Origin of the sequence: Pseudescherichia sp., from assembly GCF_031998825.1 — a bacterium.
In the GTDB taxonomy this organism is placed as follows: domain Bacteria; phylum Pseudomonadota; class Gammaproteobacteria; order Enterobacterales; family Enterobacteriaceae; genus Pseudescherichia.
Genome location: NZ_DAMACX010000013.1, coordinates 1 through 57,164, shown reverse-complemented (window position 1 = coordinate 57,164; position 57,164 = coordinate 1). Strand labels below are relative to the sequence as shown.

The 57,164-nt window shown below is 54.8% G+C and carries 51 protein-coding genes and 1 pseudogene (1 of these 52 running past the window's edge); 26 read left to right on the top strand and 26 right to left on the bottom strand.

All coding sequences use genetic code 11. The features are described from left to right. A protein-coding gene (gene msyB / locus RTP97_RS08570; protein WP_312412637.1) for an acidic protein MsyB crosses the window boundary here: on the bottom strand, positions 1-421 show its 5' portion. It extends 293 nt beyond the left edge of the window; only the first 421 of its 714 coding nucleotides appear in the window; the start codon lies at positions 419-421; its stop codon lies beyond the left edge, outside the window. 338 nt (positions 422-759) lie between these two features. Between msyB and dnaK the strand changes: the two genes are divergently transcribed. The 8 genes from dnaK to nhaA all read left to right on the top strand — a co-directional run bounded on the left by dnaK (position 760) and on the right by nhaA (position 12,241). Beyond that, positions 760-2,676 (top strand): molecular chaperone DnaK, encoded by a 1,917-nt coding sequence (gene dnaK, locus RTP97_RS08565; protein ID WP_312412636.1) that lies wholly within the window; start codon positions 760-762, stop codon positions 2,674-2,676. A gap of 84 nt (positions 2,677-2,760) precedes the next feature. After that, the gene (dnaJ, locus tag RTP97_RS08560) at positions 2,761-3,900 is read left to right on the top strand and encodes a molecular chaperone DnaJ (RefSeq protein WP_312412634.1); all 1,140 of its coding nucleotides are present in this window, start codon (positions 2,761-2,763) and stop codon (positions 3,898-3,900) included. A 346-nt stretch (positions 3,901-4,246) separates the two neighbouring features. Then, positions 4,247-5,011: an outer membrane protein OmpK gene (locus tag RTP97_RS08555; protein WP_312412632.1), complete on the top strand. Its 765-nt coding sequence runs from the start codon at positions 4,247-4,249 to the stop codon at positions 5,009-5,011. Positions 5,012-5,031: 20 nt separating this feature from the next. Then, entirely contained in the window at positions 5,032-6,525 is a 1,494-nt protein-coding gene (locus RTP97_RS08550) for a sulfatase-like hydrolase/transferase (protein ID WP_312412630.1), read from the top strand. Between the two features lie 101 nt (positions 6,526-6,626). Further along, entirely contained in the window at positions 6,627-7,826 is a 1,200-nt protein-coding gene (locus RTP97_RS08545) for an anaerobic sulfatase maturase (RefSeq protein WP_312412720.1), read from the top strand. A gap of 21 nt (positions 7,827-7,847) precedes the next feature. After that, a complete protein-coding gene (locus tag RTP97_RS08540) occupies positions 7,848-9,098 on the top strand; it encodes a cytoplasmic protein (RefSeq protein ID WP_312412628.1) in 1,251 nt (416 codons plus the stop codon). Positions 9,099-9,220: 122 nt separating this feature from the next. Beyond that, positions 9,221-10,936: an aryl-sulfate sulfotransferase gene (locus RTP97_RS08535; RefSeq protein WP_312412626.1), complete on the top strand. Its 1,716-nt coding sequence runs from the start codon at positions 9,221-9,223 to the stop codon at positions 10,934-10,936. A gap of 135 nt (positions 10,937-11,071) precedes the next feature. Continuing rightward, positions 11,072-12,241 (top strand): Na+/H+ antiporter NhaA, encoded by a 1,170-nt coding sequence (gene nhaA / locus RTP97_RS08530; protein ID WP_312412625.1) that lies wholly within the window; start codon positions 11,072-11,074, stop codon positions 12,239-12,241. 60 nt (positions 12,242-12,301) lie between these two features. Here the strand turns inward: nhaA and rpsT are convergent, their stop codons facing one another. Continuing rightward, a complete protein-coding gene (gene rpsT, locus RTP97_RS08525; RefSeq protein WP_312227933.1) occupies positions 12,302-12,565 on the bottom strand; it encodes a 30S ribosomal protein S20 in 264 nt (87 codons plus the stop codon). A 79-nt stretch (positions 12,566-12,644) separates the two neighbouring features. Between rpsT and RTP97_RS08520 the strand changes: the two are divergent. From RTP97_RS08520 to ispH, 6 genes and pseudogenes are all read left to right on the top strand, one after another. Then, positions 12,645-12,885 (top strand): annotated as a pseudogene (locus RTP97_RS08520) (DUF2575 domain-containing protein). 7 nt (positions 12,886-12,892) lie between these two features. Next, complete coding sequence (gene ribF, locus RTP97_RS08515; protein WP_312412623.1) at positions 12,893-13,831, top strand: bifunctional riboflavin kinase/FAD synthetase; 939 nt, start codon at positions 12,893-12,895, stop codon at positions 13,829-13,831. 38 nt (positions 13,832-13,869) lie between these two features. Further along, positions 13,870-16,686, top strand: coding sequence for an isoleucine--tRNA ligase (gene ileS / locus RTP97_RS08510; protein WP_312412621.1), 2,817 nt, complete (start codon positions 13,870-13,872; stop codon positions 16,684-16,686). Further along, positions 16,686-17,186 carry a signal peptidase II gene (gene lspA, locus RTP97_RS08505; RefSeq protein WP_312213074.1) on the top strand — a complete coding sequence of 167 codons (501 nt, stop codon included), beginning with the start codon at positions 16,686-16,688 and terminating at the stop codon, positions 17,184-17,186. The genes ileS and lspA overlap by 1 nt, the downstream gene beginning before the upstream one ends. 71 nt (positions 17,187-17,257) lie before the next feature. Continuing rightward, positions 17,258-17,707 carry an FKBP-type peptidyl-prolyl cis-trans isomerase gene (gene fkpB / locus RTP97_RS08500; protein ID WP_103818483.1) on the top strand — a complete coding sequence of 150 codons (450 nt, stop codon included), beginning with the start codon at positions 17,258-17,260 and terminating at the stop codon, positions 17,705-17,707. A gap of 1 nt (position 17,708) precedes the next feature. Beyond that, positions 17,709-18,659: a 4-hydroxy-3-methylbut-2-enyl diphosphate reductase gene (ispH, locus tag RTP97_RS08495; RefSeq protein ID WP_312412619.1), complete on the top strand. Its 951-nt coding sequence runs from the start codon at positions 17,709-17,711 to the stop codon at positions 18,657-18,659. 3 nt (positions 18,660-18,662) lie between these two features. Here ispH and RTP97_RS08490 read toward each other — a convergent pair whose 3' ends face one another. Further along, positions 18,663-19,571: a LysR substrate-binding domain-containing protein gene (locus RTP97_RS08490; RefSeq protein ID WP_312412617.1), complete on the bottom strand. Its 909-nt coding sequence runs from the start codon at positions 19,569-19,571 to the stop codon at positions 18,663-18,665. Between the two features lie 92 nt (positions 19,572-19,663). Here RTP97_RS08490 and RTP97_RS08485 point away from each other — a divergent pair, with 92 nt between their 5' ends. The 9 genes from RTP97_RS08485 to RTP97_RS08445 all read left to right on the top strand — a co-directional run bounded on the left by RTP97_RS08485 (position 19,664) and on the right by RTP97_RS08445 (position 30,586). Continuing rightward, complete coding sequence (locus tag RTP97_RS08485; RefSeq protein WP_312412615.1) at positions 19,664-20,293, top strand: alanyl-tRNA editing protein; 630 nt, start codon at positions 19,664-19,666, stop codon at positions 20,291-20,293. A gap of 158 nt (positions 20,294-20,451) precedes the next feature. Next, positions 20,452-21,273: a 4-hydroxy-tetrahydrodipicolinate reductase gene (gene dapB / locus RTP97_RS08480; RefSeq protein ID WP_312412613.1), complete on the top strand. Its 822-nt coding sequence runs from the start codon at positions 20,452-20,454 to the stop codon at positions 21,271-21,273. Positions 21,274-21,727: 454 nt separating this feature from the next. Continuing rightward, positions 21,728-22,876: a glutamine-hydrolyzing carbamoyl-phosphate synthase small subunit gene (carA, locus tag RTP97_RS08475; RefSeq protein ID WP_312412611.1), complete on the top strand. Its 1,149-nt coding sequence runs from the start codon at positions 21,728-21,730 to the stop codon at positions 22,874-22,876. An 18-nt stretch (positions 22,877-22,894) separates the two neighbouring features. Continuing rightward, on the top strand, positions 22,895-26,119 hold the full coding sequence (gene carB / locus RTP97_RS08470; RefSeq protein ID WP_312412609.1) for a carbamoyl-phosphate synthase large subunit: 3,225 nt from the start codon (positions 22,895-22,897) through the stop codon (positions 26,117-26,119). A gap of 186 nt (positions 26,120-26,305) precedes the next feature. Further along, positions 26,306-26,539 carry a YgdI/YgdR family lipoprotein gene (locus tag RTP97_RS08465; protein WP_312412607.1) on the top strand — a complete coding sequence of 78 codons (234 nt, stop codon included), beginning with the start codon at positions 26,306-26,308 and terminating at the stop codon, positions 26,537-26,539. Positions 26,540-26,765: 226 nt separating this feature from the next. After that, the gene (kefF, locus tag RTP97_RS08460; RefSeq protein WP_312412605.1) at positions 26,766-27,296 is read left to right on the top strand and encodes a glutathione-regulated potassium-efflux system oxidoreductase KefF; all 531 of its coding nucleotides are present in this window, start codon (positions 26,766-26,768) and stop codon (positions 27,294-27,296) included. Then, positions 27,289-29,151, top strand: a complete 1,863-nt coding sequence (kefC, locus tag RTP97_RS08455; RefSeq protein ID WP_312412604.1) for a glutathione-regulated potassium-efflux system protein KefC — start codon at positions 27,289-27,291, stop codon at positions 29,149-29,151. The genes kefF and kefC overlap by 8 nt, the downstream gene beginning before the upstream one ends. Positions 29,152-29,292: 141 nt before the next feature. Next, entirely contained in the window at positions 29,293-29,772 is a 480-nt protein-coding gene (folA, locus tag RTP97_RS08450; RefSeq protein ID WP_312412602.1) for a type 3 dihydrofolate reductase, read from the top strand. Positions 29,773-30,049: 277 nt separating this feature from the next. Further along, positions 30,050-30,586, top strand: coding sequence for a fimbrial protein (locus tag RTP97_RS08445; RefSeq protein ID WP_312412600.1), 537 nt, complete (start codon positions 30,050-30,052; stop codon positions 30,584-30,586). Between the two features lie 98 nt (positions 30,587-30,684). On the opposite strand, the gene RTP97_RS08440 is transcribed toward RTP97_RS08445, so the two are convergent. The 9 genes from RTP97_RS08440 to lptD form a co-directional block, all read right to left on the bottom strand. Then, on the bottom strand, positions 30,685-31,608 hold the full coding sequence (locus RTP97_RS08440; protein ID WP_312412598.1) for a fimbrial protein: 924 nt from the start codon (positions 31,606-31,608) through the stop codon (positions 30,685-30,687). Beyond that, positions 31,583-34,045, bottom strand: a complete 2,463-nt coding sequence (locus tag RTP97_RS08435; RefSeq protein ID WP_312412596.1) for a fimbria/pilus outer membrane usher protein — start codon at positions 34,043-34,045, stop codon at positions 31,583-31,585. The genes RTP97_RS08440 and RTP97_RS08435 overlap by 26 nt, the downstream gene beginning before the upstream one ends. 22 nt (positions 34,046-34,067) lie before the next feature. After that, entirely contained in the window at positions 34,068-34,787 is a 720-nt protein-coding gene (locus tag RTP97_RS08430) for a molecular chaperone (RefSeq protein ID WP_312412594.1), read from the bottom strand. 153 nt (positions 34,788-34,940) lie between these two features. Beyond that, positions 34,941-35,789 (bottom strand): bis(5'-nucleosyl)-tetraphosphatase (symmetrical) ApaH, encoded by an 849-nt coding sequence (apaH, locus tag RTP97_RS08425; protein ID WP_312412593.1) that lies wholly within the window; start codon positions 35,787-35,789, stop codon positions 34,941-34,943. A 3-nt stretch (positions 35,790-35,792) separates the two neighbouring features. Next, on the bottom strand, positions 35,793-36,170 hold the full coding sequence (gene apaG / locus RTP97_RS08420; RefSeq protein WP_312213048.1) for a Co2+/Mg2+ efflux protein ApaG: 378 nt from the start codon (positions 36,168-36,170) through the stop codon (positions 35,793-35,795). A gap of 3 nt (positions 36,171-36,173) precedes the next feature. After that, complete coding sequence (gene rsmA / locus RTP97_RS08415) at positions 36,174-36,995, bottom strand: 16S rRNA (adenine(1518)-N(6)/adenine(1519)-N(6))-dimethyltransferase RsmA (RefSeq protein WP_042388144.1); 822 nt, start codon at positions 36,993-36,995, stop codon at positions 36,174-36,176. Next, a complete protein-coding gene (gene pdxA, locus RTP97_RS08410; RefSeq protein WP_409455930.1) occupies positions 36,992-37,978 on the bottom strand; it encodes a 4-hydroxythreonine-4-phosphate dehydrogenase PdxA in 987 nt (328 codons plus the stop codon). Before pdxA ends, rsmA begins: the two co-directional genes overlap by 4 nt. Then, complete coding sequence (gene surA, locus RTP97_RS08405) at positions 37,978-39,264, bottom strand: peptidylprolyl isomerase SurA (RefSeq protein WP_312213044.1); 1,287 nt, start codon at positions 39,262-39,264, stop codon at positions 37,978-37,980. The genes pdxA and surA overlap by 1 nt, the downstream gene beginning before the upstream one ends. An 85-nt stretch (positions 39,265-39,349) precedes the next feature. Continuing rightward, complete coding sequence (gene lptD / locus RTP97_RS08400; protein WP_312412588.1) at positions 39,350-41,698, bottom strand: LPS assembly protein LptD; 2,349 nt, start codon at positions 41,696-41,698, stop codon at positions 39,350-39,352. Positions 41,699-41,895: 197 nt separating this feature from the next. On the opposite strand from lptD, the gene djlA reads away from it, so the two are divergent. Continuing rightward, positions 41,896-42,714 carry a co-chaperone DjlA gene (gene djlA, locus RTP97_RS08395; protein WP_312412586.1) on the top strand — a complete coding sequence of 273 codons (819 nt, stop codon included), beginning with the start codon at positions 41,896-41,898 and terminating at the stop codon, positions 42,712-42,714. Positions 42,715-42,763: 49 nt separating this feature from the next. Here djlA and hemW read toward each other — a convergent pair whose 3' ends face one another. From hemW to RTP97_RS08375, 4 genes are read right to left on the bottom strand one after another with little or no spacing between them, the layout of a single operon-like run. Then, positions 42,764-43,900 (bottom strand): radical SAM family heme chaperone HemW, encoded by a 1,137-nt coding sequence (gene hemW, locus RTP97_RS08390; protein ID WP_312412583.1) that lies wholly within the window; start codon positions 43,898-43,900, stop codon positions 42,764-42,766. Next, positions 43,893-44,486: an XTP/dITP diphosphatase gene (locus RTP97_RS08385; protein ID WP_312412581.1), complete on the bottom strand. Its 594-nt coding sequence runs from the start codon at positions 44,484-44,486 to the stop codon at positions 43,893-43,895. Before RTP97_RS08385 ends, hemW begins: the two co-directional genes overlap by 8 nt. A gap of 39 nt (positions 44,487-44,525) precedes the next feature. After that, the gene (locus tag RTP97_RS08380; protein WP_312213036.1) at positions 44,526-45,092 is read right to left on the bottom strand and encodes a YggT family protein; all 567 of its coding nucleotides are present in this window, start codon (positions 45,090-45,092) and stop codon (positions 44,526-44,528) included. Between the two features lie 18 nt (positions 45,093-45,110). Then, a complete protein-coding gene (locus tag RTP97_RS08375) occupies positions 45,111-45,815 on the bottom strand; it encodes a YggS family pyridoxal phosphate-dependent enzyme (RefSeq protein WP_312412579.1) in 705 nt (234 codons plus the stop codon). A gap of 19 nt (positions 45,816-45,834) precedes the next feature. Between RTP97_RS08375 and RTP97_RS08370 the strand changes: the two genes are divergently transcribed. Beyond that, positions 45,835-46,851 carry a type IV pilus twitching motility protein PilT gene (locus RTP97_RS08370; protein ID WP_312412577.1) on the top strand — a complete coding sequence of 339 codons (1,017 nt, stop codon included), beginning with the start codon at positions 45,835-45,837 and terminating at the stop codon, positions 46,849-46,851. Here the strand turns inward: RTP97_RS08370 and ruvX are convergent. The 8 genes from ruvX to hprR all read right to left on the bottom strand — a co-directional run bounded on the left by ruvX (position 46,830) and on the right by hprR (position 53,102). Beyond that, entirely contained in the window at positions 46,830-47,246 is a 417-nt protein-coding gene (gene ruvX / locus RTP97_RS08365) for a Holliday junction resolvase RuvX (protein ID WP_312213030.1), read from the bottom strand. The genes RTP97_RS08370 and ruvX overlap by 22 nt on opposite strands. After that, complete coding sequence (locus RTP97_RS08360) at positions 47,246-47,809, bottom strand: YqgE/AlgH family protein (RefSeq protein WP_312412575.1); 564 nt, start codon at positions 47,807-47,809, stop codon at positions 47,246-47,248. The genes ruvX and RTP97_RS08360 overlap by 1 nt, the downstream gene beginning before the upstream one ends. A 133-nt stretch (positions 47,810-47,942) precedes the next feature. Continuing rightward, positions 47,943-48,890: a glutathione synthase gene (gshB, locus tag RTP97_RS08355; protein WP_312412574.1), complete on the bottom strand. Its 948-nt coding sequence runs from the start codon at positions 48,888-48,890 to the stop codon at positions 47,943-47,945. Positions 48,891-48,920: 30 nt separating this feature from the next. Continuing rightward, positions 48,921-49,652, bottom strand: a complete 732-nt coding sequence (gene rsmE, locus RTP97_RS08350) for a 16S rRNA (uracil(1498)-N(3))-methyltransferase (RefSeq protein ID WP_312412572.1) — start codon at positions 49,650-49,652, stop codon at positions 48,921-48,923. A 78-nt stretch (positions 49,653-49,730) separates the two neighbouring features. Then, a complete protein-coding gene (gene endA, locus RTP97_RS08345) occupies positions 49,731-50,429 on the bottom strand; it encodes a deoxyribonuclease I (RefSeq protein WP_312412570.1) in 699 nt (232 codons plus the stop codon). Positions 50,430-50,521: 92 nt separating this feature from the next. Continuing rightward, a complete protein-coding gene (locus tag RTP97_RS08340) occupies positions 50,522-51,025 on the bottom strand; it encodes a SprT family zinc-dependent metalloprotease (RefSeq protein ID WP_312412568.1) in 504 nt (167 codons plus the stop codon). 51 nt (positions 51,026-51,076) lie between these two features. Beyond that, positions 51,077-52,414, bottom strand: coding sequence for a heavy metal sensor histidine kinase (locus RTP97_RS08335; RefSeq protein ID WP_312412566.1), 1,338 nt, complete (start codon positions 52,412-52,414; stop codon positions 51,077-51,079). Positions 52,415-52,421: 7 nt separating this feature from the next. After that, a complete protein-coding gene (hprR, locus tag RTP97_RS08330) occupies positions 52,422-53,102 on the bottom strand; it encodes a response regulator transcription factor HprR (protein WP_312412564.1) in 681 nt (226 codons plus the stop codon). 133 nt (positions 53,103-53,235) lie between these two features. On the opposite strand from hprR, the gene hiuH reads away from it, so the two are divergent. Continuing rightward, positions 53,236-53,646 carry a hydroxyisourate hydrolase gene (gene hiuH, locus RTP97_RS08325; protein ID WP_312412563.1) on the top strand — a complete coding sequence of 137 codons (411 nt, stop codon included), beginning with the start codon at positions 53,236-53,238 and terminating at the stop codon, positions 53,644-53,646. A gap of 51 nt (positions 53,647-53,697) precedes the next feature. Here the strand turns inward: hiuH and galP are convergent, their stop codons facing one another. Together galP and metK are read right to left on the bottom strand one after the other, a co-directional pair. Continuing rightward, the gene (galP, locus tag RTP97_RS08320) at positions 53,698-55,092 is read right to left on the bottom strand and encodes a galactose/proton symporter (protein WP_103818453.1); all 1,395 of its coding nucleotides are present in this window, start codon (positions 55,090-55,092) and stop codon (positions 53,698-53,700) included. 343 nt (positions 55,093-55,435) lie between these two features. Continuing rightward, positions 55,436-56,590, bottom strand: a complete 1,155-nt coding sequence (gene metK, locus RTP97_RS08315; protein ID WP_103818452.1) for a methionine adenosyltransferase — start codon at positions 56,588-56,590, stop codon at positions 55,436-55,438. Positions 56,591-57,164 lie beyond the last annotated feature (574 nt).

Here is a 57,164-nt window from a genome sequence, read left to right as displayed (position 1 = left end):
CGTCCTGCAGAAATGCCTGCTTCTGTTCGGCATCCATTTTCTGCCAGGCGTTACGCAGAAAATGCGCCAGTAAAGCCTGTTCAATTTCGACGGTCGTGTTCTCTTTATGCGCCTTGAGCTTAAGCCGTTTCGCCACGTCCAGCAGAATGGCGCGGTACAGTTTTCCATGGCCGCGCAGCCTGTTAGCGATGCTGTCGCCGCCGTAATGCTGTAACTCCCCGGCGATGAGCTGCCAGTTGCAGCGGTGCTGCTCCGGATGGCCCTCCATTGCCCTGAACAGCTCGTTATGCCGCAGGGTACTCGACAGGCGGGCCTTGCCCTTTTCGTTATGGGTAAGCAGGCGGGTCAGCTCGGCCAACTGCTCCTCGCTGCAATGCTGAAGAAAGTCCAGATCCTCGTCGTTTAGATATCTAATATCCATTGCCTTCTCTTTATTGGGTCAAATCGTCCTATGTTAGTCCCTATAATACCCCTGCAAAAACAAATATCATTCGTACAACCTTTTCTTTTTATTACATTATTTATGTAAATTGTTTGCTTGATTTAATTGTCGATGTGAATGTATTGCGGTGAAAAAGCGAGGCCGGCAAAAAAATTTTCTGTCTCTCCCCTTGATGCGTTGCGTTACGTCCCCATCTTGTAGTCAACCGAAGTGGTGAGTCTGAAAAAAAACAGTTTGGGGCAGTTGAAACCGCACGTTTCGCCCTTATTACAGATTCACAACCACATGATGAACAAATTTTTAGTGGAGACGTTTAGATGGGTAAAATTATTGGTATCGACCTGGGTACTACCAACTCTTGTGTAGCGATTATGGATGGCACCACTGCACGTGTGCTGGAGAACGCCGAAGGCGATCGCACCACGCCGTCAATCATTGCTTATACCCAGGACGGTGAAACTCTGGTGGGTCAACCGGCTAAACGTCAGGCAGTGACAAACCCGCAAAATACCCTGTTTGCGATTAAACGCCTGATTGGTCGCCGCTTCCAGGACGAAGAAGTGCAGCGTGATGAAGCCATCATGCCCTACAAAATTATCGGCGCTGACAACGGCGACGCATGGATCGACGTGAAGGGCCAGAAAATGGCACCGCCGCAGATCTCTGCTGAAGTGCTGAAGAAAATGAAGAAAACGGCTGAAGACTATCTGGGCGAACCGGTAACTGAAGCGGTTATCACCGTACCTGCCTACTTCAACGATGCTCAGCGTCAGGCAACGAAAGATGCCGGCCGTATCGCGGGTCTGGAAGTCAAACGTATCATCAACGAACCGACCGCTGCTGCGCTGGCCTACGGTCTGGATAAAGAAGTGGGTAACCGCACTATCGCCGTATACGACCTTGGCGGCGGTACCTTCGATATCTCTATTATCGAAATCGACGAAGTTGACGGTGAGAAGACCTTCGAAGTTCTGGCTACCAACGGTGATACCCACCTGGGTGGTGAAGACTTCGACAGCCGTATGATCAACTACCTCGTTGACGAGTTTAAGAAAGATCAGGGCATCGACCTGCGTAACGATCCGCTGGCCATGCAGCGCCTGAAAGAAGCCGCAGAGAAAGCAAAAATTGAGCTCTCCTCTGCGCAGCAGACCGACGTAAACCTGCCGTACATCACTGCAGACGCGACCGGTCCGAAACACATGAATATTAAAGTGACCCGTGCGAAACTGGAGAGCCTGGTAGAAGACCTGGTAAACCGTTCTATCGAGCCGCTGAAGGTTGCACTGCAGGATGCGGGCCTCTCTGTCTCTGACATTCAGGATGTTATCCTGGTCGGTGGCCAGACCCGTATGCCGATGGTACAGAAGAAAGTTGCTGAGTTCTTTGGTAAAGAGCCGCGTAAAGACGTTAACCCGGACGAAGCAGTGGCAATCGGTGCTGCGGTTCAGGGCGGCGTGCTGACCGGTGATGTGAAAGACGTTCTGCTGCTCGACGTGACTCCGCTCTCCCTGGGTATCGAAACCATGGGTGGCGTAATGACCGCGCTGATCAACAAGAACACCACCATCCCGACCAAGCACAGCCAGGTGTTCTCCACTGCGGAAGACAACCAGTCTGCGGTAACTATCCATGTGATTCAGGGTGAACGTAAACGTGCATCTGATAACAAATCACTGGGTCAGTTCAACCTCGACGGTATTAACCCGGCGCCGCGTGGCATGCCGCAGATCGAAGTCACCTTTGACATCGACGCCGACGGTATTCTGCACGTCTCCGCGAAAGACAAAAACAGCGGTAAAGAGCAGAAGATCACCATCAAAGCCTCTTCTGGCCTCAACGAAGATGAGATCCAGAAAATGGTTCAGGATGCGGAAGCCAACGCCGAGTCTGACCGTAAGTTTGAAGAGCTGGTTCAGACCCGTAACCAGGGCGATCATCTGCTGCACAGCACCCGTAAGCAGGTTACCGAAGCAGGCGATCAGCTGCCGGCTGACGACAAAACCGCTATCGAGTCTGCGCTGAGCGCGCTGGAAACCTCGCTGAAAGGCGAAGACAAAGCCGATATCGAAGCGAAAATGCAGGCGTTGGCGCAGGTTTCCCAGAAGCTGATGGAGATTGCGCAGCAGCAGCACGCCCAGCAGCAGGCAGGCGGCGCTGACGCTTCTGCGAACAACGCGAAAGACGACGACGTGGTCGACGCCGAGTTCGAAGAAGTTAAAGACAAAAAATAATCGCCCTGATGTAGGGTAGAAAACCAGCACGGGCGTAGAGGTTTCCTCTCCGCCCGTGCTCGCATGTTAGGGGCAGATAACCAAATGGCAAAGCAAGACTACTACGAGATTTTAGGCGTTCCGAAAAGTGCGGAAGAGCGTGAAATCAAAAAGGCCTATAAGCGTCTGGCAATGAAATATCACCCGGACCGCAACCAGGGCGATAAAGAGGCCGAAGCCAAATTTAAAGAGATTAAAGAAGCGTACGAAGTCCTGACCGACGCACAAAAACGTGCGGCTTACGATCAGTACGGTCATGCTGCGTTTGAGCAGGGCGGCATGGGCGGCGGCGGCGGCGGTTTTGGCGGCGGCGGCGCTGACTTTAGCGATATCTTTGGCGACGTGTTCGGCGATATCTTTGGCGGCGGTCGTGGTCGCCAGCGCGCAGCGCGTGGCGCTGACCTGCGCTACAACATGGAGCTGACGCTGGAAGAGGCCGTACGCGGCGTAACGAAAGAGATCCGCATTCCAACCCTCGAAGAGTGCGACATCTGCCACGGCAGCGGCGCGAAAGCCGGTACTCAGCCGCAGACCTGTCCGACCTGTCACGGCTCCGGCCAGGTGCAGATGCGCCAGGGCTTCTTTGCGGTACAGCAGACCTGTCCGCACTGTCAGGGCCGCGGTACGCTGATCAAGGATCCGTGCAACAAGTGCCACGGCCACGGCCGCGTTGAGAAGAGCAAAACCTTGTCGGTGAAGATCCCGGCAGGCGTCGATACCGGCGACCGTATTCGTCTCTCAGGCGAGGGCGAAGCGGGCGAACACGGTGCACCAGCAGGCGATCTGTACGTTCAGGTGCAGGTGAAGCAGCACCCGATTTTCGAGCGTGAAGGCAACAACCTCTACTGTGAAGTGCCGATCAACTTTGCCATGGCGGCGCTGGGCGGTGAGATTGAGGTTCCGACGCTGGACGGCCGCGTTAACCTGAAGGTGCCGAGCGAAACTCAGACCGGCAAGCTGTTCCGCATGCGCGGCAAGGGCGTGAAATCGGTACGCGGTGGCGCGCAGGGCGACCTGCTGTGCCGCGTGGTGGTTGAGACGCCGGTCGGCCTCAACGAGAAGCAGAAGCAGCTGCTGAAGGATCTTCAGGAGAGCTTCGGTGGTCCAACGGGCGAACATAACAGCCCGCGATCCAAGAGCTTTTTCGACGGCGTAAAGAAGTTCTTTGACGACCTGACGCGCTAAACGCTGGCATCTATATACATTAAAGCCTGGGATAATCCCAGGCTTTTTTTTGCCGTTTTTAAGTGGAGATAGCGATGTTATTGTCGGTATGAAAAATAGTTGTGATTACCCTAACGTGTAAAATAAATATCGAATTTATTTTATATAAAAATACTCTTCGCTTTATTAATAAATAAGTCGTTATCTTCCATAAAACAACATTTTTCGACACCTGGTATTTAGTAGTTACGCATTTTTATTATGTGGGATTTATATCACTATTCCGCACCACCGTTTCGCTAATATACGTTACCGCAGCAAATTGGTGTCCATAAAGGATATATTATAACTGTGGGGAATGCATTCAATGTCTTTAACGCGGAAAACATTTTGGGCTTGTATAGTATTTGCAACGCCCGTGCTATTTAGTCAATCGGCTTACGCTCTGGAGTATATAAATTCCTTCGGCTCAATTAATGCCGGATATGCTGACTGGAACAGCGGCTTTGTCAATGTACATCGAGGCGAAGTCTGGAAAGCCACTGCCGATTTCGGCGTTAATTTTCGCGAGGCGGAATTCTACTCCTTCATTGAAAGTAACGTTTTAAACCACTCCGTCGCTGGACGAAACCATACTGTTTCTGCCATGACGCATGTTCGTCTTTTTGACTCTGACTACACTTTCTTTGGCAAAATATATGGTCAGTGGGAAAACACCTGGGGAGACGATCTGGATATGTTTTATGGTCTGGGCTATCTCGGCTGGAGTGGTGATTGGGGGTTTTTTAAACCCTATATTGGATTACATAATCAATCCGGCGATTACGTCTCGCAGAAATATGGGCAAACCAGCGGCTGGAACGGTTACGTTGTAGGCTGGACCACGGCATATAATTTCTCATTATTTGATGAGAAGCTTGTCTTATCTGACTGGAATGAAGTTGAACTTGATCGGAATGATGCTTATGCCGAGCAGCAGTATGGTGATTACGGTCTTAACGGCGGTTTAACGCTGGCCTGGAAATTTTATCCTCGCTGGAAAGCGGCTATAACCTGGCGCTATTTCAAAAACAAATTAGGTTACGACGGGTTCGGGGATCAAATGATTTATATGGTTGGGTATGAGTTCTAATTTTAGGCAAAGGAGTTGAGATGAAAAGAACGATGGTTGCCAGTATGGTTGGATTAGCATTATGCGCGGGAAGTATATTATCGTCCGCACATGCCACAACAGATAAACGCCCTAATCTGGTTATTATTCTGGCAGATGATTTAGGTTATGGTGACCTTGCTACCTATGGTCATCAAATTGTGAAGACGCCAAATATCGATAAACTTGCGCAGGAGGGGGTGAAATTCACTGACTACTACGCACCAGCACCGCTATGTTCTCCTTCACGCGCGGGTCTGTTGACGGGACGAATGCCTTTCCGTACAGGCGTCCGTTCATGGATACCGGAGAACAAAAATGTGTCACTGGGGCGCAATGAGCTCACCATCGCCAACCTGCTGAAACAGCAGGGCTATGATACCGCCATGATGGGTAAACTGCATTTAAATGCGGGCGGCGATCGTACCGACCAGCCGCAGGCAAAAGACATGGGCTTTGACTATAGCCTCGTCAATCCTGCCGGGTTTGTATCGGATTCAACGCTGGATAATGCGAAAGAGCGTCCGCGCTATGGCGTTGTGCATCCAACGGGCTGGTTGCGTAACGGTAAACATATCGGGCGTGCAGACAAAATGAGCGGTGAGTTCGTCAGCTCTGAGGTCGTCAACTGGTTGGATAATAAGAAAGACGATAACCCCTTCTTCTTATACGTCGCCTTTACTGAAGTGCACAGCCCGCTGGCGTCGCCGAAAAAATATCTCGATATGTATTCGTCGTATATGAGCGAATATCAAAAACAGCATCCTGATCTGTTCTACGGTGACTGGGCCGATAAACCCTGGCGTGGCACCGGGGAGTACTATGCAAATATCAGCTACATGGATGCGCAGGTCGGCAAGGTACTCGACAAAATCAAAGCAATGGGGGAAGAAGATAATACCATCGTTATCTTTACCAGCGACAATGGTCCGGTTACGCGGGAAGCCCGAAAAGTGTATGAGCTAAATCTGGCCGGGGAAACGGACGGTTTACGTGGCCGCAAAGATAACCTTTGGGAAGGCGGGATCCGTGTCCCGGCCATCATCAAATACGGGAAGCATATTCCGCAGGGAACGGTAACCGATACGCCTGCTTACGGCCTCGATTGGCTGCCAACCCTGGCTAACCTGATGAACTTTACGCTGCCTTCCGATCGTACCTACGACGGTCAGTCGCTGGTGCCGCTGCTGGAGAAGAAAACCCTGACCCGGCAAAAACCGCTGATCTTCGGTATCGATATGCCTTTCCAGGACGATCCGACGGATGAGTGGGCGATTCGGGATGGCGACTGGAAGATGATTATCGATCGGGAAAATAAACCCAAATATCTCTATAACCTGAAAACTGACCGCTATGAAACGCTTAATCAGATTGGCAAACAGCCTGATATTGAGAAGCAGTTGTATAGCAAGTTCCTGAAGTACAAAACCGATATTGACCATGACTCACTGATGAAAGCCCGGGGGGATAAGCCAACGCCTGTGACCTGGGGCTAACAGAATAACAATAAGAAACAAAGAGTATGCCACTTAGGGCGATGCCCGCCTGGTTCGGTACGGTTGTACTGAACCAGGTTCTTTTATTTCAGAGGTCATACATAATGAGCAAAAAAAGTTGTCAGGTTATGGTGAAGCCGACAGGGTCGGTGTGTAATCTTGATTGCCGATACTGTTTCTATCTTGAAAAAGAGAAGCTCTATCCTGAACGGAAAAACCATTATCGGATGTCTGAGAATACGCTTGAACTGTTTATTCAACAGCATATTGCCGCTCAGGATGTTGATGAAGTAATTTTTGCATGGCAGGGCGGAGAGCCTACGCTGATGGGAATACCATTTTATCAAAAAGCAGTGGCGTTGCAGCAGCGTTACGCTAACGGAAAAAATATCGTTAATACCTTCCAGACGAACGGCACGCTGATTGACAGTGAGTGGGCGCATTTTTTCAAGCAGCAGCAGTTTCTGGTCGGCGTATCGATTGACGGTGATGCTGCCCTGCATGATGAATGGCGCGTGACGCGAGCAGGAAAGCCGACGCATGCACGCGTTGAGCAGGCGATTCAGTGCCTGGTGGAGCATGATGTCGAGTTCAATACGCTTACGGTAATCAACCAGAGCAATATGCATCATCCGAAGCGAATTTATGAGTACCTCCGATCGCTGGGTAGTCGCTATATGCAATTTATCCCGCTTGTAGAGAGGCAAAGTGATAATGGCAGCTCAATGCTAGCCCATCCGCGAGAGGGTAAGGTCAATATGATGCCATGGTCAGTTGATGCTAAGCAGTTCGGCTATTTTCTGAACGCAATCTTTGATATCTGGATCCGAGAGGATATCGGTGAGATTGGTATTCAGCTGTTTGAGCAGACGCTGGCGGCCTGGTGCGGTCTCCCGCCTCAAGTCTGTGTTTTTGCACCGGAGTGTGGAAGTGCCTTTGCGATGGAAATGAACGGAGACATCTATAACTGCGATCACTTTGTCTACCCGGAATATAAGCTGGGAAATATTTATGACAGGACATTGCGTGAGATGAATTCAAGTGAACAAAATCAGTGCTTTGGCAGCGATAAAATGCGATCGATGGCGCAGGAGTGCCATTCTTGTCAATGGAAATTTGCCTGTTACGGAGGCTGCCCTAAGCATCGGTTTTTGCCATCAGCATCAGGTCAGTTAAATAAAAACTATCTCTGCGCAAGCTATAAAGCTTTTTTCTCGCATACGGCTCCGCTTATGCGCGTAATGAAAACGCTTTATGAAAATAATATCCCCCCAGCGGAGATTAGGACGGTATTGGTTTAAACGCTGTTCACCGAGGAACATATGTTCGCAAATATTAATGTGGATTGCTGTAAAACGTTGGGTTGTAAAAATTTCGGCATCCTCAATAGCCCGGACTATATTATACAGGATAAGAATGTACTCTGCCGGGAGTGTGGTTTTTTATTTCCTGTTATCTCAGCCACCTCGTTAAACCTTTTTCGCCAGAGCGCTAACCGGCCGTGGCAGGGGTTGGTAAAGCAATGTCCGCGCTGTGGTGGGCAATCGTTGAAAAAATATGGCTTCTCTTCACTTGGCCACCGTCGAATCTACTGCTGCCAATGTCATCGAACATTCATCGCGCCGGAGGAACAAAAGAGGGATCATCGGCAGATGGCGCTTCCTGGCCTGATACAGGAGGGAGCTTCTCTGGCCGACATTCGTAAACTACTTGATCTGGACAGTACAGGCCTCTGCCGGGCATTAAGAAAATTATCCCGATATGCTAACCAACATGAGCGGCAATGGGCATTTACTGCTTTTGATATTATGCTCAGTACGCGAGCGTTTTATGTCAATTTTAACGGCGGCGATAGCCGATTGTATGTATTAGTCACCGCAGAGGAGCAGAGCGGCAGCGTGGTGGCTATTACGACAAATTACTCTGCACATCCGGTAGAAAAGGAATATCAATATATCTCACGATATGAGGAGCGGCTTCCCCCCGGAACGCTGGCGCATCTGGTTCAGCGTAAAGAGTCGATAACAATGCGTCGCCAAAGCCTTTTTGATGTGGATTATGGTCCTGCGACATTGAATAAAAACGATCCCGGTATGCTGGTGAAGCCGGTATTGCCCGCCTACAGGCATTTTGAGTTAGTCCGGGCGCTGACGGACGAGCGCTCACTGAATGTTCAACACTACATCGATCACGAATGCTTTATCTTAGGTGGGTGCATGATGGCAAACCTGGCTTATGTGCAGCAAGGGCGGAGCCATATCTCTTTTGTACGGGAGCGTGGAACGCCACCACCTCAACATGCCATGCCGCCGCGCCTGTTCATGAGTGGGGGGATCCGCAATAACGTCTGGCGAACTTTCTCAACGCGTGACTACGCGATGGCGGTGTGCAATCTTACGGAGAATAAAAAAACAAGCGCGCAGCGCTATGCCACGCTCAATGGCGTCACCCAGTTTATTAGCTATCTGCATGCGCATCCTTTTTTAGCACAGCTTAATCGCTTATCACCTGCCAACGTGACGGCTACCCTGGAATTTCTGAAGTATGAATATAACCAGGCCCTTAAGGTGTAATTTTACAACATCAATTATTGCTACGAATTGATTTCTTTTTGCGAGCAGAGCAGGGCGGCACTGGTGTATTAATTTTTCTGGTTGCAATTCTACCTGAAAAATAAACATGCTGGAGTCCTATTATGAAACGTTCTGTTATTCAAAACTATACCCTTCCTGCGCCTCGCCCCGCTGTAAACCAGGGGATCGATCGTAATAATGCGATGGTTATTAGCCATGCGGCTATTTATCAGGATAGCCTTGCGCAGATTACAAAAAATAATACGTTGGATAATGCTCTTATTATTTTCAACCCTTATGGCACCGCCCCTTTAAGTGCCTATGCCGGGATATGGAGCAGTGAAAACCGCGAAATCACGTTGCATATTCAGGATGTAGCCAAAACTGCCGTCCTGACCGAACAGGTCGTCACGCTTAGCGTGGGCGCAAATCTGGTACCGATTCTCGGCCTTGTAGCTGACAGTGAAAACGAGATCGTCTTTCTTTCTGACGGTGTGGAAATTGCCTCTTATGCCATTACAACTCAGCCGTTGCCAGCAACAGACTCTGCTGATGTCACATTGGGGTTCCCTATTATCAGCGTGACTCAGCCGGTAACGGATGCAGCAAAAATGGCCCCCGGTTACTACTTCATTACCCATTTCGATCGATATAACTATGCGCTGGACCAAAATGGGATTGTACGCTGGTACGTGACGAAAGATTTTCCTTCTTACAACCTGGTGCGTATTGATAACGGCCACTTTCTTGCGACTTCGGAAGCAAATAACACCTATCTGAGCATGTATGAGTTTGACATGATGGGGCGTTTGTATGCCTTCTATGTACTGGACAATCAGTTTCATCACTCCATCTGGCAGTGGGACAGCAGTACGATTGTGGCTCCATCGGAATATACCGCGGGTCGTCCGGATGCATTACACACTAATGAGGATGGCGTTTCCGTTGTCGATCTGACAACGGGGCTGGAGATTACCTACTATGACCTGGCGAAAATTCTCGATCCGCAGCGCGAGTCACGACCGTCAGGTACAGCTCCAGGCGAAGATCCGACGGTAAAAGACTGGTTGCATATTAACCAAAGCTACGTTAATGAGACCAATAATCTTCTCATCGCTTCTGGTCGGCATCAGAGCGCAGTCTTTGGCATCGATCTGGAAACTGAGGCGCTACGATTCATTATGTCCACCCACGAAGAGTGGAATGAGGCATTACAGCCTTATCTACTGACGCCGGTTGATAATGATGGAGTACCGCTTTATGACTTCAATAATCCCGAAGATGTGGATGCCGCGAACCGTGATTTCTGGACGTGGGGCCAGCATAACGTTATTGAAATTCCAAATGAGAAGCCGGATATCGTTGAGTTTATGGTCTTTGATAACGGTAATTTTCGCTCACGTGACGACAGTAAAAGCCTGCTGCCACCGGACAACTACAGCCAAATTGTCCATTTCATCATCGACCTGAAAAACATGACCATTACGCGTCCTTTTGCGTACGGTAAGGAGCTTGGCTCACGAGGCTACAGCAGCTGCGTCAGTGCGAAGGAGATCCTCTCAAACGGTAATATCGTGGTGCACTTTGGAGACTGTACCTTTGATGAAAATGGTCGGGCGGTTTCGTGCCAGCCGGGGGATAGCGATCTTGTCGATCCGCAGGAAGGCAGTGAGGTAATGGGAAACCTGCTGTTACAGGAGATAGAACCCTCTACCAAATCGGTGCTTTTCGAAGCGACAATGACGTCGGGCTATTACAAAAATGAAGCCACCGGTGGGGAAGGGTATCGCTACGATATTACCAGCTTCCGCGTCTACAAAATGGCGCTCTATGCGTAAATCGCACCGCTAAGCTCTTTCTGATTGTTCTCCAGGCCCGATATCCGTTCGGGCTTTTTCATTATTTCTGTCCCCTGGCGATCCAGACGGTTAAACTGTTTCAGACGATTAGTAAATTATACAGAAGGAGCCGTTGTGAAACATTTGCGCCGCTTTATCAACAGCGATGCGTCCGGGGGTGTGACGCTCATCGTTGCCGCTCTGCTGGCGATGCTTTGCGCCAATCTTGGTGCCACTAAAGAGATTTATAATACTTTCCTCGAGCTGCCCGTGCAGTTTAGGGCCGGGCCGCTCGACATCAATAAAAACATGCTGCTGTTTATTAACGATGCGCTGATGGCCGTCTTCTTCCTGCTGGTCGGCCTTGAGGTGAAGCGCGAACTGGTGCAGGGCGCGCTGGCTAGCCGCCATCAGGCGATGTTCCCGGTCATTGCTGCCCTGGGCGGCATGGTTGTTCCGGCGCTCATTTTCCTGCTGTTTAACGCTCACGATCCGGTGGTCAGCCATGGCTGGGCGATCCCTACCGCGACCGATATCGCCTTTGCGCTGGGCGTGCTGGCGCTGCTGGGTAGCCGTATTCCACCCGCGCTGAAGATCTTTCTGATGGCGCTGGCGATTATCGATGACCTGGGTGCGATCATTATTATCGCGCTGTTCTACACCAGCGAGCTGTCAATGGTGTCGCTGGGCGTCGCCGCGCTGGCGGTTGTAGTGCTGGCGATAATGAACGCTCTTAACGTGCGCCGCACCGGCCTCTATATTCTGGTTGGCCTGGTGCTCTGGACCGCGGTACTGAAGTCGGGCGTGCACGCCACCATCGCCGGGGTGATCCTTGGGTTCTTTATCCCACTGACGAAAGAAGAGGGCGTATCACCTTCCCGCCAGCTGGAGCATGTGCTTCATCCGTGGGTAGGCTGGCTGATCCTGCCGCTGTTTGCCTTTGCCAACGCAGGGGTACCATTACAGGGCGTAACGCTGAGCGGGCTGGCCTCAATGCTGCCGCTGGGGATTATTGCCGGGCTGCTTATTGGTAAGCCACTGGGTATTACCCTCTTTACCTGGCTGGCGCTACGAATGAAGCTGGCGAAACTGCCCCATGGTACGGCATTCAATCAGATCATGGCCGTTGGCGTGCTGTGCGGCATCGGCTTTACGATGTCTATCTTCATCACTAACCTGGCGTTTGATGGTATCGATCCCGAGCTGGTGGACTGGGCGAAGCTGGGCATCCTGACCGGTTCGCTGCTGTCGGCGGTCATTGGCTATGTACTGCTGCGGGTACGTTTTAGAGACGCCGCAGCATAGCGCAGACGTAAAAAAACCCGCCTTAGCGGGTTTTTTTAACAAAGCTCAACAGGTGGGCGATTAAGCCATTTTGTTGATCTGCGCGGTCAGGTTAGCCTTATGGCGCGCTGCTTTGTTTTTGTGGACCAGACCTTTAGCGGCCTGACGATCCACGATCGGTTGCATTTCGTTAAATGCTTTCTGTGCAGCTGCTTTGTCGCCAGCTTCAATCGCTGCGTATACTTTCTTGATGAAAGTACGCATCATAGAGCGACGGCTTGCGTTGTGCTTGCGTGCCTTTTCAGACTGAACGGCGCGCTTCTTAGCTGATTTGATATTAGCCAAGGTCCAACTCCCAAATATGATCTATGTGGACAATTCAAAGGCCGAGGAATATGCCCTTTCAGCCTTCTTTTGTCAATGGATTTGTGCAAATAAGCGGCGCTACGTTGCGACGCTCGTTACGTGTGATGGCGCAAGATTCTACCAGCTTGCTGGTCATGAATACAGCCTTTCTACGACAAAAATCGCTGTGAAACACGAGTTTTTCTTAATGCGGGCCGACAGCGCGATGAAATCCCTCGTGCTTTCTGTTTTACGAAGCCAATCGCCGGTTAACCTTAAACGCTGTACAAGGTATACTCGGACGATTTTCACTGTTTTGAGCCAGAGATGAAGCTGATACGCGGCATACATAACCTCAGCCAGGCCCCGCAAGGGTGTGTGCTGACTATTGGTAATTTTGACGGCGTGCACCGGGGGCATCAAGCGCTGCTACGCTGCCTGAAAGCAGAGGGGCGCAAGCGCGGCCTGCCGGTGGTAGTGATGATGTTTGAACCGCAGCCGCTGGAGCTGTTTGCCGGTGATAAAGCCCCGGCTCGTCTGACGCGCCTGCGTGAAAAGCTGCGCTACCTGGCCGAGTGCGGCGTCGACTACGTGCTCTGCGTGCGTTTCGATCGCCGTTTTGCTGCCCTGACGGCGCAGAACTTTGTCAGCGATCTGCTGGTGGATCGCCTGGGCGTGCGCTTCCTTGCCGTCGGCGACGATTTCCGCTTTGGTGCTGGTCGGCAAGGCGATTTCTTGTTATTACAGAAGGCTGGCCTGGAGTACGGCTTTGACGTCACCAGTACCCAAACCTTCTGCGAAGGCGGCGTGCGCATCAGCAGCACGGCGGTGCGCCAGGCGCTGGCAGAGGACGACCTGCCGCTGGCCGAGAGCCTGCTGGGGCATCCGTTCTCTATCTCCGGCCGCGTCGTGCACGGCGACGCGCTGGGACGCACCATTGGCTTCCCGACGGCGAACGTTCCGCTGCGCCGTCAGGTCTCCCCGGTAAAAGGGGTCTATGCGGTGGAAGTGAGGGGGCTTGGCGATAAGCCACTGCCCGGCGTTGCCAATATTGGTACCCGCCCCACGGTCAAAGGCGTACGCCAGCAGCTGGAAGTGCATCTGCTGGACGTTGTAATGGACCTTTATGGCCGCCATATAGAAGTAGTGCTGCGAAAAAAGATCCGCAGCGAAAAGCGATTTGCCTCGCTGGATGAGCTGAAGGCGCAAATTGCCAAAGATGAGTTAACCGCCCGCGAGCTATTTGGGTTATCAAACCTGGCGTAATGGCTAAACACGTTTTTAAATACGGAACCGAGAATCTGATGAGTGACTTTAAATCAACCCTGAATTTGCCGGAAACAGGGTTCCCGATGCGTGGCGATCTCGCCAAACGCGAACCGGGAATGCTGGCGCGTTGGAACGATGATGATCTGTACGGCATCATCCGTGCCGCGAAAAAAGGCAAAAAAACCTTCATTCTGCATGATGGCCCTCCTTATGCGAATGGCAGCATTCATATTGGTCACTCGGTTAACAAGATTCTGAAAGACATTATCGTTAAGTCCAAAGGGCTGGCGGGCTTCGATTCGCCCTACGTGCCGGGCTGGGACTGTCACGGTCTGCCGATTGAGCTGAAGGTTGAGCAGGAGTACGGCAAGCCGGGTGAGAAGTTTACCGCCGCCGAGTTCCGCGCTAAGTGCCGCGAGTACGCTGCCGCGCAGGTTAACGGCCAGCGTGAAGACTTTATCCGTCTGGGCGTGCTGGGCGACTGGGCGCATCCGTACCTGACCATGGACTTCAAAACCGAAGCCAACATCATTCGTGCGCTGGGCAAGATCATCGGTAACGGCCACCTGCACAAAGGTGCGAAGCCGGTGCACTGGTGCGTCGACTGCCGCTCCGCGCTGGCTGAGGCAGAGGTGGAGTACTATGACAAAACCTCTCCGTCTATCGACGTTGCTTTCCAGGCTGCTGACCAGGATGCGGTAAAAGCCAAATTTGGCCTGCCGGGCGTCAGCGGTCCAGTCTCGCTGGTGATCTGGACCACCACGCCATGGACGCTGCCGGCGAACCGCGCGATCTCTCTGTCGCCTGAGTTCGAGTATGCGCTGGTGCAGATCGACGGCCAGGCGCTGATCCTTGCCAAAGATCTGGTTGAGAGCGTGATGAAACGCATCGGCGTGGCAGAGTACAGCATCCTCGGCACGGTAAAAGGCAGCGAGCTGGAGCTGATGCGCTTTACCCATCCGTTTATGGGCTTTGACGTGCCGGCGATCCTTGGCGACCACGTGACCCTCGACGCCGGTACCGGTGCGGTGCATACCGCCCCTGGCCACGGCCCGGATGACTACGTGATCGGGCAGAAATATGGCCTCGAAACCGCGAACCCGGTGGGTCCGGACGGCTGCTATCTGGCGGGAACCTACCCGACGCTGGACGGTGTGAACGTCTTCAAGGCGAACAATATCATCACCGAACTGCTGACGGAGAAGGGCGCACTGCTGCATCTGGAGAAGCTGGTTCACAGCTATCCGTGCTGCTGGCGTCATAAAACGCCGATCATCTTCCGCGCCACGCCGCAGTGGTTTATCAGCATGGATCAGAAGGGCCTGCGCGAGCAGTCTCTGAAAGAGATCAAAGGCGTGCAGTGGATCCCGGACTGGGGCCAGGCGCGTATCGAATCCATGGTCGCCAACCGTCCTGACTGGTGTATCTCCCGTCAGCGTACCTGGGGCGTGCCGATGTCGCTGTTCGTGCACAAGGATACCGAAGAGCTGCATCCGCGCACGCAGGAGCTGATGGAAGCGGTAGCAAAACGTGTTGAAGAGGATGGCATCCAGGCGTGGTGGGATCTCGATCCGCGCGACATCATGGGTGACGACGCCGACAACTACGTGAAGGTGCCGGATACCCTCGACGTCTGGTTTGACTCTGGCTCTACCCACTCTTCGGTGGTGGACGTGCGCCCTGAATTTGCGGGTCATGCGGCGGATATGTATCTGGAAGGCTCCGACCAGCATCGCGGCTGGTTCATGTCCTCCCTGATGATCTCCACCGCCATGAAGGGCAAAGCGCCATATCGTCAGGTGCTGACCCACGGCTTCACCGTGGACGGTCAGGGACGCAAGATGTCGAAATCGATCGGCAATACCGTCTCGCCGCAGGACGTGATGAACAAGCTGGGCGCGGATATTCTGCGTCTGTGGGTGGCCTCGACGGACTACACCGGCGAGATGGCGGTATCGGATGAGATCCTCAAGCGTGCCGCTGACAGCTATCGCCGTATCCGTAACACCGCGCGCTTCCTGCTGGCGAACCTCAACGGTTTCGATCCGGCAAAAGACATGGTGAAACCGGAAGAGATGGTGGTGCTGGACCGCTGGGCGGTAGGCTGTGCTAAAGCCGCGCAGGAGGATATTCTCAAGGCGTACGAGTCCTACGACTTCCATGAAGTGGTGCAGCGCCTGATGCGCTTCTGCTCTATCGAAATGGGCTCGTTCTACCTCGACATCATCAAGGATCGCCAGTACACCGCGAAAGCCGACAGCGTTGCCCGTCGTAGCTGCCAGACCGCGCTGTACCACATTTCCGAAGCGCTGGTGCGCTGGATTGCACCGATCATGTCCTTCACTGCCGATGAGATCTGGGGCTACCTGCCGGGCGAGCGCGAGCAGTATGTCTTTACCGGTGAGTGGTATGAAGGTCTGTTTAGCCTGGCCGAAACGGAAGCCATGAACGATGCTTACTGGAGCGAACTGCTGAAGGTCCGTGGCGAGGTGAACAAAGTTATCGAGCAGGCGCGCGCCGACAAGAAGGTGGGCGGCTCGCTGGAGGCGGCGGTGACTCTCTACGCAGAGCCTGAGCTGGCGGCGAAGCTGACGGCGCTGGGCGATGAATTACGATTCGTCCTGTTGACCTCCGGCGCGAAGGTTGAGGACTATACTAACGCACCGACGGAGGCCCAGCAGAGCGAGCTGCTCAAAGGGCTGAAGGTCGCGCTTAGCAAAGCCGAAGGTGAGAAGTGTCAGCGCTGCTGGCACTATACGACCGACGTCGGTAAGGTGGCGGAACACGCAGAAATTTGCGGACGCTGTGTGGTTAACGTCGCCGGTGACGGCGAAAAACGTAAGTTTGCCTGATGAGTAAACCGATCTTTTCAACAGGGCTACGCTGGCTGTGGCTGGTGGTAGCCGTGCTGATTATCGATCTGGGCAGCAAATACCTGATCCTCCAGAACTTCAATCTGGGGGAGACGGTATCGCTGTTCCCGTCGCTTAATCTGCACTATGCGCGCAACTACGGCGCGGCCTTTAGCTTCCTCGCCGATAAAGGCGGCTGGCAGCGCTGGTTCTTCTCCGGGATCGCCATTGGCATCTGCGTGGTGCTGGCGGTAATGATGTACCGCGCAAAGGCGTCGCAGAAGCTGAACAACATCGCCTACGCGCTGATTATTGGCGGCGCGCTGGGTAATCTGTTTGACCGCCTGTGGCACGGCTTCGTGGTCGATATGATCGACTTCTACGTTGGCGACTGGCACTTTGCAACCTTTAACCTCGCCGATACGGCCATCTGTATCGGTGCGGCGTTAATCGTGCTGGAGGGTTTTATTCCTTCAGCGGCGAAGAAAAAAGCGGCATAACCGCAGCGCAAAACCTGTAGGCCCGGTAAGCATAGCGCCACCGGGCAAACACACTGAAAGGCTATATCTGCATGTCTAACTCTGTACAGAGCAACAGCGCGGTGCTGGTGCATTTCACGCTGAAGCTTGATGATGGCTCCGTTGCCGAGTCCACCCGTAATAACGGTAAACCGGCGCTGTTTCGTCTCGGTGACGGCTCGCTGTCGGAAGGGCTGGAGCAGCATCTGCTGGGGCTGAAGGCCGGTGATAAGCGCGCCTTTTCGCTGGAGCCGGACGCTGCTTTTGGCATCAGCAGCCCGGATCTGATCCAGTACTTTTCGCGCCGTGAATTTATGGATGCGGGCGAGCCGGAAACGGGGGCAATCATGCTGTTTACCGCAATGGATGGCAGCGAAATGCCAGGCGTGATCCGGGAGATTAACGGCGACTCGATCACCGTTGACTTCAACCATCCGCTGGCCGATCGAACCGTTCATTTTGATATTGAAGTGCTGGAAGTCGATCCGGCACTGGAGGCATAAGATGCAGATCCTGTTGGCCAACCCGCGCGGCTTCTGCGCCGGGGTAGACCGCGCTATCAGCATTGTTGAGAACGCGCTGGCAATCTACGGCGCGCCAATTTACGTGCGTCATGAGGTGGTGCATAACCGCTACGTCGTCGACAGCCTGCGCGAGCGTGGCGCTATCTTTATCGAGCAGATCAGCGAAGTGCCGGACGGCGCTATCCTGATCTTCTCCGCCCACGGCGTCTCCCAGGCGGTACGTAACGAAGCGAAAAGCCGCGATCTGACGGTGTTTGACGCGACCTGCCCGCTGGTGACCAAGGTGCATATGGAAGTGGCGCGCGCCAGCCGCCGCGGCGAAGAGTCGATCCTTATCGGCCACGCCGGTCACCCGGAAGTGGAAGGCACAATGGGCCAGTACAGCAACCCGAAAGGGGGCATGTACCTCGTGGAGTCCCCGGAAGATGTGCTGACCCTGAACGTCAAAGACGAAACTAAGCTGTCGTTTATGACCCAGACCACGCTATCGGTGGATGATACCTCTGACGTTATCGACGCCCTGCGTAGCCGCTTCCCGAAAATTGTCGGGCCGCGTAAGGATGATATCTGCTACGCCACCACCAATCGCCAGGAGGCGGTGCGCGCGCTGGCCGAGCAGGCCGACGTGGTGCTGGTGGTGGGATCGAAGAACTCATCGAACTCTAACCGACTGGCGGAGCTTGCTCAACGGATGGGGAAAGCGGCGTTTCTGATCGACGACGCGTCCGATATCCAGGAAGCATGGGTAACGAATGTGGCCTGCGTCGGCGTCACCGCCGGTGCTTCCGCGCCGGATATTCTGGTGCAGAATGTTATTGCCCGCCTGCAAGCGCTGGGCGGCGGGGAAGCCATTCCTCTTGAGGGCCGCGAAGAGAATATCGTCTTCGAAGTGCCGAAAGAGCTGCGCGTGGACGTGCGCGAAGTTGAGTAACCCTTAAACGATGCCGGTGGGCATCTTTTCGGTAAGATAGTTAATCAATGCCCGCATTTTTGCGGGCATATGTTTATTGCGCGTCCAAAGTAGCCAAAGCTCTCCAGAGTAGGTGCTGATAAATTCCCACTCCGGCAGCACCTGCACAATCTCTCCCTTCTCCAGCGCCTCGCGGGCGGTAAACAGCGGCAGACTGCCAATGCCGATATGCTGCTTAACCGCGTCCAGGCGTACCCCAGTATGGTTTGCCGCATAGCGTCCTCGCGTCTGCACGGTTTCCATCTTTTCCCGCAGGCGAAACTTCCAGCGTGCATCCGCGGGCGTTTCACCCAGAGAGATGCAGCTGTGGCGACGCAGATCCTGCGGGTGCACAGGCGTTCCGTGCTTACGTAAATACGCGGGCGTGGCGCAGATCGCGTGGCTCACCGGCATCAGCGCTTTACCATAGAGGCCCGGTGAAGGTGAATTGGTGATGCGCAGCACCAGATCCACCCCGTCGTTAATCAAATCAACATAGCTGTCCTCCAGGCGCAGGGTGACGTCTATCTGTGGATAACGGGCAAGAAACTCAGGCATCAAGGGGTGAATAACGAAACGTCCGACGGCTTTCGGTACGCTCAGGGTGAGCTTGCCCTGGGCAACGGTTTGCAGACTGCCACCGGAGTCTAACGCCTGCCTGGCCGCCTCCAGCATCTCCTGGGCATGTTCATAAACGGTTCGGCCTGTCTCCGTCAGCGCCAGCTTGCGGGTGGTGCGGTGCAGCAGCTTACAGCCCATCTCCTGCTCCAGGCGTGAGACACAGCGGCTGATGGCAGAGGGCGTGGCGCCATTCGTCCGTGCCGCAGCGGAGAAGCTACCCTGTTCAATAATGGTCACAAAGGTCGCGAGGTCGGGAAGCAAAAGTGGATTCATTTGTGCCTGTTAAGCAAGAGTGCAGTGATTGAAAAGGGAATTATCGCCCTGGATATTATGAATATACTGTCCTCAGACAGAGGAGAACAACCATGACTGAACGTCTTTATTACGCCAGCGATGCCATCCAGGGCGTTGCCCAGGTGCTCAGCTGCAGCGAAGAGCCTGACGGCCGCTATGCAATCGTGCTCGATAAGACGCTGTTTCATCCGCAGGGGGGAGGACAGCCCGCTGACAGGGGAGCCATTAATGGCGTAGTCGTTGAGAGCGTTATTCAGCGCGGGGAGAACGTCATACACATTCTGCCAGAACCGCTTGCAGCAGGCGAAGCGACGTTGCAGGTCAATGCGGAAACCCGAGCTTTGCACTCGCGCTGGCATAGCGCTGGCCATCTGGTTGGCTATGCCGCAGAGCAATACGGCTGGCAGCCGATAAAAGCACACCATTGGCCGGGCGAGGGCAAAGTAACCTTTATTGCGGGCGAGGGGGCAGAATTACCGGACAGCGACATGCTGCTGGCAAGCATCGAGGCATGGATAAGCGCCGGGCTGCTGCGCCACGTGGAGTTTGAAAGCGATCGTCGTAAAGTACGCTTTGGCGATCTTCCTGCTTACGCGTGCGGCGGCACGCATGTTTCCAGCCTGCAAAATATCGATAAGCTGGTGATTAGTAGCATAAAGCAGAAGAAAGGCCAGCTTACCATCAGTTATCTCCTGCCGTAGCACGTTGCTGCCGCTCAGGCAGCAATCATGTCTTTTGCTGATACTTTTCGGCGTTTATCATTAAATTCTTATTATCGGCGTTTTCGGCTGGCGGCCCGGTAGCGGGCTGGTTAATCTGGAAGCGATTTATAGCATTTCATTAACAAAAGAGCACAACTATGCACGAAGCACAAATTCGCGTTGCCATTGCGGGCGCTGGTGGGCGCATGGGCCGCCAGCTGATCCAGGCGGCGCTAAACATGGATGGCGTAACCCTGGGCGCGGCGCTGGAGCGGGAGGGATCCTCCCTGCTAGGCAGCGACGCAGGGGAGCTGGCGGGTGCCAGCAAATCAGGCGTGACGGTGCAGAGCAGCCTGGATGCGGTAAAAGATGACTTTGATGTGTTTATCGATTTTACCCGTCCGGAAGGCACCCTGACCCATCTGGCTTTCTGCCGCCAGCATGGCAAGGGCATGGTCATTGGCACCACCGGCTTCGACGACGCGGGCAAGCAGGCCATCAGCGACGCGGCACAGAGCATCGGCATCGTTTTTGCCGCTAACTTTAGCGTTGGGGTCAACGTTATGCTTAAGCTGCTGGAGAAGGCGGCGAAGGTGATGGGTGACTACACCGACATTGAAATTATTGAGGCGCATCACCGTCATAAGGTTGATGCCCCGTCAGGAACCGCGCTGGCAATGGGTGAAGCTATTGCTCATGCGCTGGATAAGGATCTGAAGAGCTGCGCCGTCTACAGCCGCGAAGGCTACACCGGCGAGCGCGAGCCGGGCACCATCGGTTTTGCCACCGTCCGCGCAGGCGATATTGTGGGTGAACATACCGCTATGTTTGCTGACGTTGGCGAGCGGATTGAGATCACCCATAAGGCTTCCAGCCGCATGACCTTTGCAAACGGTGCCGTTCGGGCCGCTTTATGGCTTAAGGCGCAAAAGAGTGGCCTTTTTGACATGCGTGATGTGCTGGACCTCAACAATTTGTGATATTTATTACCCATCGTGATGTGGTTATTGTGATCGCAATGCTTTGATTGCAAGGGGCAATATTTTATTGCCCCTTTATTTTATCGCTTATGTCCTTATTTACATTTTAGACCGTCATAAGTTAATCTTTTACTGCCTGGTTTGTTTAAAAAGGGCAGATTTCCCCCGTCAGATGCTGTTTTTACCGCCTCGTATAAAAAAGAGTAATCCACAGTGGTGCGCAAGCGTTTTCCTCTGCAATTTAGCTGGCTTTTTTGCATCTTAAAGTGCCGCTTATCCCTCAGGCTTGCAAAAAACTAAGAAAAAGTGGTCTGGAAGGTAGACTTTTACCAGGCTTGTCTCTAGAATGCCGCCGTTTGCCAAAAATACACCGGTAAGCAGATTTGCATTGATTTGTGGCTTCAATATGAATTAATATGCAAATAAAGTGAGTGAATATTCTCTGGAGGGTGTTTTGATTAAGTCAGCGCTATTGGTTCTGGAAGACGGAACCCAGTTTCACGGTCGGGCCATAGGGGCAACAGGTTCGGCGGTTGGGGAAGTCGTTTTCAATACTTCAATGACCGGTTATCAAGAAATCCTTACTGATCCCTCCTATTCCCGCCAAATCGTCACTCTTACTTATCCCCATATTGGTAATGTCGGCACTAACGAAGCCGATGAAGAAGCGTCCCAGGTTCATGCTCAAGGCCTGATTATTCGCGACCTGCCGCTGATTGCCAGCAACTACCGCAATACCGAAGACCTCTCTTCTTACCTGAAACGCCATAACATCGTGGCTATTGCCGATATCGATACCCGTAAGCTGACCCGCCTGCTGCGTGAGAAGGGCGCACAGAACGGCTGCATCATCGCTGGCGACAGCCCGGATGCCGCCCTGGCCCTGGAGAAAGCGAAAGCGTTCCCGGGTCTGAACGGGATGGATCTGGCGAAAGAGGTAACTACCGCTGAATCCTACAGCTGGACTCAGGGGAGCTGGACGCTGGCCGGTGAGCTGCCGGAAGCGAAGAAAGAAGAGGAGCTGCCGTTCCACGTGGTGGCTTACGACTACGGTGCGAAGCGCAATATCCTGCGTATGCTGGTGGACAGAGGCTGCCGCCTGACGGTAGTCCCGGCGAAGACCCCGGCGGATGACGTCCTGAAGATGAACCCGGACGGCATTTTCCTCTCTAACGGCCCTGGCGATCCGGCTCCGTGCGACTACGCCATCGACGCCATTCAGGCCTTCCTGGCGACCGACATTCCGGTGTTTGGTATCTGCCTCGGCCATCAGCTGCTGGCTCTGGCGAGCGGCGCGAAAACCGTGAAGATGAAGTTCGGCCACCACGGCGGCAACCATCCGGTCAAGGATATCGATAACAACACCGTGATGATCACCGCGCAAAACCACGGTTTCGCGGTGGATGAGGCGACCATGCCAGCTAACCTGCGCGTAACGCACAAATCGCTGTTCGACGGTACCCTGCAGGGTATTCATCGTACCGACAAGCCCGCGTTCAGCTTCCAGGGTCACCCGGAGGCCAGCCCAGGCCCGCACGATGCTGCGCCGCTGTTCGATCACTTTATCGAACTTATCGAGCAATACCGTAAGACTGCTAAATAATCAGGAGCCGAGAAGACCATGCCAAAACGTACAGACATTAAAAGCATCCTGATCCTTGGCGCTGGCCCGATCGTAATCGGCCAGGCCTGCGAATTTGACTACTCCGGCGCTCAGGCCTGTAAAGCCCTACGTGAAGAGGGTTACCGCGTCATCCTCGTTAACTCCAACCCGGCGACCATCATGACCGATCCGGAGATGGCGGACGCCACCTACATTGAGCCTATCCACTGGGAAGTGGTGCGCAAGATTATCGAAAAAGAGCGTCCGGATGCGGTGCTTCCTACCATGGGCGGCCAGACCGCGCTGAACTGCGCGCTGGAGCTAGAGCGTCAGGGCGTGCTGGAAGAGTTTGGCGTGACCATGATTGGCGCAACCGCCGACGCGATTGATAAAGCAGAAGATCGCCGCCGTTTCGATGTTGCCATGAAGAAAATCGGCCTCGATACCGCCCGCTCCGGCATTGCGCATAACATGGAAGAGGCGCTGGCGGTTGCCGCTGACGTCGGCTACCCGTGCATCATTCGTCCGTCATTCACCATGGGCGGTACCGGCGGCGGCATCGCCTATAACCGCGAAGAGTTCGAAGAGATCTGCGCCCGCGGCCTGGATCTCTCCCCGACCAACGAGCTGCTGATTGATGAGTCGCTGATTGGCTGGAAAGAGTATGAGATGGAGGTGGTGCGCGATAAGAACGACAACTGCATCATCGTCTGCTCTATCGAGAACTTTGACGCCATGGGTATCCATACCGGTGACTCCATCACCGTCGCCCCGGCGCAGACCCTGACCGATAAAGAGTATCAGATCATGCGTAACGCCTCGATGGCGGTACTGCGTGAAATCGGCGTTGAAACCGGCGGCTCTAACGTCCAGTTCTCGGTGAACCCGAAGAATGGTCGTCTGATCGTTATCGAGATGAACCCGCGCGTCTCCCGCTCCTCGGCGCTGGCGTCGAAGGCGACCGGCTTCCCGATTGCGAAAGTCGCAGCCAAGCTGGCGGTGGGCTACACCCTCGACGAGCTGATGAACGACATCACCGGCGGCCGTACCCCGGCGTCGTTTGAGCCATCCATTGACTACGTCGTCACAAAAATTCCACGCTTCAACTTCGAGAAATTCGTCGGTGCCAACGACCGCCTGACCACCCAGATGAAGTCCGTGGGCGAAGTAATGGCGATTGGTCGTACCCAGCAGGAGTCGCTGCAGAAAGCGCTGCGTGGCCTGGAAGTGGGCGCGACCGGTTTCGACCCGAAGGTGAGCCTCGACGATCCAGAAGCGCTGACCAAAATTCGCCGCGAGCTGAAAGATGCGGGCGCGGAGCGTATCTGGTACATCGCGGATGCGTTCCGTGCGGGCCTGTCGGTTGATGGCGTCTTTAACCTGACCAACATCGACCGCTGGTTCCTGGTACAAATTGAAGAGCTGGTGCGCCTGGAAGAGAAGGTAGCGGAAGTGGGCATCAACGGCCTCGACGCTGACTTCCTGCGCCAGCTGAAGCGTAAAGGCTTTGCCGATGCGCGTCTGGCCAAGCTGGCGGGCGTGCGTGAATCTGAGGTGCGCAAGCTGCGCGACCAGTACGACCTGCACCCGGTCTACAAACGCGTGGACACCTGTGCGGCCGAGTTCTCCACCGATACCGCCTACATGTACTCCACCTACGAGGAGGAGTGTGAGGCCAACCCGACTCAGGATCGTGACAAAATCATGGTGCTGGGCGGCGGGCCAAACCGTATCGGTCAGGGCATTGAGTTCGACTACTGCTGCGTCCACGCCTCGCTGGCGCTGCGCGAAGACGGTTACGAGACCATTATGGTCAACTGTAACCCGGAGACCGTCTCTACCGACTACGATACCTCGGATCGCCTCTACTTCGAGCCGGTAACCCTGGAAGACGTGCTGGAGATCGTGCGCATCGAGAAGCCGAAGGGCGTTATCGTGCAGTACGGCGGCCAGACTCCGCTGAAGCTGGCCCGTGCGCTGGAAGCCGCTGGCGTACCGGTTATCGGTACCAGCCCGGACGCCATCGACCGTGCCGAAGACCGCGAGCGCTTCCAGCAGGCGGTAGATCGTCTGAAGCTGAAGCAGCCGGCAAACGCCACCGTTACTGCCATCGAGCAGGCGGTAGAGAAGGCAAAAGAGATTGGTTACCCGCTGGTGGTGCGCCCCTCCTACGTGCTGGGTGGCCGGGCGATGGAGATTGTCTACGACGAGATCGACCTGCGTCGCTACTTCCTGACGGCGGTCAGCGTCTCCAACGACGCACCGGTGCTGCTGGACCGCTTCCTTGACGACGCGGTTGAGGTAGACGTTGACGCCATCTGCGACGGCGAAACGGTGCTGATTGGCGGCATTATGGAGCACATCGAGCAGGCGGGTGTTCACTCCGGTGACTCGGCTTGTTCACTCCCAGCCTACACGCTGAGCCAGGAGATCCAGGACGTCATGCGCCAGCAGGTGCAGAAGCTGGCCTTCGAGCTGCAGGTGCGCGGCCTGATGAACGTTCAGTTCGCGGTGAAGGACAACGAAGTCTATCTGATTGAGGTCAACCCACGCGCAGCGCGTACCGTGCCGTTCGTCTCCAAGGCCACTGGCGTACCGCTGGCGAAAGTGGCGGCGCGCGTGATGGCAGGTAAAACCCTGGCCGAGCAGGGCGTCACTAAAGAGATTATCCCGCCGTACTACTCGGTGAAAGAGGTGGTGCTGCCGTTCAACAAGTTCCCTGGCGTGGATCCGCTGTTGGGGCCAGAGATGCGCTCTACCGGTGAAGTGATGGGCGTAGGCCGCACCTTCGCCGAGGCCTTTGCCAAGGCGCAGCTGGGCAGCAACTCCACGATGAAGAAGCAGGGCCGTGCGCTGCTCTCCGTACGCGAAGGCGACAAAGAGCGCGTAGTAGACCTGGCTGCTAAACTGCTGAAGTTCGGCTTTGAGCTGGATGCTACCCACGGCACAGCGATTGTGCTGGGCGAAGCCGGTATCAACCCGCGTCTGGTGAACAAGGTGCATGAGGGTCGTCCGCACATTCAGGATCGTATCAAGAATGGCGAGTACACCTACATCATCAACACTACCGCAGGCCGTCAGGCGATTGAGGACTCCAAGCTGATTCGCCGCAGCGCCCTGCAGTACAAGGTGCATTACGACACCACGCTGAACGGCGGCTTCGCCACGGCGATGGCGCTGAACGCAGATGCCACCGAGAAAGTGACCTCCGTGCAGGAGATGCACGCGCAGATCGTTAAATAAGCGCCTGCCAATGTTACTCAAACCCGCTCCGGCGGGTTTTTTCATTTCTGTGGCGTTGGTAGCTATGCGGTAATAGGGTACTGTTCGCTGCCTAAGAGTGTTCTGTATTTCCCTGATACATCAGGCAAATAGTCTACAGTTAGTCAGGAAGACAACTGAAATTCACCTAAAAGCAGGGAGAACACCATGCAAAAGCGCATTCTCATTACCTCGATTTTGGCCGCAGCAACGTTATTTACCGTAGCGGGTTGTTCCTCTAATCAGGCTGTTAAAACTACCGACGGCAAAACCATTGTGACTGACGGAAAACCGCAGGTAGACAGTGATACCGGCATGGTGTCGTACAAAAATGCCGCAACGGGCCAAACAGAACAGATCAATCGCGACCAGCTGAAAAATATGAGCGAACTCGATAACTAATTCTGCACCGTTAGCGATGCTGCCCAAAGCCCGGCAGATTACATTGCCGGGCCTGCTTCAGGCGTATTCAAATAGATTATGAAAATATAACGCCTTAAAAAATATTCCTGATCTCTCCCTACCGATCGAAAAAGAGTAAGCAAAGCGGATCTTTCCTCTGTAAGCCCAACGATTAACTGTCTAAACTCACTGCCATTGCAACAGTGCAGTTTAGACAGGTTAATGAATGATTCTGATTATTTATGCTCATCCCTATCCGCGGCATTCGCACGCGAATAAGCGGATGCTTGAACAGGCAGGAACGCTGGACGGCGTGGAAGTCCGTTCGCTTTACCAACTCTATCCCGACTTCAATATTGATATCGCCGCCGAACAGGAGGCCGTCTCGCGCGCGGATCTGGTGGTCTGGCAGCATCCTCTTCAGTGGTATAGCGTCCCGCCGCTGCTCAAGCTGTGGATGGATAAAGTCCTGACCCACGGCTGGGCCTACGGCGAGGGCGGTACCGCACTGCACGGCAAGCATCTGCTTTGGGCCGTGACCACCGGCGGCGGTGAGCACCACTTTGATATCGGATCGCACCCTGGCTTTGAGGCGCTGGCGCAGCCCCTGCAAGCCACGGCGATCTACTGCGGTATGAAGTGGCTGGCTCCGTTCTCTATGCATAATACTTTTGTAAACGATGATGAAACGCTGCATGCCAAGGCGCGTCACTATAAGCAGCGTCTAATGGCGTGGCAGGAGGTGCATCATGGATAGCCATACCCTAATACAGGCGCTGATCTATCTGGGATCGGCGGCGCTGATCGTACCTATTGCGGTGCGGCTGGGCCTTGGCTCGGTTCTCGGCTATCTGATAGCGGGCTGCATTATTGGCCCTTGGGGGCTGCGACTGGTCACCGACGCCGAGTCGATTCTGCACTTTGCTGAAATCGGCGTGGTGCTGATGCTGTTCGTCATCGGTCTTGAGCTGGATCCCCAGCGGCTGTGGAAGCTGCGCGCCTCGGTGTTTGGCGGCGGCGCATTGCAGATGCTGGTCTGCGGCCTGCTGCTGGGCGCATTTTGTATGGCGCTGGGTCTGCGCTGGCAGGTGGCGGTGCTGATCGGCTTGACGTTGGGGCTCTCCTCGACGGCGATCGCCATGCAGGCGATGAACGAGCGTAACCTGATGGTCTCTCAGATGGGACGCAGCGCCTTTGCCGTGCTGCTGTTCCAGGACATTGCCGCCATTCCGCTGGTGGCGATGATCCCGCTGCTCGCCGCCAGCGGCGGGGCTACCACGCTGGGCGCCTTTACCCTCTCAGCGCTGAAGGTCGTTGCCGCGCTGGCTATCGTGGTGCTTATTGGCCGCTACGTTGCGCGTCCGGCGCTGCGCTTTGTCGCCCGCACCGGCCTGCGAGAAGTGTTCAGCGCCGTCGCGCTGTTCCTGGTCTTTGGCTTCGGACTGCTGCTGGAGGAGGCCGGGCTGTCGATGGCGATGGGGGCGTTCCTCGCCGGAGTGCTGCTGGCGAGCTCCGAGTACCGCCATGCGCTGGAGAGCGATATCGAACCGTTTAAAGGTCTGCTGCTGGGGCTGTTCTTTATCGGCGTCGGCATGTCTATCGACTTCGGTACTCTGGTGACGCATCCGCTGCGCATTATCATCCTGCTGGTGGGTTTCCTGGTCATTAAAACCCTGGTGCTGTGGCTGATTGCCCGTCCGTTAAAAGTGCCGGGCAAACAGCGGCGCTGGTTCGCGGTCCTGCTGGGGCAGGGGAGCGAATTTGCCTTCGTCGTGTTTGGCACGGCGCAAAGCGCTAACGTGCTGGATCCCGAGTGGGCCAAAGCCTTAACCCTGGCGGTAGCGCTCTCAATGGCGGCTACGCCGCTGCTGCTGGTGCTGTTGACCCGGCTTGATAACAAAACCACGGGCCAGCAGCGTGAAGCGGATGAGATTGATGAGGAGCAGCCGCGAGTTATCATTGCGGGCTTCGGTCGTTTCGGACAGATTGCCGGGCGTCTGCTGCTCTCCAGCGGGGTGAAAATGGTCGTTCTCGATCACGACCCCGACCATATTGAAACCCTGCGCAAGTTTGGCATGAAGGTCTTCTACGGCGATGCCACCCGTGTCGATCTGCTGGAATCCGCCGGGGCAGGCAAGGCCGAGGTGCTGATCAACGCCATTGACGATCCCAAAGCCAACCTGCAATTGACCGAGCTGGCTAAAGAGCACTTCCCCCACCTGCAGATCGTTGCCCGCGCCCGCGACGTCGATCACTTTATCCGTCTACGCCAGGCAGGCGTCGAGCGGCCGGAGCGTGAAACCTTTGAGGGCGCGCTGCGTACCGGTCGTCTGGCGCTGGAGAGCCTGGGGCTGGGAGAGTATGAGGCCAGGGAGCGCGCCGATCTGTTTCGCCGCTATAATTCAGACATGATAGAGGAGATGGTGCAGGGCGAAGACGATACCCAGGCGCGGGCGGCGGTGTTCAAACGCACCAGCGCCATGCTGACGGAGATCATCACCGAGGATCGGGCGCACCTCTCTCATTCCCAGCGGCACGGTTGGCAGGGTACGGAGGAAGGTAAACACTCCGGCGACGCCAACGACGAGCCGCAGGCGAAGCCGACGGTTTAATCATCTATGCTGGCGGCCCCGAGGCAACTGCGGGCCTGCCAGCAGAATGAAAAATTTTCGTTCTCTTTACCTTGCCGCCAGTCGACGAGCGTGAGCGCTTTCCGTATAGTGGCGACAATTTTTAGCTCCGGGATATGAACAATGATCAGTCTGATTGCGGCGTTAGCGGTCGATCGCGTAATTGGTATGGAAAACGCCATGCCGTGGAATTTGCCTGCCGATCTCGCCTGGTTTAAGCGCAATACATTAAACAAACCGGTGGTGATGGGGCGCCTGACCTGGGAGTCCATCGGGCGTCCTTTGCCGGGGCGTAAAAACATCGTCATTAGCAGCCAGCCGGGCAGTGACGATCGCGTCCAGTGGGTTAGCTCTATTGAAGACGCCATTGCCGCCTGCGGTGATGCGGAAGAGATTATGGTGATCGGCGGCGGGCGTATCTACGAGCAGTTTCTGCCCCAGGCCCAGCGCCTCTACCTGACGCATATCGATGCGGAAGTGGAGGGGGATACTCACTTCCCGGACTATGAGCCGGACGATTGGGAGTCTACCTTTAGCGAGTTTCACGACGCCGACGCGCAGAACTCCCACAGCTACTGCTTTGAGATCTTAGAACGCCGGTAAACCCGGTCTGAACCGTCGCCCCGGCACGCGCAGCGCTGCCGGGGAGTATTACATTTTATCTAGCCAGTCATGTAGCAGTTGTAAATATATCCACTTCATTCGGTAAATTAAATAATAAAATAAGTAACTCCCTGTAATAATATACTTCACTACTCTATGTCCTAATAAGGACATAAAAACGGGTTTATGACTTATTTTATAATGCGTAGTATACCTGTCACTATTCATTAATATGAATAGAGGTTGTGTTTATATTTATTTTGCAAGGAATAAAACAATGAAAAAACTTATTAAGATGGGTATCTTAGCTGCCGCAATCTCTGCTTCATGCTCGGTGTTTGCCGCTACCACTCCTGATGTGCAAGTTACTTTTAAAGGCAGTATGGTAAGCTCATCCTGTAATGTCTCTATCAATAATGGTCAAAGCACGGTTGATATTGGTCAGGTTGATACCTCTGGCTTAAAACTGGGTGAAACATCTCCAGATATACCCTTTACCGTAGATATTAAAGGCTGTCCGAACAGTGTATCAAGTGCTAAACTTGATTTTGAAGGTGACGCCTTTGCGGGTAATAGTACTGTTTTCGCTTTGAACCAGGGCACTGGTAATCAAATGGAGAGCATAGGCATGATGATTAAAGATCTTTCTATGGGCGATGGATCCTATTTAAAGCCTAACGCTTCTGGTTCCCCCCTAACATTAAGTGATGGTGCTGCAAGTTTCCCGTTAGCTGCCACAATGAAAATCATGAAAGAAGGTGTTGATGAAGGCACTTTCTATGTATCCACGGCTCTTCATGTAATCTACGAATAAGTGTTTTTACATCATTAAGGTTAGTAACGTGAGTTGCTAATCATCATAACCCGAATTCAACTATGTGTTGAGTTCGGGTTTTTTGATGGTGTTGTTATTTAGGGATATATAATGTGAAATGTAGCGGTTGCATTGAATGGTCCGGAGGATATTTTTTGCGTACTGATTAGCTGGGCTATGAATGGTAGCCTATCTGCCTGCGGGGCTATTCTAAATAATCTGTTGAGATAAACAGGGTTTCCTTTAGTATCTCTGATTGCAATGGCAACGCCTCTCTCTAACAACTGTGGTGAAGTTAAAAATCCTTTTGCCGAACTCATGCCTTCCCAGCGGGTTAATATCGAGCTTTGAAAAGGGCATTGATAATCAATTGAGAATGCTTTTGTAATGATGTTGCTGCCGGGTCTGATTGATGGATCGACCAGTACCTTCCCAAAATCAACGGTTTCATTCTGTACCGTACAAGATTCCTGACGCAGGTGGATGGAATGCGCCAGCGTAATCAGCACCGCGGGTTTACCGGTATCTGCCCGGATCGCACCATACAGGCCTGAATGCAGCACGTTGTTTACTTCCACATCGGGTAGTGTCTGTACAAGCTGAAATGTAATTCGGGGCGTAACGGGCCATGGAAGCTGGCAACGCCCTTGCTGGCAGTCAAGGCGCATTTTCCACGGGAAAGGATGATCGTTAATAAACAGCCGGTAACCGATACCTTTGATGTTTGTAGCATGTACGCCCTGCGCGTTTTTTCCTGAACTTCGTGTCAAGGCTACCAGTTGACCACTCCCCGCACATAAGAAAGGATCTGCATTAGCCTCATCGGCATCGACGGTTTTTTGCGCCAAAATGGCGCCCGGTCTTGTTGACGCTGAGAGCGTAATATCAGGAAGGGTTAATTTTATTGTTTGGGTATCTGTAACATGACAAGTGGCATAGGCAGGCAGCGATTGCAAAAAAAATAGACTTAAAGGAAGCAAGGTGCGTAATAAAAGATTACTTACAGATAAGGTGTAATTCATAGAGATGCTTTCCGGCTGGTAAGTTAATTTTATAGGGAGCATGACATATCTGTGTCGGACTTCCCCATTGCACAGCGATAGTGCCCTCAGCTGGGGACCCTGACAGATAGACCTGGCCTTTCTCATCAATAATGCCTTCGTTAGCCGAATTACTGGTTGTCGCTGTAGCGCCAAAAGGAAGGGGAGTACCATCAGAAAAGTTCAGCGTTGCTAAAATTTTTGCACCGATATGAGGCGTAAATTCAGTCATAACAATAGCTGCGTCCGTGGGTATCGCGGATACGCTTGTACTCGCTAATTCAATACTGTTTTCCTCAGTGACATTTTGTTCCAGCATGACCGAATTGTGGCGATAAGGTTGTAAATAGGGAACAATGGCATATCCCCTGTAATCCGTCGCCACCCCGGTGTTGTTTTTAACCAGCAGGTTAGACGCATTTTCAGCTTTTACCAGAGCGACAGCATTATTAGTACTAAATGGCTGCCCGGCGGTAACACCGTAAGCTGAGGCAATTAACGCGCCTTTTGCCTCATAGCTGAGGCTCTGCTGTTCTGCAGCATGGCTATAATTAGCAGAGTACTCACCAAAACTGTTTTTATAATTAAGATGAATATCTTGCGAGGTTGATTGCCTGTCGCCACTATTCGCATCCACGCTCCAGTTAAGAGATTCGTCTGCAAATGCATTACCATTGATGCCTACGGATTGTGAGGGAGCACCGGGACGCTGTAAGCTACTGGCTAACGAAGCCCATACATCCTTATTAAATATAGAGAAAGGGATCTGCACGCTGACTGCAAGCTGTTGCTCAGAATCATTTTCTTCATTCTGCGTCCATGCCCAGCTCAGACTGACATTGATATCGTGCAGAGAGAGTGTGTCCGATAGCGACAAATTTTCTTCTGTACTTCGATGCCAGTATTCGGCGCGCCAGGCAGATAATACCAGCGTATTAATCTCGCCTACCGGCTGGTTTATAGAGAGCTGGAGCTTGCTTTTCTGAGATGCAGGCTGCTCCCGATCCGAGGTTGAACGCGCAATAGTATCAGCAAAAGAGATATAGCCGTCAGTGGGCGCAAATGACCACGAGAGAGACATATCCGTATCTGATTCAGCCATATTTTTAGCATACCGCAGGCGATAACTTTGGCCATGGGCGCCTGCTGTTTCATTACCCTGGGTCGTCATTGATGTCATATCCGCTGACACCGAACCAAAATCGCCAAGGCCCAGCGCATAGCCCAGATCGAAGGCATGATACTCTTCACCTAGCAGGTCGCCGCCAAAAACGGTCATTTCCGCCGGCAAGCCATAAAAAAAGGTCAACTGAGAGAATTTTTGATTTTTTCCATCGGGGTTATGCGTTCGCCCCATATCAACGCTGTATCTCAGATGCCCCTGGCGCTGCATGGCAGGGACTACCCCCCATGCCTGAGTGAAATGATGGACGCTGCCATCCGCCTCTGTCACCGTGACCTTTAACTCTCCGCCACCGGACTGGGGAAAAAGGTCATTAATGGCAAACTGTCCAGCAGGCACGTAGCGCTTATAGATAACGTTATCATTCTGACTGATCTCAACCCTGGCATTAGACGTTCTGGCAATTCCCCGGATGACCGGTGCATACCCCTGGGCCTGATCCGAGAACATGGCATTATCCGTGGCGAGTGAGACTCCGCTATAGTCAACGCTATCAAAAAGGTTGCCATCACTGCCGTTATCACCCAGCATAAACAGGCTCCGCAACGCCGGGATATCGCGCTGCAGCCACACTTTTTCGTTATTCCAGGCCAATGCACTATCAGCGGGCTTATCGAGCATACCAAAGCTGCGTAGTCGCCATGCACCCAGATTAATCCCCCCATTTAACCGTGTAGTGACATCGTCAGGCTTAAAACTCTCTCCCGCCTCCTTTTTCTGTGCGCCATTAAGGTCATAGTTCAGGCTAAATGCGCTAATACCTTCATCCCATTGTGACGGAGCAATACTTAAATCCGCATCAGGCCCGTCCTTCAGATATGCCTGGGGAATGGTGATGTTGAGTATTTGTTTGCGAAAATCAAATACGATATCAATTCCAGACAGTTCGCCGGGAATGTGATATTTATCATTGCCGTCTATTTTCTCATTGGACAGATAGATACCAAACTCATGCAGTTGAGATACCGATAGTATCGGGGAGAGCTTACCTTCTTTATCGTTGATAAAATCAAACTTACGTCGGGCGACGGTTCGGTTATTTATATTAACCGTGACATAGTAAGTTCCTGGTGGCTGCGTCGACCCGGTAAACTGGCTTAAATCAATGCGGCTTGCCGTCGTCTGGCTGGTATTCTCAATGGCAGCACTATCAAAAACCAGTTCGTCAGCCTGTGCGCCTGCAGAAAAAATTAACAAACCGGTAGCCGCCGCCCCGGAAACAAATCTGCCATCCATCTTTTTTACATTCCATGCACGACTATAACGTCATACTTTTTTCTGACGTTATTTGTCCCTGCTCGATCAAGGCTGTCCACGCAATGGATCGTATTTTTTCCGCAACGGGTATAGTCAATGCCCCAAAGGGATCAAGCATTGCATTTTCTGGTAGCTTAGATTTTTTACCGTTTGCTGTGAAACTATGTAACGTCACAAAATAAGGCGTTGGATTGCTTACCGTTACGGAATGTCCAGACTGTTGAAAGGTGAGTTTTTCCCATGCGGAATCTGCTATCTCGCCCTCAATGGCCGCGGGGCGATAGAAAAGTTTCATTGATGAATTAACGGAGATCAGCAAACTGCTTTTACTATTCTTAACGACGCCTGGAATCGCTTTTACGTTAAGATAAAATATAGATTCCCTGTCTTTAGGAAGGTTGTCCTGCGCAGTTTTAATAATATTTATCGTCGCGGTATCACCAGAAGATATTTTGAATAGTGGGGGGGTGATAATAAAGGGAATGTTACTTTTGTTACTTTTTTTACGGTCGCTGTCTGAGCGATAATAGTCTGAAACCCAGGATTGAACCAGATAGGGATTGTTATCACGATTATTAACGTTTACAGAAACACTGTCATCTGAAGCATGGTAAACAAAACGCGTCCCGCCCAGGGTTATCGATGCTATTGCCGCTGGCTGTGAAAAAATAGATAGGGATGAAATAGCCAGTAACGCAAGGAGGTGTTTATATTTAATCATAACAATCGTGAGTTTGAAGGTGATTTTAAAGCGCTTAATATCATCAAAAACAGGACGGCGATCAATGTGCGTTTAAGGACAGGAAATTATTAAAAAAGAGAGGCCCGGTTTTAAAACCAGGCCTGATGCAGTCGCAAGAGAAAAATTTTTACCTTAAGAGGCGATGACTTCGCCTTCGCCCAGATCCAGATGGCGGCTTGAGGCCTGGGTAAAGTACGCCTTATCTTCCCAACGCAGGCAGGTCAGAACGCCCCCCCAGCAGCAGCCGGTATCCAGGGCATAGACGCCTTCCGGCGTGCCTTTCCCCTCCAGCGAGGCCCAGTGACCAAATACCACGCTGTACTCCTGCGTCACCGGGCCTGGGATCATAAACCATGGCTTCAGTGGGGCAGGGGCGTTATCCGGCATGTCTTTGCAGTACATGTCGAGCTGACCGTTTGGGAAGCAGTAGCGCATCCGCGTAAAGGCATTGGTGATAAAGCGCAGGCGTGCCAGGCCGCTCAGCTCCTGGCTCCAGTTGTTCGGCAGGTCGCCATACATCGCATCTAAAAAGAGCGGGTAGGAGTCGCTGGCCAGCACCGCTTCCGCATCCCTGGCGCAGGCCTGAGCCGTCGGCAGATCCCACTGGGGCGTGATCCCCGCATGGGCCATCACCAGCTTTTTCTCTTCGTCTACCTGCAGCAGCGGCTGGCGACGCAGCCAGTTCAGCAGCTCATCGGCATCCGGCGCCTCCAGCAGCGGCGTAATACGATCCTTCGGCTTATTTTTACTGATGCCAGCAAACACGGCCAGCAGGTGCAGGTCATGGTTGCCCAGCACGACACGCACGCTGTCGCCCAGCGATTTCACGAAGCGCAGCACCTTCAGCGATGCCGGGCCGCGCGCAACCAGATCGCCCGTGAGCCAGAGGGTGTCGGTTTTAGGATCAAACGCGACCTGTTTTAGCAATGCGATCAGTTCATCGTAGCAACCATGAACGTCGCCGATAAGATATGTCGACATGGATTAATGGATGAGTGTTGAAACGGCAAGTCGGAAGACCGGTATGGCGATGCGGAACGGATTGCCCTCGGCATCGATCATCTCATAGTGGCCCTGCATGGTACCCAGCGGGGTTTCGATAACCGCCCCACTGGTATATTGGTACTCTTCGCCGGGCGCAATGTGCGGCTGGACACCCACCACACCTTCGCCCTGTACCTCGGTTTCACGGCCGTTGCCGTTGGTGATAAGCCAATAACGCCCCAGCAGCTGCACGGGCGTGCGTCCCAGATTGCGGATGGTCACCGTATAGGCGAAAACATAGCGCTGCTCATCAGGTGCCGACTGCGATTCAATATAGACACTCTGTACGTGAACACATACCCGGGGCGAATTGATCATGGCTTAACTCTCCTTCGGCGGCGCATTATCCGTCAGGTAGTTTGCCAGCTGGCAGTACTGGGCAACAGAAACGTTCTCTGCCCGCACCGCCGGGTCAATACCTAACGACGTGAGAACCTCCGGCGTAAACAGATTGCCGAGGCTGTTGCGGATGGTTTTACGGCGCTGGTTAAACGCTTCGGTGGTGATTCGGCTCAGCACGCGAACCTCTTTAACCGGGTACGGCATAGTCGTATGCGGTACCAGGCGCACCACCGCAGAGTCGACTTTAGGCGGCGGCGTAAAAGCCGTCGGCGGTACTTCCAGCACCGGGATCACCTGACAATAGTATTGTGCCATCACGCTTAAACGACCATACGCTTTGCTGTTCGGGCCTGCAACCAGACGATTCACCACCTCTTTTTGCAGCATGAAGTGCATATCGGCGATGGCATCAGTATAGCTAAACAGGTGGAACATCAACGGCGTGGAGATGTTATAGGGCAGGTTACCAAAGACGCGCAGCGGCTGGCCCAGGGTCTGGGAGAGCTCGCCAAAGTTCATGGTCATCGCATCCTGCTGATAGATGGTCAGTTTTGGCCCGAGGAACGGATGCGTTTGCAGGCGTGCAGCCAGATCGCGATCCAGCTCGATGACGGTCAGCTCATCCAGGCGTTCACCCACCGGCTCGGTCAGCGCGGCAAGACCGGGACCGATTTCGACCATTGCCTGGCCTTTCTGCGGATTAATGGCTGAAACAATGCTGTCGATGACAAATTTATCGTTAAGGAAGTTTTGCCCGAAACGTTTACGGGCCAGGTGCCCCTGATGGACTCTGCTATTCATTGAGTATTAGTAATCATTTTGATGGCGAGATTAAGCGCCGTAATAAAACTGCCGACATCGGCTTTCCCCTGGCCCGCGAGTTCTAATGCGGTGCCGTGGTCTACGGATGTACGAATAAAGGGTAAACCGAGCGTAATGTTCACACCGCGGCCAAAGCCCTGGTATTTTAACACGGGCAGGCCCTGATCGTGATACATCGCCAGCACCGCATCGGCGCGATCGAGATATTTTGGCTGGAAAAGCGTGTCGGCAGGCAGCGGGCCGCTGAGGTTCATTCCCTGGCCGCGCAGCTCCTCAAGCAGCGGAATGATAGTGTCTATCTCTTCGCTGCCCATATGGCCGCCTTCGCCCGCGTGCGGGTTCAGGCCGCAGACCAGCACGTGCGGATGGGCAATGCCGAACTTGTTTTGCAGATCGCGATACAGAATGGTGATGACGTCGCGCAGCAGCGCTGGGGTGATGGCATCCGCCACGTCCCGCAGCGGCAGGTGGGTGGTTGCCAGCGCCACCCGCAGCGCTTCGGTTGCCAGCATCATCACCACTTTGGGTGCGCCAGAACGCTCTTCAAAAAACTCGGTGTGCCCGGTAAAGGGCACGCCGGCATCGTTAATCACCCCTTTGTGCACCGGACCGGTGACCAGCGCGGCAAATTCGCCGTTCAGGCAGCCGTCACAGGCGCGGGCAAGGGTATCAACAACGTAGCCACCGTTAGCCACGCTAAGCTGGCCGGGGATAACCGCCGCACGCAGGGCAACGGGCAGCACCGTCAGGGTGCGGGCGCGCTGCAGCTGGGCGGGCTGGTCTGCATCGTAGGGGAGCAGGGTCAGCGGCAGACCAAGCTGTGATGCCCGGTCGGCTAAAAGCTGGGGGTCAGCGCAGACCACCAGCTCCATGGGCCAGTCGCGCTGGGCCAGCTGGACGACCAGCTCCGGACCAATCCCGGCGGGTTCGCCGGGGGTGATAACGATGCGTTGGACGTTCATTATTTGCTCAGGATCTTAACGTAGGCGCTGGCGCGCTGCTCCTGCATCCAGCTGGCCGCCTCTTCAGAGAATTTACGGTTCATCAGCATGCGGTAGGCGCGATCCTTCTGTGCAGCGTCGGTTTTATCCACGTTACGCGTGTCCAGCAGTTCGATCAGGTGCCAGCCAAACGAGGAGTGCACCGGGGCGCTCATCTGGCCTTTGTTCAGCTTCATCAGCGCATCGCGGAAAGCCGGATCGAAAACATCCGCCGCCGCCCAGCCGAGATCGCCACCCTGGTTAGCCGAGCCGGGATCCTGAGAGAAGGATTTCGCCGCTGCAGCAAAGCTGGTTTTACCGCTCTTAATGTCCGCTGCGATCTGTTCCAGCTTCACGCGAGCCTGGTCGTCGGTCATGATCGGCGATGGCTTCAACAGGATATGGCGAGCGTGAACTTCGGTCACGGAGATGCTTTTGCTCTGGCCGCGCAGATCGTTGACCTTCAGAATATGGAAGCCAACGCCAGAACGGACCGGTCCGATGATGTCGCCTTTCTTCGCCGTGCTCAGCGGCTGGGCGAAGATTGAAGGCAGCTCCTGAATACGGCCCCAGCCCATCTCGCCGCCTTTCAGCGCCTGCGGATCGGCAGAGTAGGTGATCGCCAGCTTGCCAAAGTCATCCCCGCCGCGCGCCTGCTCAATGATGGAGCGTGCCTGGCTCTCCGCCTCGTTAACCTGATCGGAGGTAGGATTTTCCGGCAGCGGAATGAGAATGTGGCTCAGATTCAGCTCGGTGCTGGCGTCGTTCTGGTTACCCACCTGCTGAGCAAGAGAGTCAACTTCCTGCGGCAGAATGGTGATGCGGCGGCGCACCTCGTTGTTACGTACTTCCGAGATCAGCATCTCCTTGCGGATCTGGCTGCGGTAGGTGTTGTAGTCCATACCGTCATAGGCCAGGCGGCTACGCATCTGATCCAGCGACATGTTGTTCTGCTTGGCGATATTGGCAATAGCCTGATCGAGCTGCTCATCGGTGACTTTGACACCCATTTTGGTGCCCATCTGCAGAATGATTTGATCCATGATCAGACGCTCCAGGATCTGATGACGCAGCGTGGCGTCATCAGGAAGCTGCTGACCCGCCTGACCGGCGTTAAGCTTTACGGATTGCATCAAACCATCAACGTCACTTTCTAACACAACGCCGTTATTAACGACGGCAGCGACTTTATCGACAACCTGCGGCGCGGCGAAGCTGGTATTCGCAACCATGGCGATACCGAGAAGCAGCGTTTTCCAGTTCTTCATACTTTTTCCATTTCAATTAACCGCAATGCGGATTACGTGGCAAATCAACTTCATAACCAATCTACTTCATCACTAAGCGACTACATTACAAAGAGCTACTATAAGGCAGAATATTCGAACGCAGCATCTGCTGGGTGCCCAGCCCGTAGTTAGAGCTCAGGCCGCGCAGTTCGATGTTAAAGCCGACGACGTTGTCGTAGACGCTCTCCGTCGGCGCAGGTCCCCAACCGTTGAGTTTACGCTCGTAGCCGAAGCGAATCGCGTAGCAGCAGGAGCTATACTGCACACCGAGCATCTGATCGGCGGCTTTGTTCTGTTTGGTGTCGAAGTAGTAGGCTCCGACTACAGACCAGCGATCGACGATTGGCCAGCTTGCTACCCCACCCACCTGAGAAATACCGTCTTTGGTCTGAGGAGCATAAGCGTAGTTTGGCAGCGTCGCCTGAATATACTCCTCGCTGGCGTAGCGGTAGTTCAGCTGCAGGACCCGATCCTCATCGCGGCGGTACTCCAGCGTCGCATTACCGTTCGCCACGTTGTCGAGGCGCGTATCGTACTGCACGCCGCCGCGCAGACCCCAGCGTTCACTCATCCGCCAGTAGGTATCGCCTGCCCAAACCAGCGATCCGGTCTGGTCGTCTTTTTCCCAATTAATTTTGTCATCACCGGTACGGGATTCGGTGAAGTAGTAGATTTGACCCACGGAAATGTTAAAACGTTCAACCGATTCCTGATCATAAACGCGCGATGTGACCCCGGTCGTGACCTGGTTCGCTGATGCGATGCGGTCGAGGCCGCCATAGGTTCTGTCGCGGAACAGGCCGCCGTAGTCAAACTGCAGCAGGGACGAGTCATAGTTTTGGATATGGCTCTGGTCGCGGTAGGGCACGTAGAGATACTGGGCGCGTGGCTCCAGCGTCTGGCTGTAGCCTGCAAGCCAGTTCATATCACGCTCGAAGATCAGCTTCCCGTCCACCTTAAACTGCGGCATCACGCGGTTTACGGAGTCTTTATAGTCGGTACCGTTTGCTGCGTTATAGTCTTCGAGATTGGTCTGCTGGTAGTGGGTCGCCAGCAGCTTCGCTTCGGTATTGATACTGCCCCACTGGTTAGAGAGCGGCAGGTTAATTGTCGGCTCCAGGTGCAGACGGGTGGCTTCCGGCATATCCGAGTTAGTGTTCGAGAAGTGCACGGCCTGACCGTAGATACGGGTATCAAAGGGTCCGACGTCGTTCTGGTAGTAGTTTACATCCAGCTGCGGCTCTGCAGCGTAGGAGTTGCTGCGCTCGGCGTCAAAGACCTGGAACTGTTTGGTCGAAACCGTGGCGTCAAAATTATCCAGCGAGTAGCCTACGCTGAATTTCTGCGTAGCATAGCCGTCAGTGCTGGAGCCGTAGGTAGAGGTAAAGTCGTTGAAGTAGTACGGATCGCTGACCTTGGTATAGTCGATATTGAAACGCCATACCTGATCCATCACCCCGGCGTGCTGCCAGTAGAACAGCCAGCGGTGCTTATCGGATTCAGTAGGATAGTCTTCCTTGAAGACATCATCCGACGGCAGGTAGTCAAACTCTATCAGGCCTGCACCCGCCTGGGTCAGGTAGCGGAATTCGTTCTGCCACTGAATGCTGCCCCGCTTGTCCATATAGTGCGGCGTAATGGTGGCATCAAAGTTTGGCGCAATGTTCCAGTAGTACGGCAGCGTAAACTCAAAGTAGTTCTTCGAGCTGTATTGGGCGTTCGGGATCAGGAAACCAGAGCGGCGCTTGTCGCCAATCGGCAGCTGCAGATAGGGACTATAGAATACCGGAACCGGACCCAGCTTAAAGCGCGCGTTCCAGATCTCGGCGACCTGCTCTTCGCGATCCTGGATCACTTCGCTACCCACCACGCTCCAGGTATTTGAGCCTGGCAGACAGGAGGTAAAGGTCCCGTTATCCAGAATGGTATAGCGGTTCTCGCCACGCTGTTTCATCAAATCAGCGGTGCCGCGACCCTGGCGTCCTACCAGCTGGTAGTCGCCGTTCCAGACGTTGGTGTCTTTGGTGTTCAGGTTAGCCCAGGCTTTTGGCCCTTTCAGGATCACCTGGTTATCATCATAGTGCACGTTGCCCAGCGCATCGACGGTACGGACCGGATCGGTCTGACCCTCTGGCTGCTGCTGGTGAAGCTGCATCTCATCTGCGCGAAGGCGGCTGTTACCCTGTTGAACGTCGACGTTGCCGGTAAATACGGCATCTTCGGGATAGTCCCCTTTCGCGTTATCGGCGTTAATAGTGACGGGCAGCTGGTTAGGTTCGCCCTCTACCAGAGGACGGTTATAGCTCGGGACGCCCAGCAGACACTGCGAGGCGAGATCGGCCGCCAGCCCCTGTTGACTGTACAGGGCTGAGCCAATCATTGTGGCCAGAAGGGTGGGAATACGTTTTTTCATACGTTGTATTTGTTGTTCCGTCATCAGTGGCTTTTCGGCTTGCAAGCGCTCAGAGACTAACTTACTCACCTTCACAGCGCTAGTGTTAATCCTGCCCGCTTTCGAGCCTGGTAGAGAAGGCTGTGCCTGTGCACGGCATAGAATGACGGGTATGATAATGCAAATCTTAGCCGACGGCATGACCATTTGGGGAGTATATGCAGTATTGGGGAAAAGTGATTGGCGTCGCCATCGCATTAATGATGGGCGGCGGTTTCTGGGGCGTGGTCCTCGGCTTACTCATTGGACACATGTTTGACAAGGCGCGCAGCCGCAAAATGGCGTTTTTTGCCAACCAGCGCGAGCGCCAGACGCTCTTTTTCGCTACCACCTTTGAGGTGATGGGGCATCTGACTAAATCCAAGGGGCGCGTCACCGAAGCGGATATTCAGGTAGCAAGCCTGTTTATGGACCGGCTCAACCTGCATGGCGATTCACGCGCCTTTGCCCAGCAGGCGTTCCGCGTCGGCAAAACCGATAACTATCCGCTGCGGGAGAAGATGCGTCAGTTCCGCAGCGTCTGCTTTGGCCGCTTCGATCTGATTAGGATGTTTCTGGAAATTCAGATCCAGGCGGCGTTCGCCGACGGCTCGCTGCACCCGAACGAGCGTGAGGTGCTGTACGTCATTGCTGAAGAGCTGGGGATCTCCCGCGTTCAGTTTGACCAGTTCCTGCGCATGATGCAGGGCGGGGCACAGTTTGGTGGCGGCTTCCACGGCCAGCAGCACTCCAATGGCGGCTGGCAGCAGGCCCAACGCGGGCCAACTCTGGAAGATGCCTGTAACGTGCTGGGCGTGAAGCCCACCGATGACGCGGCGACCATCAAGCGCGCCTACCGCAAGCTGATGAGCGAGCACCATCCGGATAAGCTTGTGGCCAAAGGGCTGCCGCCGGAGATGATGGAGGTAGCGAAGCAGAAAGCGCAGGAGATTCAGAAAGCCTACGAGCTGATCAAAGAGCAGAAAGGGTTTAAATAATCAGGCCCGCCGGTGAGCTCGTGCTGATGTCAGTACGAGCTCACACAGGCTATTCAGCGAGAAACAGCTCCAGCAGCGAGTTCAAAAACAGCTTGCCGTGCTCCGTGATCTGCCACGCGTCGGCGGACTCGGTCACGTAGTTAAGCGCTAAAGCACGTTCGATCTGCGGACGGATCGCAGACTCATCCAGCCCCGTATAGCGGGTAAACTCAGCGCGTGGCGCAGGCTCCAGCAGGCGGAAACGGTTCATAAAGAACTCAAACGGCTTGTCGGCGGTTTCAACCTCATGCTGCCGGTCGCGATAGGTTCCCTGCATATAGCCCCGCGGATGACGCGTTTTGGCGGTGCGCAGAATGCGTCCGTCCGGGAAGGTCACCTTGCCATGCGCGCCGCAGCCGATCCCAAGGTAATCCCCAAAGCGCCAGTAGTTCAGGTTATGTTGGCACTGGTAGCCCGGCTTTGCATAGGCCGAGGTCTCATACTGGCGGTAGCCCGCCGCCGTCAGCAGCTGATGGCCCTGCTCGAAAATTTCCCACAGCGCATCGTCATCCGGCAGTACCGGCGGACGGGAGCCAAACAGCGTGCCCGGCTCAATGGTCAATTGATACCAGGAGAGGTGCGGCGGGTTCAGCTCAATGGCCTGACGCAGATCGTCCAGCGCCTCTTCCAGAGTCTGGTCTGGCAGGCCGTGCATCAGATCGAGGTTAAAGCTGCGCAGCCCCAGGCCCGTTGCCAGCCGGGCAGCGCGTTTTGCCTCTTCTGGTCCATGGATACGCCCCAGCCGCGTCAGCTTCGTTTCGCTAAAGCTCTGCACGCCAATAGAGATACGGTTAACGCCCGCACGCTGGTAGTCGACAAAGCGGTCGGCTTCTACCGTGCCGGGGTTGGCCTCCATGGTGATCTCTGCGTCGTCTGCGAGGTTGAGGCGCGCCCGCACGCCGTCGAGCAGGGTCTGCATCGCCGGACCAGAGAGCAGGCTCGGCGTCCCGCCGCCGATGAAAATCGTCTTCACCTCACGCCCCTGCGCCCAGGGCGCATCGGCGTCGAGATCGCTCAGCAGATGCTGAACGTAGTCATCATGCGGGACTTCTCCCTTCAGCGCGTGCGAGTTGAAATCGCAGTAGGGACACTTCTGCACGCACCAGGGAATGTGAATGTAGAGGCTCAGAGGTGGCAAATCAGCCATTACGCAGGGCTTCCAGTAACAGTTTCAGCGCCTGTCCACGGTGGGAGGCGGCGCGCTTCTCGTCCGCGGTCAGCTCGGCAGCGGTTTTGCCTGCCTCCGGCACAACGAAGATAGGATCGTAGCCAAAGCCGCCGCTGCCCGCAGGGGCACGGGCGATGGTGCCCTGCCAGCAGCCGTGACACACCAGCGGGGTCGGATCGTCGGCGTGGCGCATATAGACCAGCACGCAGTGGAACTGCGCCTGGCGCTCGCTGTCGGGTACGTCCTGCAGCTCAACCAGCAGCTTCTCCAGGTTCTGCTGGTCGCTGGCGTCTACACCGGCAAAGCGCGCGGAGTAGATCCCTGGCGCACCGCCGAGGGCGTCAACCGCCAGGCCGGAGTCGTCGGCAATCGCCGGCAGGCCGGTGACCTGCGCGGCGTGGCGCGCTTTGATGATCGCGTTCTCAATGAAGGTCAGACCGGTTTCATCGGCAGACTCGACGCCCAGCTCGGTTTGCGCCACCACGTCGAGACCAAAATCGTTGAGCAGCGAGGCCAGCTCGCGCACTTTACCGGCGTTGCCGGTAGCAAGAACAACTTTTTGCATAGTTAAATCCTGATTCATATAAACCGCGACCAGAGGCGCTTAAAGCGCCATCCACAGCCCCGGTAGCAGCATATTACCCGTGCCCTGCAACAGCTCGGCGATCCCCATGTTAATCACATAGAGCAGCAGCACCAGGATCATCGGCGAGAAATCGATCCCGCCCATCGATGGCAGCAGTCGGCGGATAGGGCGCAGCAGCGGATCGGCGAGCTGCATCAGCACAAATTCAACCGGGCTACGCCCCTGGCTGACCCAGCTCATGATCGCCATCAGCAGCAGTACCCAGAAGATCAGCTGGCCGATGGTTTTCAGCAGGATCAGTACGGCGGCAATCCAGATGATCGGCTGGAAGGTCACCACCATAAACAGCACGATGGCCTTCAGCACGCAGAGGACAAGCGCCAGCAGCACCGAGGCGCTGTCGAGGGGGCCCATGGCCGGAATAATGCGGCGCAGCGGCCCCACCACCGGCTGGGTAATCTTCACGATAAACTGTGAGAACGGGTTGTAGAAATCCACGCGGGCCCACTGCATCCAGACCCGTAACAGCAGCACCATTGTATAAAGCTCAATTACCGTTGAGAGCAGGAAAGTCAACGTCTTCATGGCGTTCCTCAGTTTTCCTTAATTTTTTGTATAGTCACGGGCACCAAATATAGCGGTGCCGATGCGTACCAGGGTGCTGCCCGCCGCGATGGCGGCTTCCATATCGTCGCTCATCCCCAGAGAGAGCGTATCGACCGTCGGGTAGCGCAATTTAAGCGCGTCAAATGCTACAGCCATTTGCCGTGCCACCGCAAACTGCCTTTCATAAGTTGACACGGGGGCGGGGATTGCCATCAGCCCGCGCAGGCGGACGCCCGGCAGCCCAGCAACCTGGGCGGCGAGGAGATCCAGCTCGGCAAGCGGAATGCCGGACTTGCTCTCTTCATCACTAATATTGATTTGAATCAGGATGTTAAGCGGCGGCATTCCGGCCGGACGCTGGTCGCTCAGACGGCTGGCGATGCGCAGCCGATCGACGGTATGGCACCAGTCAAAATGCTCTGCCACCAGGCGGCTTTTGTTGGACTGCAAAGGCCCAATAAAGTGCCATTCCAGCCCCGTCACGCCTTGATCCTGAAAGTAGCGAATTTTATCCACCCCCTCCTGGACATAGTTTTCACCAAAGGCGCGCTGTCCGGCGTCGATGGCCTCTGCGACGGCGCTCGCAGGTTTGGTTTTGCTGACTGCAAGCAGAGCAACATCTTCTGAAGCACGGCCGCAGCGTAGCGCAGCGGCTGAGATTTTGTCCCGGACCTGTGCCAGGTTATGCGCGATATCGTTCATCTTTCCCGGAGGCTTAATCATGGATATGGAAGAAATAGTGGCCCTTAGTGTAAAGCATAACGTCTCGGATCTACACCTGTGCAGCACCTGGGCGCCGCGCTGGCGCAGGCAGGGTCTACTTGAGGATGCCCCGTTTCCGCCGCCGGACATTGAGGCGATCCTTCGCGAGGCGCTGACCGACGAGCAGCAGGGGGAGTGGTGGGCTAATCGGCAGGTGGACTTTGCCCTTGAGCTGGCAAACCAGCAGCGGCTGCGGGCCAGCGCCTTTATGCACCACCGCGGCATTTCACTGGCGCTGCGCTTGCTGCCCAATGACTGTCCGAAGCTTTACGCCCTGGATGCCCCGCCTGCGCTGGAGCAGATCCTCGCCTGCGACAGTGGGCTGGTGCTGGTCACCGGCGCAACCGGCAGCGGAAAATCCACGACCCTTGCGGCGATGGTGGACTACCTCAACCACCGCCTGGCAGGACATATTCTGACCCTGGAAGATCCGGTGGAGTTTGTTCACCGGGGAGCGCAGTGCCTGATTGAGCAGCGAGAGATTGGCCAGCACTGCCCGTCGTTTGCCGACGGCCTGCGTGCCGCGCTGCGTGAAGATCCGGATGTGATCCTGATTGGTGAGCTGCGTGACGGTGAGACCATTCGTCTGGCGCTCACCGCCGCCGAGACCGGGCATCTGGTGCTGGCGACGCTGCACACCCGAGGTGCAGCCCAGGCGGTAGAGCGGCTAATCGATACCTTCCCGGCCGAGGAGAAAGCCTGGGTGCGCAGCCAGCTGGCGGGCAGCCTGCAGGCGGTACTGGCACAAAAGCTGGAAGCTAATAAGCAGGGCGGACGCGTGGCGCTGTTTGAGCTGCTGGTTAACACCCCGGCGGTAGCAAACCTGATCCGCGACGGCAAAACGCACCAGCTGCCTGGCCTGATGCAGACCGGACAGCAGGCCGGGATGCAGACCTTCCGCCAGAGCCGCCAGCAGCGGGTCGCCGCCGGGCGGCTGGCGGAGCAGGGTGGGGATCAGGCGTGCTGTTCGAAGTAGCTTTCGAGGATGATCACCGCCGAGGCGGAGTCAACGCTGCCTTTATTCAGCGCCCGGTAGCCACCGTGGGCGAAGAGTCCGGAGCGCGCCTCAACGGTGCTCAGGCGCTCGTCATGCAGGGCAATGCGCACCCCGAAGCGGCCGTGGATCTTATTGGCAAAGTTGCGCGCCCGGGCGGTGAGCAGCTGCTCGCTGCCGTCCATATTGAGCGGCAGACCGACCACGACCTCATCGGGCTGCCACTCTTTTAGCAGCCGCTCGATCAGGTTCCAGTCCGGGGTGCCGTTTTGCGCCTTCAGCGCCGCCAGCGGGCGGGCGGTGCCGGTTACGCGCTGGCCAATCGCCACGCCGATACTTTTAGTGCCGAAGTCAAAGGCTAACAGAGTGCCGCTCATCAGGCATGCCCCGCCACGCCGGGCATGGTGGAGATATCAATGCCGATAAGCTTAGCCGCATCGCGCCAGCGGTCAGCGATAGGCGTCTTAAACAGGATGTTCTGATCCGCCGGGGCAGTAAGCCATGCGTTGTCGAGGATCTCCTGCTCAAGCTGGCCCTTCTCCCATGAGGCGTAGCCGAGCGCCACCAGCACCTCAGAGGGCTGCTCGTCGGTACCCAGCGTCTCCAGCACGTCCCGCGAGGTAGTGATCACCGTGTTATCCGAGATACGAATGCTTGAGGAGAACTTCGCCGGTGGCGTATGCAGGATAAAGCCGCGATCCTCCGCCAGCGGGCCGCCAAGCAGCACCGGTTTATCCAGACGGATCGCCGGATTGCGCCCCTCAGGATTAATTTTAAGCTTCTCCAGTACCCCTTCGACCTTCAGGTTTTCCAGCGGCTTATTGATGATGATCCCCATCGCGCCATCTTCGTTATATTCGCAGATATAGACCACGGCGCGGCGGAAGAAAGGATCCTGGAGAGCAGGCATGGCAATCAGAAAGTGATGCTGTAAATTCATTGTCAGAGGTTCTGTTCCTGGTTCAAAAAGCAACAAGTACCCAGTATGCGGTGAAAGCACCCGCTTTGCTATCCCTGCGGATCGCAATTCCGGGTCTTTCACCTGCAAACAGGCCGTTACGGGCGTGCTGAATTTAGTTGCTGAGACGCTTTTCGATGGCGTCCATCAGCATACCGGTAATGGAGACCGGGAACTCCGCTTCGATTTCACGAATGCAGGTCGGGCTGGTGACGTTAATTTCGGTCAGGCGATCGCCAATGATATCGAGGCCCACAAAGATCAGCCCCTTGGCCTTCAGGGTAGGCGCAACGCGGCGGGCGATATCCCAGTCGCTGTCGGTTAATGGACGCGGTTCACCACGTCCCCCGGCAGCCAGGTTGCCACGGGTTTCGCCGCCCTGTGGGATACGCGCCAGGCAGTACGGAACGGGTTCGCCATCGACGACCAGTACGCGTTTGTCGCCGTCTTTGATCGCCGGCAGATAGTTTTGCGCCATGCAGTAGCGGCTACCGTGCTCGGTCAGCGTTTCGGTAATCACGCCGAGGTTCGGATCGCCCTCTTTCACGCGGAAGATGGAGGCACCGCCCATGCCGTCCAGCGGCTTCAGGATGATGTCGGTGTGCTTCTGCCAGAACGCCTTGATCTGCGCCTTGTTGCGGGTAACCAGCGTTTCCGGGGTCAGCTCCGGGAACCAGGCGGTGAACAGCTTCTCGTTGCAGTCGCGTAGGCTCTGAGGCTTATTGACGATCAGCGTCCCTTTCTCTTCCGCACGCTCCAGGATATAGGTGGCGTAAACGAATTCAGTATCAAACGGCGGATCCTTACGCATCAGCACCACGTCAAGGTCGGCCAGCTCGATATCCTGCTCGCCGTTGAACGTATACCACTGGTCGTAGTTCTGCTCCACGCTCAGGAGGCGCGTACGGGCGCGGGCCTGGCCGTTAATCAGGTAGAGATCTGCCATCTCCATATAGTGCAGTTCATAGCCGCGACGCTGCGCTTCCAGCAGCATGGCAAAGCTGGAGTCTTTCTTGATGTTAATGCTTGCGATGGGATCCATCACAATGCCGAGCTTAATCATTCGCTTTCTCCGTTAAACCTGTAGCCAGTCTTACCCCAAATCACCGAAACGCACCTGGAGTGCGGTAATGGCGGTGAGCGCGGTCGTTTCAGTGCGCAAAACGCGTGGTCCTAACAGAATATCAGTAAACTGGTACTCTGCGGTCATGGCGATCTCATTCGCCGTCAGGCCGCCTTCCGGGCCAATCAGCAACCGCACGCGCTCAACCGGCAGCGGCAGCGTATTGATGCTGGCGCTGGCCCGCGGATGCAGGTTCAGCTTCAGCCCGTCTTCAGGCTCGGCGCACCAGGCCTCCAGATCCATTGCTGGACGTATCTCCGGGATCCGGTTGCGGCCGCACTGCTCGCAGGCAGCAATCGCGATCTTCTGCCACTGCTGGATCTTCTTGTTCAGACGTTCTGGATCCAGTTTAACTCCGCAGCGCTCAGAAAAAAGTGGCGTAATGAGGCTTACCCCCAGTTCGATCGATTTCTGGATGGTAAATTCCATCTTTTCGCCCCGGGACATCACCTGACCAAGATGAATATGCAGCGGCGATTCGCGATCGTCAGTCTCGCCTGACAGCAGGTTCACCACCACGCTCTTCTTATCGGCGCGCAGGATCTCCGCCTCAAAAAGCTGGTTGCTGCCGTCAAAGAGCTGCAGGGCCTGGCCTGCGCCCATGCGCAGCACGCGGCCGACGTGGTTTGCCGCATCGTCGCTTAACGCAACCTGCTGGCCAACGGTGAGGAGTTCAGGGTGATAAATGCGGGGTTTGCGCATGAAAACATCGTCCGGGATAGAGAGTGCGGCAAGGCTGCCGCACGGTTAACAAGATGGCGCTAGTGTAGGTTAGCTCTTTCACCCCTGACAAGCGCGCTGCACGTAGGGATTGGGATTGCCCTGAACCTTATTGATACGCCTGTCGCGCTCGCACTCCCAGGGCGTGACCGGATAGAGCTTGTTCCACGCCTCAAACAGCTGCGTCTGCTGGCGTGAGAGATTGAGGTCATAGCGATCGCGCATATAGAAGTAGATGCGAGCGATAGCGCCGCGGGCGCGGGCAGGCGGCTCAGCCATCTTCTCTTTAAAATCGACCTTCATGTCGCACTGACCGTACTGACCCTCGCCGCCGTTCCACTGGCTGTACATAAAGTTGCCGCGATCGCCGTTGACCTCGCCGACGGCGGGCTGCAGGTTATGCATGTCGCTCTCCATCTGGCGGTAGACCGGATCTTTTGCACAGTTTTTACGTCCGCCATCCTGCCAGCACTGGCGCTGGTGGCCGAACTGCCAGGCGGGCACCACGTGCTCCCACTCAATACGGCTGGCGCGGTTGGCATTTTTACGCACCTTGTAGCCGCAGGAGGCGAGATCGACAACGCCCTTTTTGCCTTGCCAGATAATAGTGCAGCCGCAGTAGAAATCCCCCGGCGCGTCGGCGTTGATCTTTACGCCTGCCGCCTTGGCCTGGGCGAAACTGTGAATACCCTCGGCCAGCGCGGTGTGGGAGAGGCTGGCTGCCAGCAGGGTAAGGGTAAGAAGGTGAGGGCGGAACATGACAAACTCCATTGCGTAACGTAGGCGCACCCTAGCGAATGCGGTTCTCAGATGCAATCAGTCAGTTCACAAAAGCGTTTGATTGTTCAGGCTTATGCCGGTTCGGCTACCAGCGGCTCGCCGCAGTGCACGCAGCGGTAGACCGCTTCGCCGCGCAGGATGCGGTTGTGGCGGCGCACGGTCAGCTGGTGCTGCTGGCAGGCGCAGCGGTAGGGCCAGGTGTTCCGCTGTACCGAGGCCAGCTCAAACTGGTGGGTGCGACGGGCGGGGACGCCAAACACGCTCTCCATCATCCACTTCCACTCTTTGCCATGCGGCGCAACGCGACCAAAGTGTTTCCATACCAGCAGATGGGCCAGCTCGTGCGGCACGACCTCATCAATAAACGCCTGCTGGTTCTCCAACAGCAGTACCGGGTTCAGGCGGATCTCATAGCTGGCAAGCCAGGCCGTACCCGCCGCCGCGCCGCGCTGCTGGTAAATGAGGATAGGTTCAGGATAGTGACGTTCAAGGTAGCGGTTCGCCTGGGCAAGCTTGTCGCGCAGGCTGCGCATAACGGCCTGCTGGAGGGCGATGGGGATTCGTGGCGTTTTCATAACGCCAGAGGATAATCGTTAAAAAAAACCGCTGCAACAGCCGCCCGACGCTCAGGCAGGAAAACGCAGGGAGAAGATGTGATACCCGCCGGCGAAACGGTACTCTGTCGAGCCTGAGTGTAACGCCATAATGGCTTTTACCATCGAAAGTCCCAGGCCGAAACCGGATGAGTGGCGGGCGTTATCGCCTCGCCAGAAACGGTTAAATAGCTTGTCCGGCGCGTCCAGTTCGCTCCCAGGGTTACTTACTTCAACCACTGTTTCGCTATTTTTCACCTGCGTAGCGATCCGGATAACGGCATTTTCCGGGGAGTATCTGACTGTATTGCTGAGCAGATTTAACAGCACGCGCTGGAGTAAAATCCGATCGGCCTGAATAGTCCCCTCGCATGCAGTGACAAAGGTGATATTTTTTTCATCCGCTTCATACTCCAGAAACTCAATAAGATCGCCGATCGTATCAGCAGCAGAGATGGCCTCTTTTTTCAGCAAAATATTATTATGCTCAGCGCGAGCGAGGAAAAGGATGTTTTCCGTCAGGCGAGAAAGGCCCTCAAGCTCTTCGATATTGTTTGCCAGCGCCTGCTGGTACTCATCTATGGATCGCGCTTTACTCAAGGCCACCTGATTATGGCCGAGCAGGATATTGACCGGCGTCCGTAACTCATGAGCCAGATCGTCAGCAAACTGATTCAGCCGCGTAAAATCGTCAGCCAGTTTCTGGCGCATAATATTTAACGCGCTGCCCAGCGGTTTCAGCTCAGTGGGAAGCGCTTTTTCATCTAAAGGCTGACTCAGTCCGCGGCTGTCTATATTCGCCGTTAAACGGCTCAGAGAGTGAATGGCTTTCAGGCCGCGCCTGATTAATAGCGGACTCAGCGCAGAACAGATCAGAATAGCGATGATGCAGATGACGATGCTGTTATCGCGATACTGTTCAAGCATATATTGTCGCTCTGATGCCAGCCTGGCGACGGTAATGGTGACGGGCTGGTCATCGCTGAGGGCAGCGATCCGTACCGCTGAAAGCTGTGTACCTGCGACATCGCGTTTGACGATAGTGTCCAGAGCCGGTTTTTTTAGCGCGGGTAGCGGTGCCAGCAGCGAGGGATCGACTCCCGTATGGTTGACGGAAACAGTCTGCGCGTTAGATGCATGGATAAGCAGAATATCCTGGCGGGTATCCATCATACGGTTAAAATAGAGCGGAAGATTCTCTGCTTTTGCGCCATCTACGAGCAACTGCCTGATCTGCTCAGCCCGGTTAATCAGGGTGATATCATCCCGCCACGTTAATTCGTGGCTTAGCGCCCGATATAACGTCCAGCTTACGCCGGTGCAGGCTAATGCCATAACAAGGACAAATGATAACGTCAGACGTAACGTCATTGATAACTCAGGTTTCACTCTTTTCATCTGCCCCAAATCTGTAGCCCATACCTCTGACGGTGCCGATCAGTTTCGTATCGAAAGGATCGTCGACCTTTGCCCGCAGGCGGCGAATGGCGACATCAACCGTGTTGGTCTCGCTATCAAAGTTAATTCCCCATACCTCACTGGCGATTACCGCCCTGGGAATAATTTCACCGGCCCTTGAGACCAACAGCCACAGCAGGAGAAACTCCTTGCGGGTTAATACTATGGTTTTCCCATCCCGGGAGACGCTTTGCTTAATGGAGTCCATCTCCAGCCCATGCGATTTCAGATGCGTATGGACAGCGGGGTTATTTCTGAGCTGCGTTCGCACCCGCGCTAACAGCTCGGCAAAGGAGAACGGCTTAACCAGATAATCATTGGCTCCCAGCTCCAGCCCTTTTACCCGGTCTTCAACCGCATCGCGGGCGGTGAGGCAGATAACCGGTGTCTGATGCGCCGTCCTTATCGCTTTAAGAACCTGCCAGCCATCCATGCCGGGCAGCATAATATCTAAAATAATCAGAGAATAGGGTTCGTGCAGCGCGAGGCGTAAACCGTCTCTGCCATCGCTCACCGTGTCCACAACATAGCCGGCCTCGGTCAGCCCCTGGCTTACCCAGTCGCTGGTTTTTTGATTATCTTCAATCAGCAGAATCTTCATAGCGCCACTATGTCACAGGCGGTGGGTGAGGTGGGGAAATATCAGCGATGATGACGAAAATGTAATGTGCATGTCAGGTTAGCCCCGCGCGGTTCATATACATTTCAGGGACAACTTGAACACGGAGCAACACATGAAAAAGTATATTCTGACCGCAGCGATGCTTGCTGCTATTTCCGCATCCCCTCTCGCCATGGCGGCCGCTAATAATATTCTGAGCGTGCATATTCTCGATCAGCAGACCGGTAAGCCTGCGGCGAACGTTGAGGTGGTTCTGGAGCAGAAAAGCAACGGCGGGTGGCAGCAGTTAAACAGTGGCTATACGGATCAAGATGGCCGCATTAAGGCGTTATGGCCAGAGCAGGAGGCGAAGCCCGGTGATTACCGCGTGACGTTTAAAACCAAGCCCTGGTTTGACAGCAAAAAACAGGAGAGCTTTTTCCCGGAGATCCCGGTTGAATTTCACATCAGCAAAACGGATCAGCACTATCATGTTCCCCTGCTGTTAAGCCCGTATGGTTACTCAACGTATCGGGGAAGCTAACGGCGGGTAAAGTAAAAAAGCTTCCTCCCGGGCGGGAGGAAGCTTATCAGGTTAGTTACTTGCGCCAATCTCGCGCAGTTTACGCCCTTTCATCAAGTTCCGCTCGATGTGTTCCAGCGAGACATGCTTGGTTTCCGGCACCAGCCACAGGGTCAGGACAATGAACAGCACGTTCAGCCCACCGTAGACCCAGAAGGTGTTGGCGTTGCCCAGTGAATTGAGCATGGTCAGGAAGGTCGCACCGACGATCATGTTGGCGATCCAGTTGGTCGCGGTAGAGCAGGTGATACCGAAATCGCGCCCCTTCAGCGGCTGGATTTCAGAGCACAGTACCCAGATCAGCGGACCGGCGCTCATCGCAAAGCCCACGATAAACATCAGCAGCATCGCGACGGCAAAGTACTGCGCCGATGGCGAGTGAATGCCGATGTGCATCATGGTACCCAGAATGCCCATACCGGCAGCCATCACCAGGAAGCCCAGCACCAGGGTAGGCTTACGGCCCCAGCGGTCAACCAGCCCAATAGCGATAAAGGTTGCCAGCACGTTGGTCAGGCCAACGATAACCGTCCCCCACATCTGCTCGGTGGTGTTGGTGTAACCCGCCAGCTCAAAGATCTTCGGCGCGTAGTACATGATGACGTTCATCCCGGTGAACTGCTGCATAACCTGCAGGAGCACGCCAAGGAACACCGCGCGGCGGAAGTTGCTGTTCTCTTTAAACAGCGCCCAGCCGCTCTGCTTCACCTGCAGGCTTTCACGGATCTCGTCCAGCTCGTGCTTAGCTTCGGCGCTGGTATCGCGCAGACGCAGCAGCACGCGCTCGGCGTCGTGGAAGCGGCGTTTAGCGGCAAACCAGCGCGGGCTGTCCGGCAGGAAGAAGACGCCAATCAGCAGCAGGATTGCTGGAATAATGATTACGCCGAGCATCCAGCGCCATGCGCCGCTGTAGCTAAAGGCGGTATCGGAGAGGTAGGCACCCAGAATACCAATAGTGATCATCAGCTGGTACATGGAGATCATGCTGCCGCGGATCTTCTCCGGGGCGATCTCAGAGAGGTAGAGCGGGGCGGTGTAAGAAGCAACGCCAACCGCCAGCCCCAGCAGCACGCGGGAGAGGATCAGCACCTCAACGTTAGGTGCCGCAGCTGAGAAGAGCGAGCCGATCACAAACAGGATCGCACCAATCATCAGGCTCTTCTTACGGCCCAGCTTAAAGGAGAGCCAGCCGCTGCCTACGGCACCGACGGCAGCCCCGAACATCATGGAGCTAACGACCCACTCCTGCGTGTGTGAACTAATCTGGAATTCGTCAGCGATAAAGGGCAGCGCGCCCGCAATGACGCCGATATCAAGGCCGAACAGCAATCCGGCCAGCGCGGCGAGAAAACAGACAAAGAAGGTCATTGCCTTGTTCGAGCGCCCCGATTTTTTATTGTCAGGCATACTGCCCTCCAGTTGGGTTATCAATTTTAACGGTGTAAAGGTTAGGTTAGAGCTGCATAAAAAGATGTGAGGTTAATCACATCAGTGTAATCGGTTACACTGGTCTCAGGCGGCGTCACCAAAAAGTAACAATACAAATCATAAAGTTAATGAATAGTAGCGTAATCTTGTGTAAAGGGGTTCAGACTATACCGAAATATTATGTAACAAACCCACCTGATGCAGCATTTTGAGCGAAACAGGCAAATAAACCCGCGAATCGTGCGTGTAATCGCTATCAGAAAATGGTTATAAAAAAGGCCAGCGCGAGGCTGGCCTTAGTAGAGAGGGGAAGCGGGATGGCTTATTTCAGGCCAGCGGCTTCGCGCAGTACGTCTGCTTTGTCGGTCTTTTCCCACGGGAAGTGTTCGCGACCAAAGTGACCGTAAGCGGCAGTCTCTTTGTAGATCGGGTGCAGCAGATCCAGCATCTGGATCAGACCATACGGACGCAGATCGAAGAACTCGCGTACCAGTAGAGTCAGCTGCTCAGTGGCGATCTTCTCGGTACCGAAGGTCTCCACCATGATAGAGGTCGGCTCGGCTACGCCGATAGCGTAGGAGACCTGAATTTCACAGCGGTCAGCCAGGCCAGCAGCAACGATGTTCTTCGCCACGTAGCGTGCCGCGTAGGCCGCAGAGCGGTCAACCTTAGACGGATCCTTACCGGAGAAGGCACCGCCACCGTGACGGGCCATGCCGCCGTAGGTATCAACGATGATTTTACGTCCTGTCAGGCCGCAGTCACCCATCGGGCCGCCGATAACAAAGCGGCCGGTCGGGTTGATAAAGAATTTGGTTGAGCTGTTCAGCCACTCTGCAGGCAGGATCGGCTTGATGATCTCTTCCATCACCCCTTCCTGCAGCGATTTCTGGTCGATATCTTCTGCATGCTGGGTAGAAAGTACCACCGCGTCGATACCGACAATTTTGCCTGCGTCGTACTGGAAGGTTACCTGGCTTTTTGCGTCCGGGCGCAGCCACGGCAGGGTACCATTTTTACGTACTTCAGCCTGACGCTGCACCAGACGGTGGGCGTAGGTGATCGGTGCCGGCATCAGCACGTCGGTTTCATTGGTGGCATAGCCAAACATCAGGCCCTGGTCGCCTGCACCCTGCTCCAGCGGATCGGCACGGTCAACGCCCTGGTTAATATCCGGAGACTGTTTACCGATAGCGCTCAGTACCGCACAGGAGTTCGCGTCAAAGCCCATATCTGAATGGACATAGCCGATTTCACGCACGGTGTTACGGGTGATCTCTTCGATATCGACCCATGCGCTGGTGGTGATCTCACCGCCGACTAAAACCATACCGGTTTTAACGTAGGTTTCACACGCCACGCGTGCTTTTGGATCCTGCTCAAGGATTGCATCCAGCACCGCATCGGAGATCTGGTCAGCAATTTTGTCAGGATGCCCTTCGGAAACTGACTCGGACGTAAAAAGGTGTTTTGCCATGTTCTCTTCACCCTGGGGGAAATTTTGTTAGCTCAAACTCAGTGCCTGTATAGGCCTTAACAAGGCGTGCAGGTAAATAGCACAGGAGGTCTGAGGGTTAATCGGTATGGATGGATTAACATCTGGATGGCTATTTTAGGTCACTTCTTGACCCCGTTTCCAGCATTTTTTGATATTCATCGCACTATGGGTGAAATTCAGGACGTAACTTTCTCTATCCACGCGGCAAAACGGGCTTTTTTGTTTTGCTTTTTCACCCTGTTATCGGTATAAAACGCCGCACGCGGCTTGTATACCTGGACCAGCCGCTAACCAGCTGGTTGGCGTGGAGGTGATACCTAATAATGAACTGTTGTTTACCGCAAAATCTGCCGCGCCGTTCTGGCGTGCACGCATTTCCCGCTACCCGCACATCTACTCTGCAAACCTGCCGATGTTATACCCATTTCGGCGCTTCTCAGGACTCCCGGGCCGGTTACGTCTGGTGACAACTGAACAAGGGTGCTCTTGTTAATTCAGGAGTTTTCTCGTGGTTTCGCCGAACCTTGTCATACAGAGTTCGGATACGTGTTTT

What these genes read in the sequence shown, in the direction of transcription:
- dnaK (WP_312412636.1), top strand. Translation starts at nt 760, where the DNA reads ATGGGTAAAATTATTGGTATCGACCTGGGTACTACCAACTCTTGTGTA.
- dnaJ (WP_312412634.1), top strand. Translation starts at nt 2,761, where the DNA reads ATGGCAAAGCAAGACTACTACGAGATTTTAGGCGTTCCGAAAAGTGCG.
- RTP97_RS08555 (WP_312412632.1), top strand. Translation starts at nt 4,247, where the DNA reads ATGTCTTTAACGCGGAAAACATTTTGGGCTTGTATAGTATTTGCAACG.
- RTP97_RS08550 (WP_312412630.1), top strand. Translation starts at nt 5,032, where the DNA reads ATGAAAAGAACGATGGTTGCCAGTATGGTTGGATTAGCATTATGCGCG.
- RTP97_RS08540 (WP_312412628.1), top strand. Translation starts at nt 7,848, where the DNA reads ATGTTCGCAAATATTAATGTGGATTGCTGTAAAACGTTGGGTTGTAAA.
- RTP97_RS08535 (WP_312412626.1), top strand. Translation starts at nt 9,221, where the DNA reads ATGAAACGTTCTGTTATTCAAAACTATACCCTTCCTGCGCCTCGCCCC.
- ribF (WP_312412623.1), top strand. Translation starts at nt 12,893, where the DNA reads ATGAAGCTGATACGCGGCATACATAACCTCAGCCAGGCCCCGCAAGGG.
- ileS (WP_312412621.1), top strand. Translation starts at nt 13,870, where the DNA reads ATGAGTGACTTTAAATCAACCCTGAATTTGCCGGAAACAGGGTTCCCG.
- lspA (WP_312213074.1), top strand. Translation starts at nt 16,686, where the DNA reads ATGAGTAAACCGATCTTTTCAACAGGGCTACGCTGGCTGTGGCTGGTG.
- fkpB (WP_103818483.1), top strand. Translation starts at nt 17,258, where the DNA reads ATGTCTAACTCTGTACAGAGCAACAGCGCGGTGCTGGTGCATTTCACG.
- ispH (WP_312412619.1), top strand. Translation starts at nt 17,709, where the DNA reads ATGCAGATCCTGTTGGCCAACCCGCGCGGCTTCTGCGCCGGGGTAGAC.
- RTP97_RS08490 (WP_312412617.1), bottom strand. Translation starts at nt 19,571, where the DNA reads ATGAATCCACTTTTGCTTCCCGACCTCGCGACCTTTGTGACCATTATT.
- RTP97_RS08485 (WP_312412615.1), top strand. Translation starts at nt 19,664, where the DNA reads ATGACTGAACGTCTTTATTACGCCAGCGATGCCATCCAGGGCGTTGCC.
- dapB (WP_312412613.1), top strand. Translation starts at nt 20,452, where the DNA reads ATGCACGAAGCACAAATTCGCGTTGCCATTGCGGGCGCTGGTGGGCGC.
- carB (WP_312412609.1), top strand. Translation starts at nt 22,895, where the DNA reads ATGCCAAAACGTACAGACATTAAAAGCATCCTGATCCTTGGCGCTGGC.
- RTP97_RS08465 (WP_312412607.1), top strand. Translation starts at nt 26,306, where the DNA reads ATGCAAAAGCGCATTCTCATTACCTCGATTTTGGCCGCAGCAACGTTA.
- kefF (WP_312412605.1), top strand. Translation starts at nt 26,766, where the DNA reads ATGATTCTGATTATTTATGCTCATCCCTATCCGCGGCATTCGCACGCG.
- kefC (WP_312412604.1), top strand. Translation starts at nt 27,289, where the DNA reads ATGGATAGCCATACCCTAATACAGGCGCTGATCTATCTGGGATCGGCG.
- folA (WP_312412602.1), top strand. Translation starts at nt 29,293, where the DNA reads ATGATCAGTCTGATTGCGGCGTTAGCGGTCGATCGCGTAATTGGTATG.
- RTP97_RS08445 (WP_312412600.1), top strand. Translation starts at nt 30,050, where the DNA reads ATGAAAAAACTTATTAAGATGGGTATCTTAGCTGCCGCAATCTCTGCT.
- RTP97_RS08440 (WP_312412598.1), bottom strand. Translation starts at nt 31,608, where the DNA reads ATGAATTACACCTTATCTGTAAGTAATCTTTTATTACGCACCTTGCTT.
- RTP97_RS08435 (WP_312412596.1), bottom strand. Translation starts at nt 34,045, where the DNA reads ATGGATGGCAGATTTGTTTCCGGGGCGGCGGCTACCGGTTTGTTAATT.
- RTP97_RS08430 (WP_312412594.1), bottom strand. Translation starts at nt 34,787, where the DNA reads ATGATTAAATATAAACACCTCCTTGCGTTACTGGCTATTTCATCCCTA.
- apaH (WP_312412593.1), bottom strand. Translation starts at nt 35,789, where the DNA reads ATGTCGACATATCTTATCGGCGACGTTCATGGTTGCTACGATGAACTG.
- apaG (WP_312213048.1), bottom strand. Translation starts at nt 36,170, where the DNA reads ATGATCAATTCGCCCCGGGTATGTGTTCACGTACAGAGTGTCTATATT.
- rsmA (WP_042388144.1), bottom strand. Translation starts at nt 36,995, where the DNA reads ATGAATAGCAGAGTCCATCAGGGGCACCTGGCCCGTAAACGTTTCGGG.
- pdxA (WP_409455930.1), bottom strand. Translation starts at nt 37,978, where the DNA reads ATGAACGTCCAACGCATCGTTATCACCCCCGGCGAACCCGCCGGGATT.
- surA (WP_312213044.1), bottom strand. Translation starts at nt 39,264, where the DNA reads ATGAAGAACTGGAAAACGCTGCTTCTCGGTATCGCCATGGTTGCGAAT.
- lptD (WP_312412588.1), bottom strand. Translation starts at nt 41,698, where the DNA reads ATGAAAAAACGTATTCCCACCCTTCTGGCCACAATGATTGGCTCAGCC.
- djlA (WP_312412586.1), top strand. Translation starts at nt 41,896, where the DNA reads ATGCAGTATTGGGGAAAAGTGATTGGCGTCGCCATCGCATTAATGATG.
- hemW (WP_312412583.1), bottom strand. Translation starts at nt 43,900, where the DNA reads ATGGCTGATTTGCCACCTCTGAGCCTCTACATTCACATTCCCTGGTGC.
- RTP97_RS08385 (WP_312412581.1), bottom strand. Translation starts at nt 44,486, where the DNA reads ATGCAAAAAGTTGTTCTTGCTACCGGCAACGCCGGTAAAGTGCGCGAG.
- RTP97_RS08380 (WP_312213036.1), bottom strand. Translation starts at nt 45,092, where the DNA reads ATGAAGACGTTGACTTTCCTGCTCTCAACGGTAATTGAGCTTTATACA.
- RTP97_RS08375 (WP_312412579.1), bottom strand. Translation starts at nt 45,815, where the DNA reads ATGAACGATATCGCGCATAACCTGGCACAGGTCCGGGACAAAATCTCA.
- RTP97_RS08370 (WP_312412577.1), top strand. Translation starts at nt 45,835, where the DNA reads ATGGATATGGAAGAAATAGTGGCCCTTAGTGTAAAGCATAACGTCTCG.
- ruvX (WP_312213030.1), bottom strand. Translation starts at nt 47,246, where the DNA reads ATGAGCGGCACTCTGTTAGCCTTTGACTTCGGCACTAAAAGTATCGGC.
- RTP97_RS08360 (WP_312412575.1), bottom strand. Translation starts at nt 47,809, where the DNA reads ATGAATTTACAGCATCACTTTCTGATTGCCATGCCTGCTCTCCAGGAT.
- gshB (WP_312412574.1), bottom strand. Translation starts at nt 48,890, where the DNA reads ATGATTAAGCTCGGCATTGTGATGGATCCCATCGCAAGCATTAACATC.
- rsmE (WP_312412572.1), bottom strand. Translation starts at nt 49,652, where the DNA reads ATGCGCAAACCCCGCATTTATCACCCTGAACTCCTCACCGTTGGCCAG.
- endA (WP_312412570.1), bottom strand. Translation starts at nt 50,429, where the DNA reads ATGTTCCGCCCTCACCTTCTTACCCTTACCCTGCTGGCAGCCAGCCTC.
- RTP97_RS08340 (WP_312412568.1), bottom strand. Translation starts at nt 51,025, where the DNA reads ATGAAAACGCCACGAATCCCCATCGCCCTCCAGCAGGCCGTTATGCGC.
- RTP97_RS08335 (WP_312412566.1), bottom strand. Translation starts at nt 52,414, where the DNA reads ATGACGTTACGTCTGACGTTATCATTTGTCCTTGTTATGGCATTAGCC.
- hprR (WP_312412564.1), bottom strand. Translation starts at nt 53,102, where the DNA reads ATGAAGATTCTGCTGATTGAAGATAATCAAAAAACCAGCGACTGGGTA.
- hiuH (WP_312412563.1), top strand. Translation starts at nt 53,236, where the DNA reads ATGAAAAAGTATATTCTGACCGCAGCGATGCTTGCTGCTATTTCCGCA.
- galP (WP_103818453.1), bottom strand. Translation starts at nt 55,092, where the DNA reads ATGCCTGACAATAAAAAATCGGGGCGCTCGAACAAGGCAATGACCTTC.
- metK (WP_103818452.1), bottom strand. Translation starts at nt 56,590, where the DNA reads ATGGCAAAACACCTTTTTACGTCCGAGTCAGTTTCCGAAGGGCATCCT.